Origin of the sequence: Bacillus cereus group sp. MYBK30-2 (assembly GCF_051915945.1) — a bacterium.
In the GTDB taxonomy this organism is placed as follows: Bacteria; Bacillota; Bacilli; order Bacillales; family Bacillaceae_G; genus Bacillus_A; species Bacillus_A paramycoides.
The window spans coordinates 288358-346028 of the sequence record NZ_JBQAFR010000002.1; the positions used below are offsets into that span (position 1 = coordinate 288358).

The following is a 57671-nucleotide window of genomic DNA, read 5'->3' on the forward strand; positions in this document are numbered from 1 at the left end:
TACCATTTTTAAATGTGTCTTGGAAATCTTTACCGTCTGGTCCAGTTGCTAAGCCTTTCGGTACTAAGAAGTCAGCTTCTTTTGATCCATCATTTAAAATTACATTTGCTAAATTCTTTTTATCAATTGATAGTGCAATTGCTTCACGTAATTTTTTGCTCTTTAATGGTGTGTCTTGTCCAGCACGTTTTTGGTTCATACGGATAAAGTACGTACTTACTTGTGAATATGTGCCAAATTCATCTTTCTTATTTCTATATTTATCAACGAACTCTCCATTTAATAAAGCAAAATCAACTTGTCCGCTATCGTATAAATTGATTAGAGTTGCTGGCTCTTTAACTACACTGAAGTTAACTTCTTCAAGTTTTACAGTCTTTTTATCCCAATATTGATCATTTTTCTTTAATTGCCATCCTTGCTCATGCTTCCAATCTTTAAGAACGAACGGTCCATTATAAACTGTTGTATCAGACTCTAAACCGAACTTCTCTCCTTTTTCTTTTACGAACTTTTCATTTAATGGATAGTATGATGGGAATGCCACTAAGTTTAAGAAATATGGTACTGCTTGTTCTAGTTCAACTTCCAGCGTATTATCATCTACCGCTTTCACTCCTAATTCAGTTACAGGTTTTTCCCCTTTATTAACCGCTTCTGCGTTTTTAATTGGGAATGCGATAAAAGCATACTCTGCTGTTGTTTTTGGATCTAATAGACGTTGCCAAGCAAATACGAAATCTTTCGCAGTTACTGGATCTCCATTTGACCATTTTGCATCTTTACGTAGTTTAAATGTATATTTTTTACCATCTTCACTTTTCGTACTAGATTCTGCCGCAGCTGGAATCGGCTTATTGTCTTTATCAAGACGATATAATCCTTCCATCGTATTCCCTAGTATTTGTGAAGATACTGTATCTGTTGATTTTGAAGAATCCATCGTTGGAATTTCTTGAGTTACTGTTCGATTTAAAACTTGTTTTGCTGCTAATTTTTCCCCTGACTTGCTATCTCCACTTGAGTTTGTACTTGTCTTTTTATCTCCACCTGATGTAGAACATGCTGTTAATGCCATGCTCATTGCTAAAACCGGTGCTACAACTGCTGTTAGTTTTTTCATTTTTTTCTTTTTCACTTTCTGTACCCTCCCTAATTCTAAACGATATCTATTCAAGAATTTTCTGATAATTCTGTTTTTCTTTATATATTTATCAGACGATTCTTATTAATTCTTATTCTACTAATTTTTTAAATTTTGTAAAGTATTATTATTGAAAATTTTTAAAAAATTATTTTTTTACAGTAATATTCATAAAAATTCCATATAATGTTCAAAACCTATTTTCCATCCATATAAATGTACCGATTTAATAGTCTTTATTTTATTTACAGATTAAGCCTCTGTGAATTATTGTTAATAAATAATGTATATGTTTAGAAACTTCTTTCCTACAAAAATAAAAAAAGTCAGCAAAGCTGACTTTTTTATCCGGCTATTTTCTCTCTCTTCATTTCTTCTAACACTCTCGTATACTTCTCATCATTGAATTCATTTTCACTTTTTGCAACAACTATAGTCGCAATACCGTTACCAATTAAATTAACGATTGCTCGCGCTTCTGACATAAAACGGTCAACCCCAAGTAAAAGCGCTAATCCTTCTAATGGGATAACATTCATCGCAGATAAAGTAGAAGCTAATACAATAAATCCTCCGCCCGTTACCGCTGCTGCCCCTTTCGATGTAACTAACAAAATAGCTATTATAGTTAATTGTTGGCCTAGTGAAAGATCGACATGAAAAACTTGCGCTAAAAATATTGTTGCCATAGATAAATAAATCGTTGTTCCATCTAAGTTAAAAGAGTAGCCAGTTGGAATAACTAAGCCTACTACTGGCTTTGAACATCCGAAGTCTTCCATCTTTGTCATCATACGCGGTAATACAGATTCTGATGAAGATGTTCCAAGAACGATTAATAGTTCTTCTTTAATATGCGCTAAGTATTTCCATAAGCTAAATTTATAAAGCTTACAAATAAAATTTAAAACGATAAAAACAAATAATGCCATTGTCGCATATACGCAAATCATCAATTTACCTAGTGGTATTAAAGTACTTATACCGTATTTTCCAATTGTAAACGCCATTCCACCAAACGCTCCAACCGGTGCTAGTTTCATAACAATCGATAAAATATTAAAAAACACTTTCGATAATCTTTCAAAAAAGTCGATAACAGGTTGACCGTTTTTTCCAAGCATCGTTAAACCTGCTCCAAATAAAATGGAGAAGAACAACACTTGTAAAATATCACCTTTTGCGAATGCTTCGAACATATTAGAAGGAACAATATGTAAAAAGAAATCCATCCATTTCATTTCTTGTCCACTTTGTACATATTGTGAAACATCACCGCCCTTTAGCTTTGAAGGATCCAACCCATCGCCAGGACGCACGACATTCGCTACGATAATACCAATAATAAGAGCAAAAGTTGTAACAATCTCAAAATATAATAATGCCTTCCCACCAACGCGTCCTACTTTTTTCATATTCCCCATACTTGCAATACCAAGCACAATTGTTAAAAAGATAATCGGTGCAATGACCATTTTAATCATATTAATGAACGTCTCACCAATTGGTTTCATTTGCTGTCCGACACTAGGCCAAATCGCTCCTACTGCAATACCACAAATAATTGCCACAATAACTTGGAATGTTAAATTCTTTACAATTTTCATTTTCAATACTCCCCTGTTTCTTTCATTTCTCCCATACTATTTCAATTAATGATAATCATTTATTCTATGTGATAGCCCCCTTGCTATTTAACTTGACCCCTTTATTATGTTACACTATTATATGAAATTTTTAAATAGTATATAATATTTAAATGTATATGTTATACTATTAAATAAAATAAAAAGCAGATATAACATCTGCTTTAATTTCCCTCAATTTGCTTCTCACTTAATCCAAGGTGGATTCTGAGTGTATTACTCAAATTTTGTAAGTCTGTTTTATTAGGATTATAGTAATATACACGTTGTCCATTTGGACCATTAGGTAAATATAAATCATCACCAGCTAGTTGAATCTTCTCAACAGAACAATCTAAACCATATTTATAAAAAGATAAAATATCCTCCAATGCTAAATTTGTTTTAAAATCACCATCGACAGCCTCAACCATTTTCTCCAGTTTTGTAATAGACCCTACACTTTTTAATTTACTTAAAATCGCTTCAATGACAAGTTGTTGGCGCTGCCCCCTCATTGCATCACTATCAATATGACGAGTTCTCGCCAAAGCAAGTGCTTCTTCTCCCGTTAATTTTTGAACCCCTTTTTTCAAGTGAATCGCATCAGGTTCATCTTTACTATTTTGTTCAGTAAATTCAACAGGGACATCTACTTCAACACCATCGAGCCCATCAACAATTTTAATAAATGACCCAAAATTAAATTTCACAAAATAATCTACCGGTACTTGCAGTAACTTTTCTACTGCCTCAACAGAAGCTTGTGGTCCTCCATCTTTTCCGTTTTTAACGAAACCACTTCCATATGCGTGTGTTATTTTATCTTTTTTCTTTTCGATTGGAACATATGTATATGTATCTCGTGGTATACTAGTTAACTTCACTGTCTTATCGTCTTTATTAAAAGTAGCTAACAATAATGCATCTGTATGAAATGCACCGTTATACTCCTTTTGACGTTCTTGATTTTCATCAATTCCCATAATTAAAATTGAAACGTTGTGTGTAATTGGCTTTACAGCTTTCTCGCGTAAATTTGATTTTTCACCACGCGCTAAATTCAAATTTGATTTTTGTACGAGATTAGAAGTCTTCATATATACATAGGTACCATATCCAACTCCGCCAAATAGTAATACTCCTAACAATACACTTATTATCGTTGTCTTTTTGTATTTTCGTTTATTTTTCTTTTCTCTTGAAGGAGAGGTATTCTCCATATAGTTCCCTCCGTTTTCTATTCATCTAATATGTTTTTCAACTTTTCATAATTAGTGCTATTCTTTTGAAATACATTCTCTTTCAATCCTTTGTTTATTTGTATCCATTCAGTCGTAATCGAATATTGAATCATACCTTCATGAAAACTAAGGAACTTCAACATAATTCCTGTATTTTTCTCTACAACCATTTCAAACTTCCCTCTCAAATCTTCAGATGTACTTATAGGCATCTCTATGTTTATTACCCCTTCTATTTTGTAGCAATCTAATCCAAGATACTTCGTCTCTCTATAATTCCAATCTTTATACCGAATTAATAAATCAGCGAATTCTGATTGAATACTATATTTAGCTTGCCCTACATACTCATCGTCGTATCGTTTTTTCTCACCTGATTTTCTAAATAGCCTTTCAGTAGGGCTTAATTTTAATAGTTCATTATTTCTTTCTTTCGGGCTCCATCTCGTCTCTTTATACGTATTATTCCCATCATTAAACTCTTTTTTTCTGCCCTCGTTATATATAATCGTTCTTTTTTTCGACAGTTTATCTTCTTTAGATGAAATACCACTCTGTTTCTCCGTATCAATCGCATATTTATATGTTGTAGCAATTCTTGTAGAGCTAGAATATTCCTCGAATTGCCCTGAAACATTTTGGAAATGATCAATTGAATCAAGCATCTTTTGATGAATCTTTTCCTTATCTGGATAATTGGCGTTCGACTTTATTTCTTCTTCATTCTCATAATCAGAAAACGCATTCTTCTTTACGTAATTAAACACTCCTCCATTTTGCGCAAAGCTCTGTATAGAAAACTCAGACATAGATACAATTGACAGCGTTAGAACAGCGGCACTAATAAACATCATATGTACTCTATAACTCTTTCTTTTTACAGGAAGATTATGAAGCGTATCATTAATTTTTTCGTTTAATGCCTGTGGCAATACGGTATTATCCTTTTCTATTCTCTTTTTTAATTTTTCATCAAATGATTTTTCTTTATCCATTTTAACCACCTCCTACTCCATCTTTAATCGCTCTTCTAATTGTTCCCTTGCACGTGACAATCTTGATTTAACCGTGCCTTTTGGAATTTCTAAAAGCGCTGCAATACTTTCTTGATTCATATCTTCATAATAATAAAGTACGGTTACAGCTCTTAGTTCTTCCGTTAAAGACTGAATAGCATTACAAAGATCAATATCTTCATATCGATCGAAGGCCACCATATTACTATCATAATCCTCAATTACTATTACTTTTTTATAAGAGCGAATTATATTGTTACACTCATTTATTAAAATTCTAATTAGCCAAGTTTGAAAAAACTCTTCCTTTTTCAGTTTTTTTATATTTTCATAAGCTTTTAAAATTGTTGCCTGCATTGCATCCTCTATATTCGTCTCATCATGTAACATCGCCTTCGCAATGCGATACATCTTCACTTTTTCTGTATGTATAAGTGCCATAAAAGCCTCATGATCACCCTTTTTTGCTAAAGAAACGTCCGTTTCTTCTTTTACAATCATCTTATATAAAGGAATTACTTTCACAATTGGTCCTCCTGTTTCAGCCTCTCTTCAAATTCAACTTTACACTTATTAGACGGTGTAGCCTATAAAAAGGTTCACTTTTTTGAATATTTTCACAATAAAAAAGATAAAAATTCAATTTAGACTATCTATTTAGATATTACTTAAAAAAATATCCTTTTAAATTTCTAAACAAAAAAGCCCACTTTCTCAGTGGACTTTCAAATTTATAACGGTAAATCCCTCTTCCTAAACACTACAATTGCTATTATAAAGAGACAGAGCGCTCCGGCAGTTAAACCTATGCTTACTGGCCATATATTATATGTTCCTTCAGCAATTTCTTTCGGGCGAAACAACGTAAATAATGATATATTTCTCATCCATTCTAACTTATCACTTAATTTCCCTACCATATCTAACATGAAAAATAAGATTGTTAAACTTGCTGAGTAGCTAAGTGCTTTTCTTTCATCATTACATATACAAGAAAATAAAAATGAATAGGCGCTAACTACTAAAAACACAAGCCCTCCGACTATATTTATTTTTAAAAATAACTCTTTATTTAAGTTATTATCTTTTAAAAACCATTCTGCACCTAATATACCCGCTACGTAAGTAACAAATACAATTATTAGTAGCCCCAATATGAGAATAGCAGCTTGTGTAATTGCAATTTTCACCCTAGATACAGGTGTTGCTAATAAGTATGCCATCGCTCCTTTATCGACATGCCGAGCAATTAAATGTGTCGCAACCGTGACGCAAAAAATTGTTAAAATGATAATAAACAATAGACTATAGTACTCCCCAGCTAAAAAATCCATTACATTTTGAATTGGGCTTTCCATACCAACGATTTTTTTTACACTATCAGGCATGGCACTTATTAATTCATTTAAGCCTTTCGCTGAAACCATCGATGGGAATATCCAAATTAATAGCCATAAATAAAGAGCTGCACCAGTAGCATAACTCCATATACTTTTTTGCGTTTCTTTCAAACTAGCTAAAAATAGTTGTTTATTCATGCTTTACCCCTTCTTTCTGATCGTAATAATGCATAAATAAATGTTCTAAATCCGTCGCTCTCGTTTGAAGTGCCGTTACATTATAGTTTGAAAGTATTTGTAAAACAGTTTGATAGTTTCCTTGCACAATAATTGATGCTGTTTTCCCTTTCACAGCCTCGAATTGTAAATTTGATTGTGTAAGTGACTGTACTTCATCTTGAGATGATACTGTTACATCTATTACTTGTCTTCGCATTCCTTGTAAATCATGAATATCTTCAACCGTTACGAGACGTCCATCTTTAATAATAGCTACTCGGTCACATGTACGTTCAATTTCAGTGAAAATATGCGACGACATAAGAATCGTTTTCCCTCTTTGTTTTTCTTCTAATATTAAATCTATGAATATTTGCTGCATAAGTGGATCGAGCCCTGATGTTGGTTCATCTAAAATTAATACTTCTGGATCATGCATAAATGCAGCAACTATTCCTACTTTTTGTTTCATTCCTTTAGACATTTTTCGGATCGGTGTTTTCACATCAAATTGCAGACGTTCTATTAATTCATCGCGTCTCTTCGTTTCCTTTAACCCACGCATACCTTGCATCAAATTTAAAAACTCTAGTCCATTCATTCCTTCAATAAAAGAAATTTCTCCTGGTAAATAACCAACTTCTCTTTGAATTTTCGCAGCTTCACCCCAACAATCTAATCCGAAAATTGTTGCTCTACCAGCTGTCGGTTTTATAAACCCCATTAAATTACGAATAGTTGTTGATTTTCCAGCTCCATTTGGCCCTAAGTAACCGAATACTTCCCCTTCTTTCACTTCAAATGTAATATCAAACAAGCCTTTCCCATTTGAAAACTGTTTTGTAACATTTTGAACTGAAATCATAAACCCACCTCATTTTTTGAAATATTTGATAGATGATATTTCAAAATCATTGTACTCCTCATCTTTCATATTCGCAACAACTTTTTGAAATATTTATATGTCCATATTTCAAAAATATTGTTTTCAATTATCTTTTCTTGTATATTTTAATTGAGGTGATTAAATTGAATGGCTTTGAAAAAGTGAAAGAAAAGAAAAAACGTGCCATTAAAGATGCGGCCTTCAAATTATTTTCTGAACGTGGATTTAATGAAGTGAAAATAGAACATATCGCGAAAGAAGCAAACGTCTCTCAAGTGACAATTTATAACCATTTCGGTAGTAAAGATGCCCTATTTAGAGAGTTAATTCAAGAATTTATACAAAGTGAGTTTCAATACTATACAGAGCTTGCTGATGAAAATTTGCCTTTTCACGAAATGATGCAAAAAATGATCGTAAGAAAAATGGAAACTGGCGGATTATTTCAACCTGATATGCTACTACAAGTGATGCAAAGAGACGAAGAACTTCGGAAATTTGTTTATAGCTATCAAAATGAAACTATACTCCCTTGGTTTTTAGAAATACTAGAAAAAGCGCAGCAAAAAAATGAAATTAATCCTCACCTTTCAAAAGAAATGATGCTACTTTACATTCAAATGTTTACTAAGTTAGATGATGACTTCGGAGCAAAGCTTCTTGAAGGAGATCGAGAAAAACATATACAAGATATAGTCACAATGTTCTTTTACGGGCTTTCCGTTCCCCAAAAATAAAAAAAGACACGAAATCGTGTCTTTTTTTATTTCACTGAAATGACTCTGCCAGTTTCACTACTTTCAATTGCTAATTGAATAAGCTTAATAACTTCCAAACCTTCTTCAGCTGTTACTGGTGGCTCTGCACCATTTAATATACTATTTCCAATCTCTTTATAATACATTTCATAACAGCCGACTTCTGTTGGAATACGTTCTAACTTTTCTTCCGTTTCTAAAATAGCAAAGTTCGCTTCTTTATCAGTTCCATAACCACTATCGCCCGGCTTTATACCATTCTTTAATTGTTCTTCCTGCGAATCCATACCGTATTTCACGATAGAACCTTTATCTCCATGAAGTGTAAAATGTGGGCCTGCTTGTTTTACGTAACTACTACTATGTAAAATAACGCGCTTTACTCCATAGTGAAGTACAACATGGAAATAATCATCTATTTCCGCACCTGGTCGTTGTTTTATTACATCTGCACTAATTGCGTCTGGTTTACCAAATAGAGATAATGCTTGATCCATTAAATGTGAACCTAAGTCATATAAAATTCCTGACCCTGGTAAATTCTTTTCTCTCCAGCGATCACGTACATGTGGACGAAAACGGTCAAAATGCGCTTCATATGCATATACGTTCCCTACTCTTTTTTCTTGTAATAATTTCTTTATCGTTAAAAAATCATTATCAAAACGACGATTGTGATACACACTTAAAACGACATTATGTTGCTTCGCTAATGAAATCAGTTCTTCGCCTTCTTCAATTGAAACAACGAATGGTTTTTCCACAACAACATGCTTACCGTGTAAAATTGCTTCTTTTACATATGGAAAATGAGTTGTATTCGGCGAAGTAATGACAACTAGGTCAATATCCGCTCGATTTACTAATTCATCAATTGTGCCAACAACTTCAGTATTTGGTAATGCTTGTTTCACTACTTCTTCTTTTGATGATAAAATAGCACGAATATCATATGCTTCTATCGTTTGTAATAACGGGATGTGAAATGTTGTACTAGAAAATCCAAACCCTACAATCCCTACACCTATTTTTTTCATGCTGCCCCTCCATTTATGAGAACGATTTCATTACATTATTATAACAAGATTATTTTCATATACATAATAATTTGCTTTAGAAAAAAGGAGCCATAAGGTAATCTTTTTCAAAAAATAAAATAGTATATGAGCGTTTTTTCAAATATATCGACCTCAACTCCAAATATATCAGCACTTTTTCAAATATATCGTTTTGCCGACACAAACTGACAGTAACAGTAACGTATTAATAAGAAAAGGATGTTCCAAAATAACTTTTGGGACATCCTCTTCCTTTATTCCGGTCTTTTCTTCGTCCACGTTTCCACTACTTCACCAGTATCATTAACATCTAGTACTAAACTACCATTACTATACCGGTCTTTATTTCGAAACGCCTTCGGATCAATTTCTTCTACAATGTGTTTCGCTGTCTTCATGTAAACTAATTCATCATCTCGAACAATTTCAATACCGACAATGCGGTATGGATTACGTTTTAACTCTTTAAAAATAACAAGGCCTCGCTTCGCCCTCGTTGATTTCTCAATTTCTGATGCCTTTATACGTTTCACAGCACCACGCTGCGTTACAAGTATAAGTTGATCCTTTTCACCATTTAACGGCTTACCAGAAGCGACATAATCATCTTCTTTTAAATTAATTGCTTTTACACCAGCGGCTCTTACACCTACTGGGCTTACTTCATCTTCATGGAAAATAAGTGCATATGCACCATGTGTCGCCAGAACAATATCTCTTGTTCCATCTGTTGCAAATATATCGACAACTTCATCATCTTTTTTCAAGTTTACAGCAACAAACGCCCGTGAATAACGCTGAACTTTATATTGATTTAATTCTGTTTTCTTAATCATACCGTTTCGTGTAACAAATACGATAAATCGTTTTTCTTCCTCAAAGTTCGGTACGACTGTCGCCCAGATAATCATTTCATCCCGCTCGAGTGATACAAGATTCGCAACGTGTTGACCTAAATCTTTCCAACGAATTTCTGGCATTTCATATACAGGAAGATAAATATAATTTCCTTTGTTCGTAAATAAAAGAACGGTTTCTGTCGTGTTTGTATCGAAACGCTCAAGTAAGATGTCACCCTCTTTCATACCGAAGTCTTTCCCGTTCGATGCATTATGTGAACGCCAACCTGTTCGTTTCACATATCCTTCTTTCGTTACAGTAACGATGACATCTTCTTGCGGAATCATAACTTCCACATCGATTTTAATTTCTTCAATTTCCTCTTCAATTATCGCACGGCGATCATCACTATATGTTTTCTTTACTCTCTTCAAATCTGTTTTAATGACTTGAAGAAGTCTTTTTTCACTTTGTAAAATTGACTGTAACTCTATAATTTTCTTATTAAGTTCAGCTGCTTCTTGCTCTAACGCTGTAATATCTGTATTCGTTAAACGATATAGTTGCAGTGAAACAATTGCTTCTGACTGCGCCTCTGTAAATCCAAATTTCGCACTTAGATTATCTTTCGCATTACGCTTATCTTTAGACCCACGGATTGTTTCAATCACTTCATCTAAAATTGATAATGCTTTCTTTAAACCTTCTACAATATGTTGACGGCTTTCTGCTTTTCTTAATTCATATTGCGAACGTCTCGTAACAACTTCTTTCTGATGCCCAATATATGCATCCAAAATCTTAGGTAATGTCATAAGTGTTGGACGACGATTATTTATCGCTACCATATTAAAGTTGTATGGAATTTGCAAATCTGTATTTTTATATAAATAATTTAAAATGCCTTCAGCATTCGCTTCTTTTTTTAATTCTACAACGATGCGAAGACCTGTACGGTCTGTCTCATCACGCACTTCAGCAATTCCATCTAGTTTTTTATCTAGACGTAATTCATCCATTTTCTTAACAAGGTTCGCTTTATTTACCTCGTACGGAATTTCTGTAATAACGATTTGTTGCTTCCCGCCACGAATCGTTTCAACTTCTGCTTTTCCGCGAATAATAATTTTGCCTTTCCCTGTTTCATACGCTTTTTTAATGCCATCTATCCCTTGAATAATACCACCTGTAGGGAAATCTGGTCCTTTAATAACTGTTAACAAGTCATCCACAGAACTATTCGGTTGATCGATACGCATCATTGTAGCATCAATTACTTCTCCAAGATGATGCGGTGGAATTTCTGTTGCATAACCAGCGGAAATCCCTGTAGAACCGTTCACTAATAAGTTCGGGAACATTGCCGGTAATACAACTGGTTCTTCACTCGTATCATCAAAGTTTGACACAAATTCTACTGTTTCTTTATCGAGATCACGTAATAACTCTGATGCGATTGGTGATAAACGGGCTTCTGTATAACGCATTGCCGCTGCTGGATCCCCATCAACACTACCGTTATTTCCGTGCATTTCAACTAAAACATTACGTACTTTCCAAGTTTGACTTAAACGGACCATCGCCTCATATACAGAAGAATCACCATGTGGATGGTAATTACCTATAACGTTACCAACTGTTTTAGCTGATTTACGAAACGCTTTATCATGTACGTTTCCTTCTACATACATAGAGTATAAAATACGTCTTTGTACCGGTTTTAAACCGTCACGCGCATCTGGAAGCGCGCGGTCTTGAATTATATATTTACTATAACGTGCAAAGCGGTCACCTAACACGTCTTCAAGCGGGAGGTCATGAAACTTCTCTGCCTGCATGTTATTCCACCTCCGTCTCCATAATCATTTCGTTTTCTAAAATATTTCCTTCTTCTTGCATACCAAATTGTACATTACGCTCAATCCATTTACGACGCGGTTCTACTTTATCACCCATCAATGTAGTCACACGGCGCTCCGCTCTTGCTGCATCATCAATTTTCACTCGGATTAATGTACGCGTTTCAGGGTTCATCGTCGTTTCCCATAACTGATCCGCATTCATTTCACCAAGTCCTTTATAACGCTGCAACATATAACCTTTGCCGACCTTTTTCGTTACACCATCTAATTCGTCATCAGACCATGCATATTCAATTACTTCACTTTTCCCTTTCCCTTTACTTACTTTATATAAAGGTGGAAGTGCGATAAATACTTTACCAGCTTCGATAAGTGGTTTCATATATCTGTAGAAGAAAGTTAATAACAATACTTGAATATGAGCTCCATCTGTATCGGCATCGGTCATAATAACAACTTTATCGTAGTTAATATCTTCAACAGCGAACTCATTTCCTACGCCGCCACCAATTGCATAAATAATTGTGTTAATCTCTTCATTCTTAAAAATGTCAGCTAGCTTTGCTTTTTCCGTGTTAATTACTTTACCACGTAATGGTAGCACCGCTTGGAAACGGCGATCTCGCCCTTGCTTTGCTGAACCACCAGCCGAGTCACCCTCTACTAAATACAATTCGTTTTTCTGAGGATTACGTGATTGTGCAGGTGTTAATTTCCCGCTTAAAGTACCTTCTGATTTTTTCTTCTTCTTACCAGTACGTGCTTCTTCTCTCGCTTTACGAGCAGCCTCACGTGCTTGCGCTGCTTTAACTGCCTTTCTCACAAGAAGTGTAGCTACATCCGGATTTTCTTCTAAAAAGTAAGCTAAATGCTCAGATACAATGGCATCAATTGAAGAACGCGCTTCACTTGTACCCAGTTTCCCTTTCGTTTGCCCTTCAAACTGAAGTACTTCTTCTGGTACACGTACAGAAACGATAGCCGCTACACCTTCACGAATATCTGTACCTTCTAAGTTTTTATCTTTTTCTTTTAATAGTGAAACTTTACGAGCATACTCATTAAACACACGTGTCATCGCTGTTTTAAATCCAGCTTCGTGTGTTCCACCGTCTTTTGTACGTACGTTATTTACAAACGAAAGAATGTTTTCTGAATAGCCATCGTTAAATTGAAATGCTAGCTCTGCCTCAATTCCATTTTGTTCACCAGTAAAATATACAACCGGATGAATTGAATCTTTTTCTTCGTTTAAGTATGAAACGAAAGCTTCAATTCCTGTTTCATAATGAAAGACATCTTCTAAATCATTTCGTTCATCTTTTATTGAGATCTTCATCCCTTTTAATAAGAATGCAGATTCGCGTAATCTTTCACATAATGTTTCATAATTATAATTTGTTGTGCTGAAAATTGTTGTATCTGGCTTAAAATGCATTGTCGTACCAGATTCTTTCGTTTTTCCAATTTTCTCTAACGTCGTTGCAGGAATACCACCATTTTCAAAGCGTTGTTCATAAATGTTACCATCACGCTTAATCGTTACTACTAACCATTCTGATAAGGCGTTTACAACTGATGCCCCAACACCGTGTAAACCACCACTCGTTTTATAGCCTCCTTGGCCAAACTTACCACCAGCATGAAGTACAGTTAAAATAACTTCAGGTGTTGGTTTCCCAAGTTTATGCATTCCCGTAGGCATTCCTCGCCCTTTATCAATAACACTAATACTATTATCTTTATGTATTACGACAGAAATTTCGTCGCCAAATCCCGCTAACGCTTCGTCAACGGAGTTATCTACTATTTCATATACTAAATGATGCAATCCACGGCTATCCGTACTCCCGATATACATACCCGGGCGTTTTCGAACGGCTTCAAGTCCTTCTAACACTTGAATTGCATCTTCATTGTATTGGAACTGATGCTTCGCCAAACTCCTTGCCCCTTTCCTAATCAAATCAGAACATATGTTTCTATTATAGAATAACGCCTCGACTATAGTTTTGGCAAGTTATCTTATCTCTTTTATATACCATTTTCAATAGAAAAATCCTTGTTTTTTCACAAGGATTCCTCTAGGCTACTATTTCAGAAAAATAATCGTTTGTCAACGAGAAATGGATATGTATTCCAAGATTACACATTCCAAACCTTAATTATGATCCAAATGATCAATATCCAAAACGGGATAACAAGTAACAATCCCCAAAAACAGCCTTTAAAAAATCTCATGATGAACACCTCGTTCATCGGCCCTATTCATATATATAGGGCTGAATCAATCCTTCTATCTTTAAAATCTATACTATTTTGTCATCGCATGCTCTACTTTAATACAACGATCCATTATTACAGTATAGCCTTTTTCTTGTAAAAGTTTATATGTATCTTCATCTTGTACTCCTAATTGTGCCCAGAAAACATCTGCATCAATCTCTACAAATTCTTTTGCAACATCCATTAAAAATTCTGAACGACGAAATACATTTACGATATCAACATGTTCTTTAATATCAGTCAGTGAAGAAACGGCCTTTTCTCCAAGCACTTCATCTACTGTTGGATTTACTGGAATAATTCGGTACCCAGCATCTTGCATTGCTTTTGAAACCATATATGATGTACGTTCTGGCTTATCTGATAATCCAACAACTGCAATCGTTTTGCTTTTTTTCAATACCTCACCAATTTCCGTACGAGTTGGGTTTTCAATTGTCATAATTAATCCCTCCTATACCTTTAGTATATCCGATAAAGAAAGTCTCTTTCAACATGAAAGAGACTTTCTTTTATTGATTCTTAGTAGCTGTATTATCTGCTAATGTAGCTGTTTTCGTCATTTTTTGACCATTTCGGTAGAATGTAACGTCTACTTTCTCTCCTACTTTTTTCTTTTCATATAAGTATTTACGGAATTGAAGTGAATTTTCTACTTTTTGATCATCTAATGCTACTACAATATCATATTGCTCTAAACCAGCTTTTTCTGCCGGAGATATTGGATAAATTTTACCTAATACAACTCCATTTGTTACTTCTTTTGGCACTTTTAATTGATTTACTGCATAAGCTTGCACATCTTCTAATGAAACTACACCGACTCCAAGTGCTGGACGTTTCACCACTCCATCTTTTTCAAGTGATTCAATAACTGGTTTTGCGATGTTAATTGGGATTGCAAAACCAATACCCTCTACTGATTGCTGAGCTATTTTACTTGAGTTAATACCGATTACCTCACCGTTTTGGTTAAATAGCGCACCACCACTATTACCAGGGTTAATCGCTGCATCTGTTTGAATAACTTGTGCTTGCCAATCCGGACGTTTATCACCATCAATATCAACTGGAATTTCACGCTCTTTACTACTGATGATACCTTCCGTTACACTTCCATCAAATCCTAATGGGTTACCGATTGCAATTGCTTTCTCACCCGCACGAATTTTACTTGAATCACCTAAACTTGCAACTTTATTCACATTAGATCCATCAATCTCTACAACTGCTAAGTCTAACCAAGGGTCCTTACCAACTAATTTCGCATCAACTTGCTTTCCGTCGCTCAGTTTAACAGCAAGTTTATTTGCACCATCTACTACGTGGTTATTCGTTACAATATATGCCTTATTTCCTGATTTTTTATAAATAACACCTGAGCCTGTACCAGCTGTTTCTTCTTGACCTGTCGGTTGCATTGCGAATGGATCGACGCTTTGCTGCATATTAATTACTCCTACAACAACATCCTTCGCACCTTCAATCATACCTGGTAAATCAGTTTCATTTTTCGCTTTATTTACAACTGGAACTACAGTTCCTTCTACTTGTTTATTAGAATTAAATGACGAAACAGCCGCACCATTATTTTGCACCCATGGCATGTACGGTGCTGCAAAACTAATTGAAACAGCTCCAACTACAGCTCCAACTAAACCTGTGAAAAAATATCCTTTTTTACTACCTGATTTTTTCATTTCTCTCGTTTCACTATGCTCTTCATTTAAATTCGGTCCGTCGTAATATCCCATGTTTTCTTTCCCCTCTCTGGTGAATTCGTACTTTCAGTATAGTCACATTTTGTGTCCTTCTTGTGAACTCATCGTGAAATCCAATTAAAAAAATACTCCTATCTACCATTGTAGACAAGAAAAGTATTTTTTGTACATTCCACCTACAAAGGAGAGTGTAAATTTGCTATATTCCCAAGCTAAAGTTCATAGTAACTTAAAGATTATTCTTCAAATTTGTAACCGACTCGAATGACAGTACCGATATGCTTCGCTTTATCTCCTAGCTTATTTCGTAGTTTTTTAATATGTGTATCAACCGTTCGATCATCACCGTAGTAGTCATATCCCCATAACTGATCTAATAAATGTTGGCGTGACAACACAATTCCTTTGTTCTCCATTAAATAAACGAGAAGCTCAAACTCCTTATGTGTCAATATAATTTCTTCTCCATCTACTAAAACTGTTCTAGATAATCGATTCACTTCTATTCCAGCTAAAGACATAGCATTTTCTTCAGCTACTCCTACTGCGCCATCTGCACGTTTCAATAACGTCTTCGCACGAGCTACTAACACTTTCGGGCTAAAAGGTTTTGTTACATACTCATCTGCACCAAGTTCAAATCCTAGTAATGTATCATCCTCATCAGAACGTGCAGTCAGCATAATAATTGGTACCGCTGACTCTTTTCTAATTCGTCTACAAACCGACCAACCGTCTATTTCTGGTAACATAATATCTAACATAATTAAATCAATTGTATGTTCAGCAAATAATTCTAGCGCTTTTTTTCCATCTTCCGCTTCGATTACTTCAAAGCCCTCATTACGAAAATAATCACTAACAATTTCACGTAATCTTCTTTCATCTTCAACAAGTAATACTGTTTTATTCATCTGACCTATCCCGCCTTTTTACTCTTGCAATCGAATAATACGTTGATTGGAGCTTCCGCGAAATGGAAGTGTTAAATCTCTTTTCTCGAGTTCAAACCTTCCATCGACCAGAACGTCCCCATAATGTAACAACTCTATCATATCATTATTTTGGGCACTCTGTATCTCTTCTAACGTATAACCTGTATAAATCCATAAGTTTTTTTTCAAATCTTTCACTGCTTTTGCTACTTTTTTCACTTCAGCAGCTTGAAAAAATGGATCTCCACCTGAAAACGTTACATCGGTTAATGGATTTTTTTCAATCTCTTTCACAATTTCTTCTACCGTCATTTCAGTTCCGTTGCAAACATTCCAAGATTTCGGATTATGACAACCGATACAACGATGCGGACAGCCCGCAAAAAACACGACTGTCCGCAATCCTTCTCCATCTACTACACTATCATGAATGATATTCATAACTTTCATTTATGCTTCACCCGATCCATCTCTTCACTACGTTTCGCACTATTCCACTTCGACATATCTCCTACAAGATATCCTGTTATACGGCGAATTCTTTCTATTTCATTCTCATCTTCATTTCCGCAGCTCGGACATTCATTCCCGATAATGCCATGATAACTACAGCACTTACAACGATCAACAGGGTGGTTAATTGAACCGTACCCTACTCCATACTCTGCCATCGCTTGTACAATTTGTTTTAACGCCTTTTGATTATGCACAGCTGCACCATCTAGTTCAATATACGTAATATGTCCACCATTACATAAAGCATGAAACGGTCCTTCTAATCGAATTTTATTTATCGCTTGAATATCATAATAAACCGGCACGTGGAATGAGTTTGTATAATAATTATGATTTGTCACACCACTAATTACACCAAATTCTTCTCTATCTTTTTTCACAAACTTTCCTGATAGCCCTTCTGCTGGCGTTGCAATTACAGAGAAATTGAGTTGATGTTCTTCTGTCGCCTTATCCATTCTCTCCCTCATAAAGGAAATGATTTCATATCCAATCTTCCACGATTCTTCATCTTCTCCATGGTGCTTCCCAGTTAAAGCTACTAAGCATTCCGCAAGACCGATAAAACCAACACTTAACGTCCCTTGTTTTAAAATCGGTGCTACAGCATCTTCAGGGCGTAACGTTTCTCCACCACGCCATACACCTTGTGAATATAAGAACTGAAAATCTCTTGCTCTCTTTGTACATTGATAAGTGAATCTCTCTAATAATTGCTTAATCCCTAAATCTAAGTAATAACTTAGCGCTTCAAAAAACGCTTCTTTTGAACCGCTGATTAGCGCTAATTTCACTAAATTAATTGAAGTAAACGATAAATTACCTCTTCCGATTGCTGTTTCTTCCCCATGGATATTAGACATAACACGAGTACGACATCCCATATAACATACTTCACTTTCAGGTCGGCCATCATAATGCACAGCATTAAACGGAGCATCTAAAAACGAAAAGTTAGGGAATAATCGCTCAGCTGTCGTTTCCAACGCTAATTCAAATAAATCATAGTTCGGATCACGCTCTTCAAAGTTCACACCTTTTTTCATTTTAAAAATTTGAATAGGGAAAATCGGTGTTTCCCCTTTTCCAAGTCCAGCTTGCGTCGCCTTTAAAAGTTGTTTAATTAAAAGTCTTCCCTCTTTCGATGTGTCTGTTCCGTAATTAATTGAAATAAACGGTACTTGTCCCCCGCCCCTACTATGCATACTATTCGAATTATGAACGAAAGCTTCGCACGCCTGATACGTATCATTTTCAGTTTCTTTCCATGCAAATTCCTCTATTTGTTCTTTCGTAAGCGGATATGACTGTAATCGTTTTTTATGTCTCTCTACTGTTTTTCTTACATATGGAGCTAAATCAATATCAAAGAGTGCAAACGATTGACCACCGTGTTGCATATTTTGATTCGCCTGAAAAATAATTGAAGAAAGCGCCAACGCACTTTTAATATCTTGTGGTTGTCTCATATGTCCATGTCCAGTATGAAAACCGTTAGCAAGCATTTGTGCTAACGGAATTTGTGAACAAGTCGTCGTTCCTGTCGCATAAAAATCTAAATCATGTGGATATAATATATTTTGATCTATCGCTTTTTTCACTTGATCTGATAGTAAATTTTCTACTGCATAATATTTCGCACTCTCAGATGCGAACGTTCCCATTACGCCCATTGGAGATCGGCCATCTACATTTGCATTTTCCTGCATTAAATCTTGTTCATTACCGTGGATAATTGTCTCAAATACTTTCATTAATTCTTCTCCACGTACATTTTGTTTCAACATTCATAACCCTCCACCAACATGTTGTTGTCTTTTGATTAAAATCATACAACATATAGTCTCATTGTTTCTGTGAGAAATGTAACATTCCTGTGAAATTTTTTTCACGAAATAATGAATTTTTCATTTACAAAAAAGAAATGTGCTCTTTACAAATGTATGGTACAATATACGGGAAAAACTCTTTTTACCCTTTATCAACACATTTGAATAAAGGAGACTGAACTTATGGTTACTACATATCTTTTATTTATCGTTGCCTACTTACTTGGCTCGATTCCATTTGCACTAGTCGTTGGAAAAATCGGTTATGGAATCGACATTCGTGAGCATGGAAGCGGTAATTTAGGCGGAACAAATACATTCCGCACACTAGGGAAAAAAGCAGGTTTTATCGTTACAATTGCTGACATTTTAAAAGGTACTTTAGCAACAAGTCTACCGATTATTTTCGGGTTAGATATTCACCCACTATGGTTCGGATTAGCAGCGGTTCTTGGACATGTATATCCAATCTTCGCAAAATTCCGCGGGGGGAAAGCAGTTGCAACTTCTGCTGGGGTACTATTATGCTACTCACCAATTGTTTTTGTAATATTAGCTGTTATCTTTTTCAGCCTTTTATTTACAACAAGATACGTATCACTTTCTTCTATGGTAACAGCTGTTGCTGCTGTTATTGCATCCATTGTTAGCGGGGATAAAATCTTCATTATTGCGATGTGTTTATTAGCAGGTATGGTTATTTATAAACACCGTGCAAATATCGGACGAATTATAAATAAAACTGAACCAAAAGCAAACTTTTCAAAAAAGCAAAAATAAGATCGTAGCCCACATAACGCAAAAAGAAAACGTGAAGCATATTAATAGCGTCTTTTTGCGTTATTTTTTATACTTAAGAAAAAGCAACATAATTTGGAGGAACTATACATGAATCTTTCCGTAACAAAAGAAGCAGCACAATGGTATAAAGACGAATTAAACTTACAATCAGGTGAAACACTACGCTTTTTCGTACAATACGGTGGTTGCAGTACTGTGCAAAAAGGACTTTCTTTAGGAATTCGTAAAGATGAACCTGCACATCCTGCTGTTCAAATTCAAGAAGAAGGTATTAATTTCTTTATTGAAAGCGATGATGAGTGGTTCTTCGATGGACATAATTTATTAGTTACACTTAATGACGGTGATGATTTCCCTCAATTTAATTATGAAAAATAAAAAAGCGTGGCTACTGCCACGCTTTTTTTATTTCTTTTTAATTTCCTCATATTTCGCATACCACTCAGGATATAATTTTTTAAATGATACAGGGCGAAACCCTTCTTTTTTCGCACAAATATTCGTTGTACTTGCCGTAATACAAAGCTCACCATCGCCGTTATAAATTTCATATCCATATACAACACGAAGTGGACTCACAGTATCAATCCATGTTTTCACAATGGCCTTTTCTCCATAACGCATCGCTTTACGGTATGAGATTTGCAAGTCTAATACAGGAGAGATAACTCCCTCTTTCTCCATTTCAACATATGAAAATCCTAATTCTTGTATAAGTTTCGTGCGTCCAAGTTCCAGCCACACTAAATAGTTTGAATGGTAAACAACACCCATTTGGTCTGTTTCCGCATAGCGGATTTCAATTTCATGTTCTGCTACAAACATTTCTATTCGCCTTCTTTCACTTCTGCTACCTTGCATACATTTAATCATAATACAGTGGAATCAAAAATAAAATAAAAACAGTGAATCTTTTATTGAAAGGGGCAAGCACATGATTCAAATTGTAACAGTTCGTAGCGGTGATAGTGTATATAGTTTAGCTTCAAAATATGGATCTACACCTGAAGAGATTGTAAAAGACAATGGCCTAAATCCATCCGAAACACTCGTTGTTGGTCAGGCACTTATCGTTAATACGAAAGGCAATAATTATTATGTACAGCCTGGTGACAGCCTGTATCGAATTTCTCAAACATATAACGTTCCTCTCGCTAGTTTAGCTAAAGTTAATAACCTTTCATTAAAATCTATTCTCCATGTCGGACAGCAATTATATATACCAAAAGGGACAAAAAGAGCAGCAGAATCCATCGCTTATTTACAACCTTCAACAATTCCAATAAAAGAAAGTTTAGTAAATGCTACACGTGCTATCAACCCATTTTTAACCTATTTAGCCTATTTTAGTTTTGAAGCAAAAAGAGACGGTACTTTAAAAGAACCAACCGAAACAGCTAAAATCGCTAACCTTGCAACGCAAGGTAAAACCATCCCTATGCTCGTTATTACAAATATCGAAAATGGAAATTTCAGTGCCGATCTGGCATCTGTTCTTTTACGCGACGCAACCATCCAAAATAAATTTATTACAAACATTTTGCAAACAGCTGAAAAATATGGCATGCGAGACATTCATTTTGATTTCGAGAATGTGGCGCCCGAAGATCGTGAAGCATATAATCGTTTTTTACGAAATGTGAAAACACGCTTACCTAACGGGTACACATTAAGTACAACTCTCGTACCAAAAACAAGCTCCACTCAAAAAGGAAAATTTTTTGCAGCCCATGATTATAAAGCACAAGGGCAAATTGTTGATTTCGTCGTTATTATGACATACGACTGGGGTTGGCAAGGTGGGCCACCGATGGCAATTTCTCCTATTGGTCCTGTAAAAGAGGTACTTCAATATGCAAAATCTCAAATGCCTCCACAAAAAATTATGATGGGGCAAAATTTATACGGATTCGATTGGAAACTACCGTTCAAACAAGGGAATCCACCCGCAAAAGCAGTTAGCTCTGTCGCAGCTGTTGCACTAGCTCGCAAATACAATGTTCCTATCCGCTATGATTTCACAGCTCAAGCTCCACATTTTAATTACTTTGACGAAAACGGCGTACAACACGAAGTATGGTTTGAAGATTCACGGTCCGTACAAAGTAAATTTAATTTAATGAAAGAGCAAGGTATAGGCGGCATTAGCTATTGGAAAATTGGTCTACCATTCCCACAAAATTGGCGTTTACTCGTTGAAAACTTTACAATCACGAAAAAGGGCTGACTTTCGTCAGCCCCTTTTTTTGTACATTCTGTTAAGATTCATCTTTTATTTCACTTTTTAATGAATCAATACTTTCTAAACGTCTTTGATTTTTCGCTTCAATGGCAGCACGATCTTTTTCATTAGAAAGTTCCGCTGTTTCTTTTGCTTCATTAAAATTATCAATCGTATTTTGTACCATTTCTTGTAATTTCTCAGCGTTGTCACTTCGATTGTCTGGATTCGGCATGTTCTTTCCTCCTAATTATATATACATACTATCTTAAATTACCTATATCTCTTCAAATTTATACATAAAAAAGGAGAATGCAACATTCTCCTTTTCTTTAACCGTTATCTACAATCGGTTGTTTGCCAGTTTGGTCTTGCATTTGCTTCCCTTTATTTCCACCAGCTTTTTTCGATTGTGTTCCAATTTGGTTTGGTGCAAAGTCTTTTGAATTCTTTTTCGGATTACCCATTACTATCGCCTCCTTAATACTAGTATCGTACTAGTGTTAAGAATTATTCAGCCTGCTTAAAAAGTTTCATTTCATAACGTTTTTCAATTCGCTCTTCAATTCGATCGATTGCATCACGATCGCTTAATAATTGTTGTTTATTTTCATTTACAAGTTCTTCAAACGACTTGCGGCGACTTCTTCTCATGTTGCTCACCCTTTCTCCTTCGCTTTCTTACTACATAGTATGAGCAAATGAAAAACTCTTTAATCAGATTTGTAAGAAAATTTTATGTTTTGATAAAAAATCCCATGCGCATATTTTACGCATGGGATTTTTTACACCATCATATTTAAATACTTTTTAATTTCTTCATCTGCATTTACTTTATTTGCTCTATATTCATCCAGCACTCGTAATACCGAATCGTATTCTTCTACAATGTAGCTCTCTAACTTCAAAATGTCCTCTACACTGTCAATCATAATTCTCGTGTTGCCAATCTCACTTTTCAATGCTGCCTCACATGTTAAGCTCGTACAAATTTCTCTTACATCGTCTTCCATTTTTTCTGTTAACACATATTTCTTTCGCCCTTTTACCTTTAACCTTATAATTGGATAAAAAACCTTTATATCTAAATAACTCCCGACATTCATACAACGAATCCATTCAATATCACGTTTATTTCGCACAAGTATTTCTTTTACCGCTTCAAATACCGCTGTGTCATCCAGTACTTCTTTCTTTGCTTTTCTCTTTCCTTCTTCTTCAACTGATGCACATCTTTGATAAACAGCTGCACATGTAATACAATCGTCAAATGCATTATGAGAACTTAAGCGAATTCCAAGCATTCGTTTTAACGTTTCTAGTTTATGATTAGGCGCATGCTTCATATATTTTTTCGCTAAAAAGACAGTATCAATAACGTTATTTTTAGGCTCAGGTAGTCCAAGCATATTTACATTACTCTTTAAAAAACGCATATCAAAAGAAGCATTATGTGCCACAATAATATTTGTATCTAGAAATGCTAAAAATAAAGGTAATACTTCTTCAATTGTTGGTGCGTCTGAAACACGATAATTTGTAATACCTGTTAAGCTCGTAATTCGGCTTGGAATTGGACGCTCTGGATTCACATACGATACAAATTGATCAATCAGTTCATGATTACGGTACTTCACAGCTGCTACTTGGATAATTTTATCATTATAGGGATTAAACCCTGTCGTTTCAAAATCAATTACAACATAATCTAATGGTAAGGATACATTCCCCAATCCATACACTCCCTCATCTGTTATTAACGGTTATCTTTCTTTTACCCCGCATTAACGGGCAGTAAGACTCCCACCTCAAAATTCAGCTGTAAAGCAAAAAGGTTTAGTGGGAGATCAACTGCCCGTAAATGCCCGATTGGTTCAACTAATAATCAGCGGGGGATGAACACCTCCCCCACTGATTAAAGTTTCACTTTATCATATCACGAAGTCATCACTCCATGAAAAAGAAAAGACAGAAATGGCCAATATCCATCTCTGCCTTTTTACTTATTATTTCAATTTCGCAATCCGTTTTTCCATCTCTTTTTGTGTCATCGGTCCGATAAACTTATCTTGGATGACACCTTTTGTATCTATAAAATAAGACGTTGGGATTGTAATTACTTTATACGCTGTCGTCACATCAATGTTCTTGTCCAATAAAATAGGAAAAGTAATTCCTTTTTCCTTCGCAAAATTGCTTACCTTCTCTTCTCCCCCACCTTTTTCTGAAGGAGTATAATTTATAGCTAAAATTTCTACGTTTTCTTTATGCTCTTTATAAAAGGCCTCCATATCAGGCATTTCTTGCTGACAAGGCCCACACCACGTTGCCCAAAAGTTTAAAATAACTTTCTTCCCTTTTAAATCAGATAATTTTATATTCGTTCCATCTATCTTTGTTAATTCAAAATCTGGTGCGCTCTTTCCAATTTCAATACCATTCCTTGCGATAATTTCTTTCATAGCTGCTTCACTTTTTTCTTGCTTCCCTTGTACTGCCTGATCCTTTTCACCAAACTGTTCATACGCTGCATATCCCGCTAAACAAAGTAACACTACAATAATGGTAAGTTTCCGCCACATATTATATCACCCTTACGTGTTTATCTTCTTGTAACATGATTACCTAAATACTCTATACCTTATTTTAGCTTATACGGACAAGCTTGGAAATATTCACATTCGAAATAGTTAGAATTTTTAGAGTTAAAATGAAGTATTTCCCTTTTTATCATATAATTAGAAGTACATACAAAACCTGCGAGGTGATATGTATTTTACAATTACTTATCAGCCCTTTTACTTTTGTTTTCTTCAATTTACCATTACTATGTATTTTTTTTAGCGCCTTACTATACAGATCCAAATGGGCTGCAATTATTATTTCTTTTACTGTCCCACTTATATTTTTCATTATCATTTCTGGATTTGATTTACACTTAACTTTACAAAAATTAGATGCTTGGATTGTATATGGAGCTGTTTATTCTGTACTTTCCTACATAACAGCAGCTTTAATACGAAGAAAACGGTACATGTAGAACTTTCAAAAAGGGCGGTTTTTTATGAATTCATTTGAAAAAATACTATTATATATTCTTAGCTTTATATTTTCCCCAATCGGCATTATCACATGGACATCTCACTCTTCAGTAAAGATCCTGAAAAAAAGAAAGTTGGACGTATTTGTCTCTATATCGCTTTAATCTCATTTATCCTTTTAGCAGGCCTTGGTATTCTTAGTTTCTTCACGATGACTATCACCACTACTATACAATAGTTATAGAAAGGATGATTATTTTGGGAGAACATCCTATTAGTAAAGAACTTCGCTATATACGAATATGTTTAGTTATTTTAGTAATCGTTCTTTTATTTTTCAACGGTGGAAGAGTCGTTGAAATTTCTACAAATCATGATTCCATAGAAAGTGTTTCCACCAGTAATATGACACAGATTGCTGAAAATACATTTGCTATTCAAGAATATAATCCATCACTAAGTAGCGAACATACGGTCAAAATTTTCAAATATAACCCAGATACAAATCAACTTACTTTAGTCAAAGAATTTAATACTAACGATCCTGAGTCTTATACGTATCAACTTAATAAGACTGAATAAAGATAAGAGCGCTACGTAGCTCTTATCTTTTTGTTTGCATCTCTTTGAACAATGAGTTGCAATTTAATAATTCTCTAGGATTCCCACATTCCACAATAATTCCATTCTTCATTACAATAACCCGATCCGCAATCATCGCCCTCTCTACATCATGTGTCGTCACAATTCTCGTTACGTCCCCTCCTAGTCCTTCAATTACATATCGCAGTAATTAACAACAGCTTTTCTTGCAACAGCGGCAACACAATTTTTCTATACTCATTCATCATCATTCCTCCAAATTTGCATAATAAAAGGAAAGGGATGAAACCAAATGGTTTCATCCCTTTCCTCTGTACATAAAGTAAGGAAGCTAACATATGTCAGCTTCCTTATCATTCATTACAATTATTTAGTTCGATACTTTAGACTCTTCGATTTTCTCACGAAGAACCATTTGTAAAATACCACCGTGACGGTAGTAGTCAATTTCAACTTCACTATCGAAACGAGCTACTACTTCGAATTGTTTTTCTTTGCCTTCTGCATCGATTGCAACTACTTTTACAAGATCGCGTGGTCTAACCGTTTTGTCAATTTGAATTTCAAATGACTCGTTACCAACAAGACCTAATGTTTCAGCGCTTTCGCCATCTTTAAATTGTAATGGTAATACGCCCATTAACACTAAGTTACTGCGGTGAATACGCTCGAAGCTTTCTGCGATTACTGCTTTAATACCTAATAAGTTTGTACCTTTCGCAGCCCAGTCACGAGAACTTCCCATACCGTAATCTTTACCAGCAACAACTAGAAGGCCTGTGCCATCTTCTTTATATTTCATAGCAGCATCATAGATAGATGTTACTTCACCAGTTGGCCAATATGTTGTATATCCGCCTTCTGTTCCTGGTGCAATTTGGTTTTTAATACGGATATTTGCGAATGTACCACGCATCATAACTTCATGATTACCACGACGAGAACCGTAAGAGTTAAAGTCAACTGGTTGTACGCCGTTTTCTAATAAATAGCGTCCAGCTGGCGTATGCTTACCAATTGAACCTGCTGGTGAAATATGGTCTGTCGTTACAGAATCACCAAATTTACCAACTACGCGTAAACCTGATAACGTTTCAACTTCACCTGGCTCTTTAGATAATCCTTCAAAGAATGGTGGGTTTTGAATGTATGTTGAATCATTATCCCAAGTATATAAAGCTTCATTAGAAGTTTGGATTTCATTCCAGCGCTCATTGCTGTTAAATACTTGCGCATATTCTTTTTTGAACAATTCAGATGTAACAACACTTTGAACTACATCTTCAATTTCTTTAGCTGATGGCCAAATATCATTGAAGTAAATAGAGTTGCCATTTGCATCTTTACCGATTGCATCATTTTTCAGATCAATATCAACAGTACCTGCAAGTGCATATGCCACAACAAGTGGTGGTGACGCTAAGTAGTTTGCCTTTACAAGTGGATGAATACGACCTTCAAAGTTACGGTTACCAGATAAAACAGATGTTACTAATAAGTCGTTCGCTGCGATCGCTTCTTCTAATTCCTCTGCTAATGGACCAGAGTTACCGATACAAGTCGTACAGCCGTAACCAACTGTTTGGAAGCCTAATTGATCTAAATACGTTGTTAAACCAGACTTATCTAAGTACTCTGTAACAACTTTAGATCCTGGTGCTAACGATGTTTTTACGTAACCAGGTACTTTAAGTCCTTTTTCAATTGCTTTCTTCGCAACTAAACCTGCTCCAATTAATACGTATGGATTTGACGTATTTGTACAGCTTGTAATCGCAGCAATTGCAATTCCGCCTGTTTTCATCGTTACTTCTTGATCTTTTAATGTAACTTTCACTTCTTTATCAAACTCTTGCTCATTGAATCCAAGTCCTTGTGTTCCAACTGGTGCTACAACAGCTTTATGGAACTCCTCTTTCATATTTGAAAGCGGGATTAAATCTTGCGGACGTTTCGGTCCAGAAAGGTTAGATTCGATTGTATTTAAATCAATTTCAACAAGATCAGTGTAGATTGGATCTTTACTGTCCGCTGTATAGAATAAGCCATTTGCTTTACAATATTCTTCAACAACGCGAATTTGCTCTTCATCTCTACCTGTTAAACGTAAGTATTCTAATGAAATGTCGTCGATTGGGAAGAATCCACAAGTTGCACCGTATTCTGGTGCCATATTTGAAATTGTTGCACGGTCAGCTAAAGGCATGCTCTTTAGTCCATTACCGAAGAACTCAACAAATTTACCAACTACACCTTTTTGACGTAGCACTTGTGTTACTTTTAATGCAACGTCAGTTGCTGTTGTACCACTTGGAAGTGTACCAGTTAATTTCACACCGATTACTTCAGGTACTGGGAAATATGAAGGCTGTCCAAGCATTCCTGCTTCTGCTTCAATACCACCAACGCCCCATCCAAGAACACCAATACCATTAATCATTGTTGTATGTGAGTCTGTTCCAACTAATGAATCTGGGTATGCAACTAAGTCACCTTCAGCATTTTTCACCGCATGAACAACCGGTGCTAAATATTCAAGATTTACTTGGTGTACAATACCTGTTGCTGGTGGAACTGCACGGTAGTTATCAAATGATTTCTGTGCCCAGCTTAAAAATTTATAACGTTCTTCATTACGTTTAAACTCTAAGTCCATGTTGAATGCAAGCGAGTCTGCCGTACCCGCTCTATCAACCTGTACTGAGTGGTCAATTACAAGGTCTACAGTAATTTCAGGATTAATTTTGTCAGGATCCCCGCCCATGTCTGCCATTGCTTTACGAAGCGAAGCCAAATCTACAACAGCTGGAACACCTGTGAAATCTTGTAAGATTACACGAGATGGTTTAAATGGAACATCGATATCTTGAACATCTTTCGTTCCCCATTTCGCTAAATTTATAACATGCTCTTCTGTAATTACGCGTCCGTCTACTTGACGAAGTACAGATTCAAGTAAAACTTTCACGGAATATGGTAATTGAGATACGTTGCCAACCCCTGCGTTTTCAAGCGCTTTCAATTGATAATAATGATACGTCTTTCCATCTAATTCAAAAGTTGCACGTGATTGAAATGGATTATGTTTGACCATTATGTTTCCCCCCTGTTAAACGTGACTAATTTGTCTGAATATAAAATGTAGACAAACTTTTCAATACCTTACGATAATATCTTATTACAACTTTCTAAATAAGTAAATAATAAGAAACTTATTGATTATAATAAGTTTTCTTTATCTTTCTAAATTTGAATAGTGTCCATGCTCCTTATAAATACTATTATTGTAAAGTAAAGCACTCTACTTTACGTTCATATATGTTATGAACAACTCATGATTCATCTATAAAAAACATTATAGAGGTGAGAAAAAATGGGTAAACGAAAAGCAAATCATACTATTTCAGGAATGAATGCTGCATCCGCACAAGGGCAAGGAACTGGTTATAACGAAGAGTTCGCAAATGAACCTTTAACACCAGCACAGCGACAAAATAATAAGAAACGAAAAAAGAATCAGTAACGAAAAATCCCAAAAGGTTCACCTTTTGGGATTTTTTTTAATGCTTATAACGTAGCAACTCCGAAACCGTCACAAATCGATACCCCTGCTTTTTAAGCTCAGGTAAAATTTTTGCCAATGCCGCAACTGTTTGACTACGATCACTGCCTCCATCGTGCAACAGTACAATATCTCCACTTTTAGCATTTTTCACAACATGATTTACAATGGATTCAGTACCTGGATTTGCCCAATCACGTGGGTCTTGGTGCCATGACCATAAAACAATTTGATAGCCAGCTTCTTTCGCTGTTGTAAATACAGCATCATTAATATATCCACCTGGTGGACGGAACAATAAAGGCTCTTTCACCCATTTTTTAAAATATTTCTTTCCATTTAAAATATCATTTTTCAACTTTTCGTCTGATGAATTATTCGCATACAAATGATTCATCGTATGATTTCCAATTTCATGCCCCTCTTTTAGCACTCGCTTTACTAAGTATGGATTACGCTGAACTCGAAAACCAATCATAAAAAAAGTCGCTTCCGCTTTATATTGACGTAATAAATCTAATACTTGCGGTGTATAAGTTGGATCCGGTCCATCATCAAATGTAATCGCAATGATTTTCTCATTATTAGGTACTTCCCATGTTACATAACCAGTCGGTTCTAACTCTTTCCTTAACAACATTTTCGCTTCCACTTTGTCCACTTGAAATATATGTACTGCACACATTAAGGAAAAAATTAAAATAAAAATTTTTCGTTTCAGCATAGTAGCGCTAAGAGTAATGGGGTTGTTGAATTCACAACAACCTTCCTTTACTTTTCTAATCGATCTACATTCTGCATAATATTTTGGAGATTACTTTCATATTCCTCAAGTTGTGGACGTTGTGTTTCTGATGCTACTTCAAGTGCATTTTGAATCTGTTCGTACGCCTCCTGAACTTCTTGGCGTAGTTCTTTTAAATCATGACCGTAATTCGGATCATTTTTCACAATATTATTAAATACATTTTCAGCTTGAACAAATCCTTGCTGCGCGGCCTGAAAAGCTTGTTGCTTATTTTTATGATATGGCATAATACTTTCCCCTTTCTATATTAGTTAGTCCTACTTATCTTTACCCTTTTCTCTAAAAACATTCTCGTATAAATTCGCAAACTTCTCTCATTCTAAATAAAAAGAGGAGGTGTAAAATACAATGGGTAAAAACAATAATCAATCTAATCATCAAAACGAGAAGAAAGGGTACTCTTCTGGGCAGCCTGAACCTTTAAGCGGGTCTCATAAAGTAAAAAACCGTAACCATTCACGCCAAAAAAATCATGCACATCATGATATGTAAAAAAACATTCACACTAGCTATATTTGTCACATACACTGTTTATATTTTTCATTTATTCTTCACCCCTACTTCATTCATGCATAACATAGTATGAATTGAGCTTTTACGGAGGGTGTCGTACATGGGCAAGAAAAAGAAGAATTGTCTTTTTCATGTTGATGGTTTCGAAGAATGGATGGATCAATTTTGTTCCGATTCTTATAGTAACTTTAGTTTTCCAAATCAAATTCATATTGACCTTTGTGAAACAGAACAAGAATACATTTTGGAAACAGATGTACCAAATGTAACTGAACAGAATGTACTCATAAAAAAGATGGAGACAGGCCTAAACATTTGCATACTTCATAACAATGCTTCTTTACAGCGAATAATTCCCTTACCTGCTAATATTATTTACAAGAAGATGCTAGCCTGTTTAGAAAATGGATTTTTAACCATTCATATTTCCAAAAATGAAGTTGCTAATACGCATGAAAAGAAAGTCTTTTTTTCGCATTAAGGATCGATATAAATACAAACAGAAGCCCGATCAAATTTTTAGTTTGCTCGGGCTTCTGTTATTTCGCATGTATTTCTATTTTAGAATTTCTAATATATCTTTTTTTCAATAAACCTTTTGTAACTAAAAGGACTGGAAATGCTACAGTTGAAAATATGGCTAATATGAAAAATACTAAAAAACCATTTTGATATCCATAGTAATCGAGGAGTATCCCGCCAAACCAAGGACCAATTACTCCACCAATTCCAGAGAAGCCCATCGCTCCAAAATATGTACCCTTTAGATTTGAAACAGCTATATCATCTATAAATACATCTGTCATTGAGAACATTAGAACTTCTCCAACTGTAAAAATAATTGTACAGATGGCAGCACCTAGTATGGATTCTACTATTCCAAATCCAAACAATCCCCCGCTCACAAACAACGTTCCGACTATAATAGACGCTAATGGCGTATACCTTTTACACATTTTAATAACAGGGTATTGAATGGCCACTACTACGATCGCATTTAAAGTTAGCATATATGAAAATAACTTTACTCCATCTTGAAATATATGTGCGTTTGCAAAGTATTGAGATACTGTCGTCGTTAAATGTGAAAAGCCACAATTACTCAAAATAATACCGATTAACGCAACTAAAAATACTATGTCTTTTCGTAAAATACGAATTGCATTTAACATCGTGACGGGTTTTTCTGTATTTATTTTCTTCTTTTCAAGTGGGTACTTCTTAAATTGCAACGCTAATATCGCTGTATATAGAATGTATACTCCAGCGGCTACTAAAAACGGAATAGTTGATTTGGCACTTCCAATTTGTAATCCAACAAGTGGACCAATCGCTACCCCAACATTTATTGCACCGTACCGTAAGTTATAAACGAGTAAACGATACTCTGGTTTCGTTAAATCTGATAATAACGCTCTTGATGTTGGTTCAAAAAATGAACGACACAATCCATTCAAAGCGTTTAATAGAAAAAAACTCAAAACATGATCTGCAACTGAAAATCCTATAAATACAAAAATCCAAACAATCATGGACCATATTATTATTATATTTCGGCCAAATCGGTCCGATAAATTCCCCCCAATAAAACTAGCAAACACTCCAACAAGTGCACTCGTTCCAATAATAGCACCAGTCATTCCAGCCGATACGTCTTTAACGGTTGTTAAATAAATCGCTAAAAAAGGAATACTCATTGAAGTGGCGAATCTCGCAAATAAAGTCCCTATAATAATTGTCATGCCTAGTGGATGAATCTGTTGTAACTTCCCCTTCATCTTTAGATCTACTCTCCCTTTTTCTACATCAAAAAAGAAAGCAAAGGATCTGCTTTCTTTTTCCTTTTTCTATACTTGAGATGTTTACACCCGAGCTGTTCTCGTTATGTCCATATCAATTCCATATGTAAACTGTAATTCTTTACAAACATCTTTAATTAAAATTACAACATTATACTTTTCATTAAATTCTAATACAATGCTTTCTACTTCTTCATATGTATACTTATATTCGCCAGTAATTACACTTTTTAAATCAAAGCATTCATTAATACATAACTGGACAAGTAATTGATCATACTTCTCTATCACATCTTCTTTTTTCCAAAGTAACTCTTTTACATATAACCGATCAAATTTTACACTTTCTCGATTACATTCCGTTAAAATCCGGGTCATTTCATTTAATTCTCGATATAATTTAGAAATATTTCTGTTTAAACTAAGCAGTTTATCTACGCCGTTATCATATAGCATTTCTTTCCACCCCCGCATTTTCTTTTTCTTATTATAGCAAGAAAATTCTAAAAATAGTTTCTTTCTTCTGAAATATTAGGAAACTTATTTCGATTGCTTTACAATGAAACTAGTGAACACGAAAGGGGAAAACAAATTGGAACAAAAATTATATTACAACGACGCTTATCAGCAAGTCTTTACAACTAAAGTTATAAAACAAGATATTGATTCAGCAGGAAACTTGTACGTTGTTTTAAATGAAACTGCATTTTATCCAACAGGTGGCGGACAACCACATGACACTGGAACTTTAAATGACATTCCGGTAACTAATGTCGAAGAGGTAGATGGAGAAATTCGTCATTTCATAGTAGAACAACTACATACAAAAGAAGTAGACGGGAAAATAGATTGGCAACGTCGTTTTGACCATATGCAACAGCATACAGCTCAGCACATTTTATCTGCTGCTTTTTGGGATCATTTTAACATACCAACAATTGGGTTCCATCTTGGAAAAGAAACAGTGACAATTGATTTAGAAACGGCTAACCTTTCTACAGAGACCATTGAAAAGGCAGTACAAATTGCTAATCAAATTGTCTTTGAAAATCACCCTATTCGTATTGAATGGATGACCTTAGAAGAAGCGCAAAAATTCCCCCTTCGTAAAGAGCCAACTATGACAGAAAATATACGCGTTGTTATCATCGAAAACTATGACTACAACGGTTGCGGTGGAACACATCCGAAACATACAGGTGAAGTAGGCCCTATTCAAGTACTTAGTTGGGAGCGCAACAAAGGTGGTATACGTTTAACGTTTATCGCTGGTTGGCGCACACTTAAATTAATTAGGCAGCACCAACAAATTATTAAAGATGTTTCTAAACAATTGAACAGTAGCGAAACTGATATTCCAACAAAGGTAGCACAGCTTCTTACCTCTCAAAAAGAAAACGAAAAAGCTATACAAACAATGAATGAAAAACTATTATTTGTAGAAGCAAATGAATTATTACAACAATCAGAAGAACTACATACTGGAACAATTATCTCTAAAGTATTTACAGATCGCTCAATGCCAGAAATCGCAAAACTGTCTGCTATCATTACAGAACAACAAGAACAGGCAATTACATACTTCGTCATTGAAAACGAAGAAAAACTACAATGCATCCTTACTTGTGGTAAGGCAGTGACACTCGATATGAATACACTTTTAAAAGATGCCCTCCCTTCTATTGAAGGAAAAGGCGGGGGAAATAAAAAGAGTGCTCGTGGCGGTGGGAAAGCAATTATGACTGGAGATGAGTTTTTAAATCAACTTGTTTCTTCTTTACAATCTGCAGTGTAGATTATTTTATGAATGGGATGTCATTGAACTGGATGACATCCCATTCTCTTTTCTGCTTCGTACATAGTAATACAGTAAATGAAATTATATGAACGATTCTATAAGAAATACCGATTTACCCACAAAATACAACAACAATCGCAACTTATATAATAAGAGGAGTCTGTTCCAAAATAACAGCCTCCTCTTATGTTTACAAACCAATATTTTGTTTTAATCCTTGATAACTCCCTGCGTTTAGAAATCCTTCAGACACAAGTTTAATGAAAACCTCTGAAAAACCATAATTACTTAGTTTCTCTATCTCTACCATTTGTACATCATGAATTGGATTGTGATCAAATTCATTAGAAGGAAGCGTAAGTTCCCCTGTAATCCTTTCAAGTAGAAAAGTAATATGTAATAAAGATGGTATAGTACCTGGTTTATCACAAACATAAAGTAATTTCTTAATCTTAGTTTCTAATCCTGTTTCTTCTCGCATTTCTCGAATCATCGCTTCCTCTAACATTTCACCATTCTCTACTCTTCCTCCAGGTAAAGACCAATTCCGATTAGCGACTTTTTGTTTTACTAATAATACTTTTTCATCTTCAATTAAAATTCCCGTAACACGAACTTGCATTAAATTAGTCATACTCTCTCTCCTACTCCTATTAAATTTACAAATTAACCCTTCCACAAAAAGAACATACGTTTTATAATTAAAGGAAATTATGGAAGAAAGAAGTTGTTACATTCATGCGTCCACCTTTAACAAAAGCTATACCACTCGAAGATTTTCAAAATTATTATTGGTTAAAAGCAGAACTGCAAACATTTTGTCGTGAGCATGATTTACCCTCAAACGGCTCTAAAACTGAGATTTCTGAACGTATTACACACTTTTTGACTACAGGTAAAATATTAAAGAATTGTTCTAATCAAAAAAAGAGTAAAAACTCCCTCTCCTATAAAGATCTTTCTCTTCAAACGATTATTACTGAAAACCACCGCTGTAGCGAAGATGTCCGTGCTTTTTTTAAAGAAAAAATTGGAGCAAACTTCCGCTTTACAGTAGCCCTTCAAAAGTTTTTTAAAGAGAATGCAGGAAAAACATATGAGGATGCTGTAACGTTTTGGTATGAAGAAAGCGAACGTAAAAAAGACCCAGCATATAAAACAAACATCGGTGCACAGTTTGAATACAATCGTTTTACTCGTGCTTTTTTCGAAGATCCATGCAACAAAGGAAAATCAAAAGCTGATGCTATCGCTGCTTGGAACGAAATAAAATCAAAACCTGGCAGTAATGTATATGTCCCTCAAAAAGTAGAAAACTAGTTCCTTGCTAGTCTTCTACTTTCTCAAATAAGAGAGCAAGCCCAATTCCCCCCCCAATTCCTAATGTCGCAATTCCATATTTCATACGTTCTCTTTGCGCCTGATAATACAAGCGTGTTACAAGCATAGCCCCAGACGCACCGTACGGATGACCAAGTGCAATTGCACCACCATTTATATTGAGCTTCTCATATGGAATTTGTAATTCCTTTGCACAAGCAACAATTTTCGAAGCGAACGCTTCATTCATCTCAATACAATCAATATCTTCTATTACTAAATTCATTTCTCTGAGTAGTTTTTGTACTGCGAATATCGGACCAGTTCCTGGGAGATTCGGGTCCACTCCAACTACAGCACTGTGAACGAACCGAAGAACAGGCTTATATCCTAATTTTCGAGCTTGCTGTTCTTCCATTACAAGAACTGCACATGCCCCGTCATTTACACCACACGAATTTCCTGCTGTCACAGTACCATTTTGCAAAAATACAGGCTTTGTTCTCTTAATTATTCTTTCATAATTCATTTCTCTCTTTATTGGTTCGTCCAACATTCCATTAAAATCCCCAGATAATATTTCCTCTTGTAAATATCCTTTTTCTAATGCTTGTAGCGTCCGTTTATAACTAAGACAAGCGTATTCATCTTGCATTTCTTTTGTTATGTTATACCGCTCTGCAACATACTCAGCCGCCAATCCCATATCAGGGTCTCCAATTGTTTCAGGTGAAAACCGCGCTCTATTTTGAAAAGATGACGTACTTGTACTCTCTACTCCTCCAGCAATATAGCAATTACCGGCACCACCTTGAATAAGATGACACGCAGTACGAATTGATTCCAATCCAGCACCACATTGCCGGTCAATCGTTACACCAGGTATATGATAACCAAGTCCAGCTTCTAATGCAGATAATCTCGCAACATTACCTCCTGGTCCAACGACATTACCTAATATGACATCATCTATTTCACTCTCAATCCCTTTACTTAAAAACGTAAGAAGCGGTGCAGCTAATTGCTGAACTTCATAATCTTTGAACATCCCATTCTTTTTGCCAATAGGCGTCCTTTTCGCTTCTACAATAACCGCTCTATTCATATATTTTCTCCCGTTTTTCGAATATACTTTTTGCTGCAATGCGAGCTACTTTCCCGCTACTCGTATAAGGTATTTCATCTACAAAACACCATTCTTTAGGTATTTTAAAAGATGATAATCGTTGTAAGCAGTAGCTCTTTAATTGTTGCTTTGTAGCACTTCCTTTGACTATTGCGACAGGCTTTTCACCCCAATAACTATCTTTTATACCGACAACAACAACTTCTTCAACAGCTGGATGCGTATATAACACACTCTCTATCTCTTCTGGGTAAATATTAATCCCTCCAAATAGAATCATATTTTTCTCTCTACCAACTATATATATAAAGCCTTCCTCATCTTGATAGCCTACATCATGCACTGTCATCCAACCATCTTTGGTCAATTGTGGGATTATAGCTCCATCCGATACATAGCCCATAAAAAACTGATCACTTTTTACATAAACAGTTCCTACCTCGCCTACCTGTATTTCTTCTCCTGCTTCATTACCTATTCGAACTTGTACATTATGACAAGGTTTCCCTACTGAATTCGGCTTTCTTTCACTCTCTTCATTGACCAATGCTGTTACAAAACTTAGCTCAGACGCACCATAAAATTCATATCTTTTTGCATAAGGAAACATATTCTTTATCTTTTCTTTCGCTTCAGCTTCCCATTTCGCTCCTGACGAAATAATTTTCATTTCACTTTCAATTACTTTATTTTCTTTATACAAAGACTCAAGCATTGTCGGGACTGTATACATTACGGAAATATTCTCAGTTTCTAACTTGCACAACACTTGATCTGGAATAAACTTTCTCATAACGTGTACCGTTTGACCTAAATACAATGCACTTATTGCACCATATACGAAAAGAGAATGAACAAGTGTTCCAGCTATTAAAATAGAATCTGTCTTTTTCATATGAAAGTCATGTACATTACAATGAAAACTATGGACCCATGATTGTTGCGCACGTAAAAACGCTTTTGCTTTTCCTGTTGATCCTGATGTAAATCCCATATAAAAGGGAGCGTTTTGTACATTTTCTACAGGATGATATGCAGGAAGATATTTCTCTATCATTTCTTTCCATTCATCAATCTCAACTACTCTTTCTTCTTCCCCCGGTATATCATTTAACTTATACCGTTCCGTCACAATAATATCCGGGTTACTAATTGCTATTCTTTCCTCAAGCTCACCCTGTTTCCACTTTATATCTAACGGTACACAAATCCAACCTGCCATCGCTGCTCCGGCAAATATTTGTAAAAATTCAATACGATTTTCTAAAACTATTGCAACTGTTTTATTCTTCGATTCTTTTTCATTCAACCAGTTTGCTACTTTACAAACTGACTCGAACCAATCTTTATATGTTAAAACTCTATCATTTTCTTTAATCGCTACTTTATTCGGCTGTAAAGAAACATTTTTTTTGTATTCTTCTGTAATTCCCATATGAGACTTCCTTTCTTTACAAAATAACAAAAAGAAACACGCGATTAACGTGTTTCTCCTCTTTCTTATCCCGCATTTGTAAATTTTCCATTTTTCAAAGCAGGCGTAATAATATGTTTCAATGAACGATGTAATTTTGTCACGAGAATTGCTGCTATAATCGCTTTTATGCAATCACCTGGTAAAAACACGACACTTACTTTCATCGTTTGCCATATGGAAATATCCATTACGAAAGCTTGTACAATAATACCAAATACATAAACAACGAAAATACCACCAATTATATTTATGCATAATACTTTTATAATAGAAACTTCACGTAAACGCTCAATTAAATAGCCAATTACAAATGCTCCTACAATATAACCAAGTAAATATCCTGCACTTGGACCAACAAATACCCCTGGACCTCCACGTCCACCCGCAAGTAGTGGTGCTCCAGCTCCTACAATAAGTAAGAAAATAAGCTGACTTAGTGCACCAAGGCGTGATCCTAATAGTCCACCCGCAAGCATAACTCCAAGTGACTGTAATGTAATAGGAACTGGTGTAATAGAAAGAGCAATTGGAGGTATTAACCCTAGCACTCCCATAATTGAACTAAATAAAGCGACGAAAACTAAGTTTTTTGTATTCATGTTTGCTTCTCCTATTTGTAAACTTAAAAATGATTTTAGATAACATATTACAGGTGTTATATTATCTTTCTATTAATCATTTGTCAACCTTAACATGACTCAAGTTTACAAATAGGATTCTATTTATTTTTCTTTATGCAAATGCTCAAGCTCTTTCCTAAGCGCCTGTTTTAAAAACTTCCCAACAGATGTTTTCGGTATTTCTTCCATAAATACAATATCGTCTGGCAACCACCATTTTGCAAACTGCGGTTTTAAAAACTCATATAGTTCCTCTTTTGTAACAGTGCTATTTTTCTTTTGAACAACACAGGCAACTGGACGCTCTTGCCACTGCGGATGAGGTACTGCAACAACAGCCGCTTCAAATATAGCATCATGTGCCATTAAAGCATTTTCAAGATCAACTGAGGAAATCCACTCTCCCCCGCTTTTAATAACATCCTTCGTACGATCAACAATTTTTACGCAACCTTCCTCATCGACTGTAACGACATCGCCAGTATATAACCATCCATCACGGAACCCTTCCACCGTACGATCATCGTTATAATAGCTTGCAGCGATCCAAGGTGCTCGTAAACATAGTTCTCCCATTTCAGTACCATCCCACTTCACTTCCCCCTCTGCACCAACTACCTTCATCTCTACACCAGGGACAAGATATCCTTGCTTCGAACGAATCTCAAGTTGTTCTTCATACGCCAAATCTGTTTCATAGCTTTTTAAACGTGCAAGCGTTACAAGTGGACTTGTTTCAGTCATGCCATATGCATGTACGAAAGGAACATTATATTTTTGCTCAAATGCTTTAATAACACTTTTCGGTGCAGCTGCACCACCGCATAGTATTCTCGTAATACTAGATAAATCGTAACTATTATTTTCTAACTCTTGTAAAACACCGAGCCAAATTGTCGGCACACCCGCAGCTATCGTTACTTTTTCTGTTTGAATCATTTCTAATAGAATTTTCGGGGTAAACATCGGTCCCGGAAGAACTTGTTTTGCCCCAAACCAAGTAGCTGCAAAAGGAAGTCCCCAAGCATTCACATGAAACATTGGTACAATGGCCATCGCTGCATCACTTTCCGATAAAGCTGTCGTATCTGCTAATCCGAGTGCCATACAGTGCAGCACTGTACTACGATGTGTATATACAACACCTTTTGGATTTCCTGTAGTCGCTGACGTATAACACATACCCGCAGGTGTGGTTTCATCAATATCTTTTACAAATTGGAATTTCGGATCGCCTTCTGCTAAAAGTTTCTCATAATGGAATACAGGATGAAGCGTAGTTTTTGGGAGCTCATCTTTATCAGTCATTATAATGTACGCTTGTACAGTCGATAATTCAGATTGGATATTCTCAACGAGCGGTACTAGATCTTCATCAATAAGTAAAATACGGTCTTCTGCATGCTGAATAATATATGATATATGTTGAGGAGATAAACGAATATTAATTGTGTGCAAAACGGAAGCAATACCTGGAATAGCAAAATATGCTTCCACATGTCGATGATGATTCCACGCTAACGTTCCGATACGCTCGCCTTCTTTAATTCCAAGATTTTTTAACGCACTTGAAAGTCTTCTCGTCCTTTCTCCTAACTGCTTATACGTTAATGTTGTAACTGTATCATGTGTTCGAGAAACGATTTCTTTCTTCGGGAAAAGTTTTTCTGCCCTTTCCATCATAGAACTAATTGTTAGCGGTACATTCATCATCATATGGTTTACAGCCTCCCTTTAAAGCGTTTTCATTTTTGTATATTATAACAGACTTCTACAAATAATTACGATATTTTTCTGTATTTTCTGAATTATTTCTTTGGAAATAATTCAGAAACAAAAAAACATGTCTTGAAAGTAAATTATTCAAAACATGTTCCTCTCCTATTTAAAAACTATCTACCTTTTTCCTTACTTTCTTTTTCAATTTAAAAATGAAACGATTGCTATATTCTTTATTTTCCACTAAAATTCTGTACGTTTCTAACACTCCTAATACACGAACAAAAAGATAGAATCCGATAGCAATAAGTACAACGCAGTACGGATAATACTGCACTAATTCCCCTGAAGTAATACGCTTTTTCTCAAACAAAAATGGAATTGCCCCTGCTGCTATGAAACAAAATCCAACGATCACTACTGCAGCATATTTCTTCTTAATAGTCGTATATCTTTTTGTCAATTCTTTTAGGAAGTTTTGATCAAATAGTAGTTCTTCCTTTTTCAATACATTGTATCGACTCTCTTCTATAGTTACAGGTACCATCATTGCTCCAATTCCAAGGACAGCAATAATAATTACAAGAAATGTAGACATTGTTACATCTTCCTTAAATAATAAATACGGTATCGTCGATAGAATGAGCAAACTAAATCCTAACGCGATATATTTAGAAATTTTTTGTCCGTACACTACATACCCTTCTGCCATTTCTCTACTTACATAAAAACCTTGTTCCTTTTCATTACTTTGTTCAGCAGTTTCTTTTAATAAGTAATCAAGAGATACTTCAAATACATTTCCAATCATTATTAGTTTTTCAGTTTCAGGAAAGCCTTGGCCATTTTCCCATTTACTAACCGCTTGCCTTGTTGTGTTTAATTTCTCAGCTAACGCTTCTTGAGAAAGACCCTTTTCCTTTCTTAATTTAAAAAGTTTCTCACCAAATCCCATATGTGTGTCCCCCTTTGTTTTCTTAACTAAATTGTATGTAAACATTGCTCTTATCTCTATCTTCCTACGGTTGCACTTTGTCAACTTACGGTTGCGATTATGTTATATAAGGTGCTTATATACGATTTAACTGTCTATCTTGTATGTTTACAACCTCACCAAAAATTAGCCTCTACAGTAACCAATTATAACAATTAAAGGGAATATTTGTTATAATAAATAAAAAAATCTCCCCTAAACAATTTAATTTAAAGGAGGTTTCCATATAAAAATTTCTATTCATTTATATATTGCGTTCTCGATATACTATATCTTTTCGTATTACGATACTTACCTTTAACGAACAAATCCTCTTTAATCGTACACTCATACTCCATATTCAATCGTTTCATTAATCTCTCAGATGCTTCATTTTCTGAATTACATCTCGCTTCAATGCTATTAAGATGTAACTCATTAAAACCATAGCTAAAAAAAGCTAACGCAGCCTCGATAGCTAATCCTCTTCCCCAATATTTTCGTGATAAAGCGTATGCAATTTCCGCTTTATGTTCAGTTGAATTATATTTTATAAATCCACACGCCCCTATGAGCTTTTGTTCCTCTTTTAATACTATTCCAAGGGGAGCTACTTTTTCTTTCTCATATTGACTCACAATTTCTTCTAAAAATATTTTCGTATCATGTAACGATTGGTGGCAGTATAAGTTGTCAACTCGTTGTCTGAGGCGTATTCATATATATGTAAAGTATCACTCATATCAATCTTCCTTAATAGAAGACGACTTGTATACAGAGTTGGATATATCCACTTCTCAACAATCATAACGGCTTTTGTTTAAACTTTTCATAATTTCGTACTTTTAATAAAAGGATATGACCACAATCCGTACAAACGTAAGCATCTACCGGAGATGATGTAAACATCGTCTCTTTTTTCCGTATTTGTGCATAGCCGACAAACTCACCTTCTCCTATATTATGAGAACCGCAATTAGAGCATGTCTGCACGTCGTTCTTCCTCATGAGAGCACCACCTTTAATCTATTTCTACTCCCTTCGACAGTGCACTTCCAATTCCCTTCCAAAAAACCTGTTGTTCTCTTAAATTGCAACAGGAATCCTAGCACAAAAATCGTATTTATACTATGTATTATATTTATTGATGGAGGAATTTTATGACTACTATTATGACACTCGATACGGCTAAAGAAATTGAAAGCGCAGAAATTGACATGCTATCTTCTAGATTAGAAGCCTTACAATTGATAACCGGAAATCCAATGCAAGTACAAATGAAAAAGTTTGGGAGTGCCACTGCCTTTTCATCAAAAGTAATTGCTGGTCCTGCTTTTAACACAGTAAAAGGCATTACCTTTTCAAATACAAATGAGATTGATGAAATCATCTCTTATTATCGATCACTACAAATTCCTTGCCGTTTTGAAATTACACCGGCTCAAGCCACAACTGAACTATTTCAATATTTATCACAAAAGGGATTTTTTCAATCTAACTTCCATACAGCTTTATATAATAAACCTAGACAAAATTCACCTTCTCTTCCTTCTAATATTTCGGTACGCAAACTCAAAGAAAATGAGTTTCATACTTTTGCAGACATTTATGTTCGCGGATTTAATATGCCATCATTTACAAAAGATGGCGTTCGTCAAAATAACGAAATTCTTTACAATCAGCCAGGGTGGCATTTTTTCATAGCCGAAGTTCAAAATATTCCAGCAAGCATCGGTGTCATATATATAAATAAAGGTATTGCCTCACTAGCTGCTTCTGCTACATTGCCAGAATTTCAACGTAAAGGTTGTCATACTGCATTAATTCAAAAACGAATTGAGACAGCGATTGAATCAAATTGCAATTTAATAGTTGGACAAGCTCGATTTGGTAGCAGTAGTCAAAATAATATGGAACGCGCTCATTTGAAAATCGCTTATACAAAATCCATATGGACTGAAAAGACATATAATTAACTTTCTTTCTCTTCCCATTACAATTATATACATTTTATGACAATTCTATTTCTATCCTATCAATCATTTGAATATTCAAACTGTATTTGTTACGCTATTACTAGATACATCATTCAACTTGCTATATGAAAAGAGAATTCTAATCAAACTACAAGGAGGAGAAATGTATGACAAAGCATGAGCATGGTTTAAAAGAAAAAGTAGAAGGTACCATTGATAAAGTAAAAGGCGAAGTAAAGGAAGTTGTCGGGAAAGTAACAGACAATAAGAAATTACAAGCTGAAGGAAAGTGGGATAAGATAAAAGGTACTGCCAAAATTACTGTCGGTAATGTAAAAGAAAAAGTACATGAATATAAAGAGCATAAAGAAAATAAATAAAAAAGAGCCAAATGGCTCTTTTTTATTTACCTTCGCTCTTCTCTAACACATACAAATCTTCTTCAATATTAGATAGTTTTTCAGTTACAAGTTTTCTTGCATCTCCAATTGCTTGATTGTATGCAAATGGTCCTACTAACTTTATCATTTCTTCTATTAAACGTTCTGCTTGGAAACGTCCAATCTCATCTAAATCTTCTTCAACGAAAAACTGCTGGATTTGTGCTACAAGCTCTTCTTTTTTATCAGTCGGTATTTTTATATTCATCATCATTATTTACTCCCCTATATTTAAGATAATACTTTTCTTAACTCTACCATAGAAAAGCGATTTCCTGGACAAGTTTTTGTAACTCCTTCTAATTCACGATGACCAAGTATATTTTCTTTACTTATAGAAAATTGATTCATTAATGTCTTGCATAAAGAATATAGTGAATTCATTTGCGCAGTAGTAGGATCGTATGTATCAAAATTTCCCGTCATACATATTCCAATTGTATCACTATTATTATCTTTCGCATGTGCTCCAATATGTAAACCTCGTCCTTCGACTACAGTTCCATCTTCTTCAATAAAGTAATTGTAACCAATCCCGCTCCACCCTCTTACTTTTTGATGAAATTCGTGAGTTTTATACACATCCCATCCATCTTCTGACGTATGGTGGATAATAAGTTTATTTACTTTTTCTAAAGGAACTAACTCATCTTGAAATGTTAAATTTGCACATTTAATTTCCATGTGAACGTCCTCCTCTTAAAAATCGATCATAATAACTGTTTTATCATCCGGTCTTATTCTATTTTCCCCTTCTAACTCTTCAATGATTGCTACATATTCTTTTATACTATTCTTTCTTATATATGCTACAGTTTGTTCTAGTGGCCAATCTGGGTGGAACAATCCGTCCGAACAAATAAAGATCCCACTTACGTCGGCTACATATAATTCCCCATGTTGTAAATAGGTCATCGCTTCCTTCATACCATTTGCGACTGAGTAGCCATTCGGCATATTTGCAAGATAACGATTGTATTTTAACTGCTCTCGAACATCCTGAAAAACGTGTTCTTCCGGTACAGATAGCCCTTTTTTACGGTCTTCTTCTCTTTTCTTTTTTGCGCGTTTACTAATTCCTTTAACTGTATCTTTCGTTAATACTTGCATCGTTCCATCTTGATGTATCGCAACAATCATACAATCACCTAGCTGCACATATTCAAGTTTCTCGCCATCTACTCGAACTGCTGCAATACATGTACACCATAAATGATCTTTTTTTCCCGTATAAACCTTATATTCTAGCATTTTGTTCTGCAATAATTCATTCGCTTTTGCAACTGCAACTTGTAAACTGATATTCTCCCGTAACGAAGTAAAATGACTTGCAAATAAATGCGAAGCGATGTGTGCTCCATTATGCCCTTCTTCATCAAAAAATGGGACAAGTGGCGTTGCGCCATCACATACACCGTAAACTATATTATCTTCATTACAAAAAAATGAATCCTCACATTCTTGTTTTAAAGGGCTTTTCTTTTGATACGTTGTTACCTTCATTTTTGTATCCCCTCCCAAATTATCGAATACTCAAATTCTTTAGATTAATCTAATTTCCCAAAATAAACTGTTTTCCCCTAAAACTTTTAATTTCATATATAATCTTGAAATAATATGATTATTTAATGAAGGACGGGAAAAAGATGGTCAGATTTCTTGGTGTTATTTTTGGTTCTATTATTATTGCAATTGCCTTTAATCTTTTCCTTATCCCCCATAAAATTTTAAGTAGTGGAATTGGCGGAATTGCTATTATTTTAGGAATTGTAACCCCTGTAAACACAGGTATTATTAACTTCGTATTGAACTTACCTATCCTCATTTTAGGATACATAGGACTTGGAAAAAAAGTAATTTTTAACACAGTTGTCTCTGTAATTGTATTATCTGTTGCACTATATTATATTCCTGTAAAAGTCGTAGCAACAGACCCACTTTTATCATCTGTATTTGGAGGTGTCATCGCCGGAGCTGGTATTGGCCTTGTCTTCAACTGCCATGGTTCAACTGGTGGTTTTGATATTATCGGTATGTTGTTATCTCGTAAAAGAGATATTAAACTTGGCGGTTTCCTTATTCTGTTAAACACAGTTGTTGTTGTCATTGCAGGATTTTTCTTTACCTGGGATGTTGCACTAACAAGCTTACTTTCAATTTATGTAACTGGTAAAGTAATTGATGCCGTTCATACGAAACATCGTAAAGTTACACTTATGATTGTAACAAATCAAGCAGAAGAAATGAAAAAGAAACTCCTTTCTACTGTTGTACGTGGAATTACACTTCTTGACGGCGAAGGTGCTTATTCAAATGAAAAAAAACGTGTACTTATGACTGTTGTTTCACGAGAAGAGTTAGCAAGTATGAAACTAACTATTTCCGAAATTGATCCTCATGCATTCGTTAATATTACAGAAACTGTTGAAGTATTAGGATTGTTTAGAAAAGCGTAAAAAACTAGGTGGAACTCCACCTAGTTTTTATTTTGCATAAATTCAATTCTATTTCCAAATGGATCTGATACGTAAAATCTAATTACATCTGGGCGTGCATTATCATCTATTACCTCAATACCTTGTTGTATTAATTCTTGTTTAAATTCGTCAATTTTAAAAACATAAAAAGCTGGATGCGCCTTTTTAGCTGGTATAAAGTTTTGCTCGACTCCGATATGAATTTCTTGATTTCCACACTTAAACCAACATCCGCCACGCTTCTTTAACTCTTCTGGCTTCGGAATTTCCTCCATACCAATTTTATTACCATAAAATTCTCGTGCTTCTTCCTCACATCCTACAGGTGCCGCCACTTGTACATGATCAATTCCTTGAATATAACTTTTCATTTTTCTCCCCCTCTTCTATTCTAATGTTATAACGAAAACACATTCATGTAACTTACAGAAAATTAATAAAGCAATATAAGATTCTCTTATTACTACCTTTTATACCTTCTACTAATAATAAAAAAAGAAATTTTATTATGTAATTTCCATTTTTTATAGAAATACATGTCACACCTATATTATAGTTATTAATAGATCCATCTTTTTTAGATGCTAATTGTACGGAGGAAATATTATGAGTCGTAAAAAATATTCATCTACTCAAAAAAAGCGTCATCCGAATGTATCTGGACGCTGGCGAAACCATATACAAAGTCGTTCTTTAGCAGAAATGTACGCCTCTCTTTTTGAACATAATCCTGATAGTATTATTTCATTGAGTTTAGAAGGAGTTATTTTACATATTAATCCCTCTGCTGAAAGAATATTAGGTTACACTTCTAACGAATTAGAGCGTAAAACAATCACTTCTATTTTAGAAGCACATATTTCTGATCAAGTGCTACAATACATAAAAAATACTGCAGCTAATGATCAAAAAGAGTATATTATCTCTATTTATCATAAAGACGGATATTTACTAGATGTCGTAACAAAATTAGTTCCTATTTTTGTTGAAAACCGTTTAACAGGTGTATACGCCATTATGAAACCCCTTGAAAAATCAGATAGAATTGAGAAAGTATTAAAAGATAGTGAGAAACGATTGCGCACATTAATGAATTCAATGCCTGCGTTTGTTATATTTAAAGATCATGAAGGACGCTGGCTTGAAGCGAATGACTATGCACTTTCTTGCTTCGCTTTCCATAATGTACCCTATCATGGAAAGAAAGATAGTGAACTCATTCAATATAACGAAGCGTACCGAGAAGCTTTTTTACATTGTGAAGAAGTTGATGAACTAACATGGCAAAAAGGACAAATTCTTCACGGTGAAGAATTTATTATACATAGAGATGATTTCGACCTAATTTTAAGTATTTCAAAAGTCCCACTCTTCCACCCTGATGGCTCCCGCAAAGGTCTTATAGTGATGGGAAGGGATGTTACCGAACTAAAGGAAACTGAAAAATTATTACGAAAATCCGAAAAGCTTGCAGTAGTAGGACAACTGACAGCTGGAATTGCGCATGAAATTAGAAACCCGCTAACTTCATTGAAAGGATTTTTAACATTATTACATCCAGAGATAAATGAGGAAAATAAATGGTATGTAGACGTTATGCTGAGTGAAATTTCACAAATGGAATCCATAACAAGCCAATTTATGGCGATGTCTAAACCACAAGTGCTTTCTATTCATACTTGCAACATACAAACATTAATTGAAGAAGTAGTAACTTTTATTTTACCAACTGCTATTATGCATAGTGTTCATATCATTATGGACCATTTTAATCATACTTCTGACATTCAATGTGACAGTAATCAATTAAAACAAGTTTTTATTAACATATTAAAAAATGCCATCGAGGCGATGCCGAATGGGGGCAACATCTTTATTCAAACAACATCGTTAGAAAATGATTTTATTTCAATACGCATTATTGATGAAGGGTGTGGAATACCTGAAGAGCGCATGTCACGTCTTGGAGAACCTTTTTATAGCTTAAAAGAAAAAGGAACTGGTCTCGGCTTAATGATATGCTATAAAATCATCCAAGAGCATCACGGAAAACTATTCATTTCAAGTGAATTAAATAAAGGAACAACTGTTGATATCCAATTACCAATCACTGCATCTCAGCCTGTACCAAACTCTTAACTATGCTATATCAATATAATAAAAGGCCCCTACTAGTTGTTATAAGTATTTCAATTATTATGGAAAACATCTAAAATAACACGCTAAAAAGCTCAAAGTCCCTATATGACTCTGAGCTTTATTTTTGTATAAAACGCATTTCATTACATCCATTCTCTTCCATGTTCACGAATGAATTTAATATCGGTTTCATAATGTTCAAGGTGTCCTTCATCTATCATTTTTTGAAAGTTCCTATCGCCTTCTTTAGCTTTTCTTTTCATGTATTTACATAACCCTTCTAATCGGAGCAATACCATCTCCAAATAATCTTCTTCCATATCATCACCGTATGATTCAAAAAACAATTTAACTCTTTGCTTTATACGGTCAGCATGCTGTAATGAATTATAATAAACTGCCTCACCTGTTTCTGTATAATAAACTCTACTTAAAGGGACACAAGTGTAAAGAGTATACGCTATGTCCCAAAGTCTTGGACCCGGAGCAGCAACATCAAAATCGATAATACCTACTGGTTTTTCGTTATTAAAAATAATGTTGTATATTGCAAAATCATTGTGGCATACAACCTCTATTTTATTTGGAGTATTATCCATCGGTTTCCAATCATCTAATAACGGAAAGTCACTCACAGCATCATGATAAAGACGGAGCATCTTCGCTATCTCTTTTAAAACATCATTAGACCTCATGTATTCTTTTAAAGGATAATTACCAGCTTCTCCTTCAAAAAATGATAATATCTCTCTATCTCTTTCATCAATCCCTAAAAACTTTGGTGCATAACTAAACCCTTTGTTTTCCAAATGATTTAATAGTTTATGAATTTTGGTACTGCCCTGCTTTAATTCCCGTCGAACAGTATCTTTCGAACGATATACGTTTGAGACATTCCCTCCCGTTAGCATTTCTTTATTTTCGTAGTTTGACATCTAATAATTCCCCTCCATTATTAAAAAATCGACACTCTTAAAACAAATTGCCGATTTTTCTACACTCCTGCTCATTAACACAACAGGAACCCCTTTGCTTTTCTTCATATTTTAACATAACTTTCCTGTTCTTTTTAACACCCTGAATAGCAACAAAAAAATCGAGTATAAAATCTTTATGATTTCACACTCGATTTAGCCTATTATTTATGCATGTGGAAACACTCTTTCATACCACTCTGTTGCTTTTTCTACTTCATTAATCGTTAATTGATGCCCTCTATTCTCCCAGTGCATTGTTACACTAGCATTCGCACTTTCTAGTAACGCCTTTAATTCCTCTGACTCTGCTAATGAACAAATCGGATCATTTGTTCCAGCAGCAATAAACACTGTTTTCTCTACTAAATTAGGAAGTTTTATCCCTCTTCTCGGTACCATTGGGTGATGAAGAATGGCACCTTTTAATGCATTTTCGTAATGGAATAATAAACTCGCTGCAATATTTGCTCCATTTGAGTACCCAACAGCTACAATATTATCTCTATCAAATCCATATGTTTTTGCTGCTTCATTCAAAAATTCATTCAATTCCTTCGTACGGAAAACGAGATCCTCTTCATCAAAAATACCTTCTGCTAATCTACGGAAGAAACGAGGCATTCCATTTTCTAACACATTCCCACGAACACTTAATACAGAAGATTCTGGATCAATTCTTTCGGCAAGCGGTAATAAATCTAATTCATTTCCACCCGTACCATGTAGCAATAATAGTGTTGGTTTTGACGCATCTTTTCCTTTTTGAAAAACATGTTTCATCATTATCCTTTATCCCCTTTCAATCACTTATATAATTAGTCTAATTCTCTTACTTCAATTGGTAATAGCGCTTGTTCAATCTGTTTTCTATGTGGTTCATATCGCTCAGGAAGCATTAATTCTTCACCCATCGTTGCTTGAGTTTCATCATGTGCAAATCCTGGAGGATCCGTTGCAATTTCAAATAAAATTTCCCCGTGCTCTCTAAAATAAATGGCATTAAAATAATTTCGATCTTGAACAGGAGTAACACCATATCCGAAGCGTGAAACATGTTCTTTCCAGTCTAATTGATCAGCATCATTAATAGCTCTCCATGCAATATGGTGAACCGTACCAACACCCATTTGCCCGCGTCCAATAGAATTTAACTTTAAATCAATTACATTTCCAATTTCAGCTGAAGAACGGAATCGAACAAACTCTCCCTCTTCTCCAACTTTTTCAAGTCCCATTACATGTTCTAACAGTTCGGCAGTTTTTTGAGGCTGTGCAGATAAAAGGACAGCACCACCAAATCCTTTAATCGCAACTTCTGGCGTAACTCCTCCAAAACTCCAATTATTCGCTTCGCCTTCTTCTCTTTCAACAATCTCTAGATGCAAACCATGCGGGTCATCAAATTCTAAATACTGTTCTCCAAAGCGTGTCATTTTTGTATATGAAATATCGAAGTGCTCCAATCTCTTTTCCCAAAATCCTATAGTACCTTTAGGTACAACGTATGAAGTTATTCCTACTTGCCCATCTCCTATGACACCTTGTTGAGCACCTGCCCAAGGGAAAAATGTAATAATTGTTCCTGGCTTTCCTCCTTCATCCCCAAAGTAAAGGTGATACGTACCTGGATCATCAAAATTCACTGTTTGTTTTACTAAACGCAAACCTAATACACCTGCATAGAAATCTACATTTTCTTGTGGATGACCTACGATTGCTGTAATATGATGAATCCCCATTGTTTTCTTTTCCATTTTGCCCACTCCTTTTTTTATTTCATTTTTAAAGAACTGCTATACGCTAAAATTCATTATTCATTTTGTCCATTTGATTAAGTTCAATCCGTAATGTTATTTTACCTCGAATTTGAGATATCCCTTAAAAATCCACACATTCCATCCTATTTAAAATTATCTCGAATTCGAGATAATTAACAAAAAAAACTACAGTTCCTACAATATGCTTAGTTTACTCTTATATAAAATATCGGTTTTATTATTTAGAATACCTTCGAAATTGTCTCGAATTCGAGATTTATTATAATCTAATTATTTTTCATTGTCAATGAGGATCCCGTTTAATTTTTTCATCAAAAATATTTTTATAACAACTGCTGTATATTAAATATATATTATAAAAGGTACAAACGACAAGCGGAAATATTCGAGCAATATTTTTCTAACTTCCCTATATTCCTATAATCAAAAAAGCCATACAAATGTATGACTTTTGACCAATATTTTTTATTTAGCTACATCCTTACACATTTACTTCTCGCTTACGTCGGGAAACAATTCCGAAAGAGAAATCACCCTCCCAGTCTCATCTTTAAACACAATATGCTCTCTCGTTAAATGGCGCGGACTCTTTACTCCCGCTGCCGCCGCTAATGCAAACAAACTATATCTCATACTAATTATATAGTTCATTACTCGCCATTTCTTCTCATACGGATCTAACGCTTTTTGATAGTGAGGATTCGTCGTCGCAACACCTGATGGACATTGTCCTGAATTACATTGAAGTGCCATAATACAGCCGCTTGCCATCATAAATCCACGGGCTGAATTTACAGCATCTGCTCCAATTGCTAAAGCGATTGCCACTTTATCTGGTGTGACTAATTTCCCAGAGGCAAACACCTTTAATTTATCCCGGACCCCATAATGACTCGCTGTATCAATAAATGTAATTAATGCTGGAATAAGCGGAAGCCCCATACTATCTGCCATCGATTTATACGTTGCACCTGATCCACCTTCTGAACCATCGATTGTAATAAAATCTGGATAGATGTTTAATTCTTTCATTGTTTTCAATAAGTCTTCCAACGGCTCCTGTTGACCAATTACAATTTTCATACCGACTGGTTTACCGCCGTTTTCTTGCAAATTTTGAATAAAATATAAAGCCTCTGCCGCATTATTAATAAATGAAAATCGATTTGGCGAATTAATCGTCTCTCCTTCTCGTACTTTCCGAACGGAAGCAATTTTCTCATTTACCTTCTGTCCTTCTAAATGACCACCACGTATTTTTGCTCCTTGCCCAAATTTCAATTCAAATGCTTTAATATTGCTTTCTCTCGCTTTTTCAATAAATTCCTTCATTGAAAAATTACCATCCTCATCACGATATCCGAATAACCCCGGACCAATTTGTGCGATAATATTTGCACCTGTATGTAAATGTTCTGGAATCACGCCCCCTTCCCCAGTATTAATCCATGAACCACCTGCCATTTTCGCTCCAAACCCAGTTGATAAAATATAATTTTCTCCAATTGCACCGTAAGAAGTCGCTGATGCACCGAACATGCCATGTAGTTTCCATGGATATTTACGATTTTCACCGACTATAATTGCATCGTCTTCTTCGTATAACCAAAGGCTTGTTGTATCCGCTGTCAATTTCTCTCTTCTTGAAAATAACCCCTCTTTTTGAATCACATACTTTTTTCCCTCACGCTCTTGCGTTAGATTCACACTTAATTCATCTGTTAATGTTGGAAATAATGTATTAGCAATATAATAGCCAGAAGCATCAAAATCTCGTTTTGATCCAAAACCAAGTATTTCAGAACGATATTTTGCTAAAAACATAACACTTTGAAAATCGTAACGCGAAAAAGGTTTTCCATCAGTATCATGGTCAAACCAATATTGCCGGAATTCCGGTCCTATCTTTTCAAGTAAATAGCGCATCCTTCCTAAATATGGATGCAGTTTTAATATAGAATGATTCGTCCGTTTTTTAATAAAAAATGTAATGATAAAAAAGATAATTAGAAGTAGCATCAAAAAGAGCAATATACTAATAATAACGAGTAGCGCTTCATTCATTCTGCTTCCCCCTATATATGAAGTTCCATAATAAAAAGAGAACACTCGATGTGTTCTCTTTTTATCCTTATTCACACTAACGTAGCAAGATGCTCTTTCGCATCATATTCGACTAAACTTTCAGCATTTTTAATTCGATGAACAAAGTCTGGGTTCGCAATTAACGGTCTTCCAAATGCCGCTACATCAATTGTTCCCTCTTGCAATGCTTCTTCTGCCTCTTTCGGATTCAAATTCCCTACTCCTACGATAGTACCATCCCAATATTTTCTTACTAATTGATGAAAATTCTTTCCGTCAGCAATAACTGCTGTATAATTCATCGTTGACGGATGGATCATTGTTAATCCAACTTCTTTGAACATATTTACAAAAGTCTCAATCGTAAGTTCTGGATTTTCCCACATATAAGTAGGGTTATCACCTTTAAAGGCAGAGAAGCGAAGAAGTGTTTTATCAGCTCCAACTGCTTCTATAACAGCCTCTGTTACTTCTTTCATAAATGTTAGCCTTTGCTTTAAGTCTCCACCGTATTTATCTGTTCGCTTATTCGCGAATTCATAAGTGAATTGATCAATTAAATATCCGTGTGCACCGTGAATTTCAACGCCATCGAATCCAGCTTCGATCGCATTTTTCGCAGCTTGTGCATATTGACCGATAACTTCTTTTATTTCTTCTATTGTCATTGCTTCTGGTGTATCAAACGGTTTTCGGAAACGCGGAACATTTCCCTCTGCAGCGATTGCTGACGGTGCTTGCGGCAATTGACCACCAATTATTTCATGATGACTCATGCGTCCGACATGCCATATTTGTGCAATAATTGCTCCGCCTTCTTTATGTACTGCCTCCGTAACAGGTTTCCAAGAATCGACCTGCTCTTTCGTATAAATACCTGGTACTCCTGGATTCCCTTTTGCTCTTGGGCTAATGACGATTCCCTCTGTAATAATTAATCCAATCCCATCAGCAGCACGTTTTCGGTAATACTCTACTACGTCAGCACCAACTACTCCCGTCTCGTTATTTGCAAAACATCTCGTCATCGGTGCCATCGCTATGCGATTACGAAGAGACCAAGATCCAATTTGGATCGGATCAAATAACTTCGTTTCTTCAACGTTTTCAAAAGCTCCCCAATTATTTATATTTGTTCCTGCATAAATATTTGCTGCTTTATTGTTTGAACTTGTCATCCTACTTCCCCCTAAATTAACTATTATTTCAATAAAAAATTAACTATAAACGCATCATAATTTCTCCTAGATAACAACGTCAATTTATACGTCTTTATCATTTAACATTCGAATATTCAACAAACAGAATGATAAAAATAAAATTAAAACTGGTTTCCTAATTAGGAAACCAGTTTTATAGTTAACCATATGACGTTAGCACTTCATTTATCTTTTTTACGCAAAAAATATAAATGATTACTATTCACTTTCTCCTCAGATTTGAAAAATTTTTAACGATAGAAGTGAGATTGATTATTCTTCTAGAAATAATAACTTATATACCTAAAACAATGAAAGCCCTACCTCTCTTTCATCCTTACGGCTCCTTGTCCGTGCCAGTGTGAATCAGGATTGCAAAAATCAAGTAACTATTTTATCGAGTTATTTAATTAAACTTCGAACATTCGTAAAAGAAATTAAAAAATAAAAATGGATTTGATTGTAGTAATAACAAAAGAGGTTAATGCTCTAAAAGTGGTTTGAAAGAGTTGAATGTCTTTGAAATGATTGATTCTCTATAATTATATTCCCAAAAAATTCAAGATCTTTTTTGGGATGTAATACATTATTTGTAATGAATCTTAACAAAAGCTTTTTATTTGATTTTCTGTGATACCTTCAATTAATCCCAGTTCACTAATCAAAAATTCATGTGCGTTATCTAACATTTTCTTTTCGCTTGCATTAAGTGCTTTTTCTTTCTGCATACGCAATAAATCACGTACAACTTCGGCACCTTCTTGTATTTTACCCGTTTTTATTTTATCAGTGTTCAATTTATACCTTTGTTTCCACGTAAGTAATCTATCTGATTCTCCATGTTGAAAAACATCTATTATGTGTGTTAATGCCTTTAGATCTGTAACTGGTCGTATATTTGAATTCAATATTTTCCCCATAGGAATCATTACTTCCATATTACTAGCCGACATTTTTATGACATAATACTGTTGTTTTTCTCCTGAGATTTCCTTTTCTTCTATGGCTTTAATTATACCTGCTCCGTGCATTGGATAAACGATGTTATCGCCAATTTGAAACAAATAATCCACCTCCATATATGGTAACCTTCTCAATCTTAACACACTTTTATTTTTTTAGCAAAATTTTTATAATATCACAAAATTATTTTCCATGTCAATTTATTTTCACCAAAAATTTTAAACTGCACAAAAACATTAAAAAACCCGCAATTTTGTTAACTTTTCACATCCATTTCCTCCAATTTTATATACCTTATAAAATAAAAAATACATCACTACATATAAGTAGTGATGTATTTTTTATATAATGCGCAACATGAAAGACAAAAACATTTACTTTAAAACTTCACACATACGATCCTTCGCTTATATACTAACCTGCTTACTAATCGTTTCCCTCGCTAATAAGAAGCTCATAATAACTTGCGCCGCTACTCGGCTTGTCATATCTCTAAAATCAAGAGTTGGATCAATCTCTACAATATCCATCCCTTGAACGAGCGGCTCTTTTCCAAGGAATTCAATCGCATCAAGTAAAGTCGTACTATCCATTCCTCCAGGGCCGATTGCTGGACAACCTGGCGCAAACGCTTGGTCTAATACGTCCATATCAAGAGAAATATAAATAGAAGTCACGCCTTGTTTTCTTAATACTTCAATACTTTCTGTAATAATATCTTTTATTTCTCGCTCTCTTACATCTTTCATTGTATACACAGTCACGCCATGCTCTTTTGCATATTCATGGTACGCCCGTGCATTTGAAAAATTACGAATCCCAATTTGAACGAGTTGTTTTCCTGTAATGACATCATTTTCTAGTAAACTACGGAACGGTGTACCATTTGATGGGCCGCCATCATCTAAATTACGTAAATCATGATGGGCATCAAATTGAATAATACCGACCTTTCCTTTACTATTTGCAAAACCACTTATACTTGGAAAACTAATAGAATGGTCACCACCAAGAACGATTGGTATCATTTTCGGATTCACTTTCGTTAAGTGACCAACTGTTTTCGCGATTCGATTATGACTTTCTTTTATATCTGTAACATGCATCGTAATATCACCGCAATCATACAAGACACTTTCTTTCATGTCGTGTTCTTCTGTAATTGCATATGTGCTATATGCATCTAACATTGAACGAATCGTTTTCGGTGCAAAACATGCCCCTGAATGACTAATGGATGGTTTAGAAAGAGGTGCTCCAATTAAGGCAGCACCGAATATTTCTACGCCTTCCTCCCAATCTTTAATCATTTCGCTCCATTTCGTCACTTCACGATCGATAAACTTTGCATTCTTCTTTAAATAGTGGCCGTGCTCCACGATTGTTCACCTCTTGTATATGCGATATTACCATTCTTCCATACTGTATTTACATGACTAACGCCGTAATGGTACGGTACGTAAGCATAATTATAAGCATCCCATAAAACTAAATCTGCCTTACGACCAACTCTAATTTTCCCCGCTACATCACCACGATTAATTGCGTGAGCAGAGTTAACTGTTACCGCATTCCAAACTTCTTCTGGTGTCATTTTCAGTTTCAGCATCGCAATGCTCATAATAAGCTGAATGTTTTCAGTTGGACAGCTACCTGGATTAAAATCTGTAGCTAAAGCAACCGCAACACCTTCATCGATCATTTTGCGTCCACGTGCGAAACTTTCTTTATTTAAATAAAAAGTTGTTCCTGGTAATAATGTTGCTACTGTATTAGAATTTGCAAGCATTTCAATTCCTTTATCAGAAGCGCCAACTAAATGGTCCGCTGATGCTGCACCAATTTCAGCCGCTGCTTCAGCACCACCAAGAGGGTCGATTTCATCTGCATGAATTTTCACATCAAAGCCAAGTTCTTTCGCTTTTAATAAAAATTCTTTTGATTCTTCTACAGAGAACACGCCTGTTTCACAGAAAA

General features: G+C 35.1%; 60 protein-coding genes and 3 pseudogenes (2 of these 63 only partly in view). 15 read left to right on the plus strand and 48 right to left on the minus strand.

Annotated features, from left to right (window positions below; genetic code table 11):
* The 7 genes from ACTFQM_RS13020 to ACTFQM_RS13050 all read right to left on the minus strand — a co-directional run.
* On the minus strand, positions 1 to 1138 hold the 5' portion of the coding sequence (locus tag ACTFQM_RS13020) for a peptide ABC transporter substrate-binding protein (RefSeq protein WP_440034702.1). It extends 560 nt beyond the left edge of the window; 1138 of the gene's 1698 nt are visible here — the first part of the coding sequence; it begins with the start codon at positions 1136 to 1138; the stop codon falls past the left edge of the window.
* Positions 1139 to 1488: 350 nt separating this feature from the next.
* On the minus strand, positions 1489 to 2751 hold the full coding sequence (locus ACTFQM_RS13025) for a dicarboxylate/amino acid:cation symporter (RefSeq protein ID WP_440034704.1): 1263 nt from the start codon (positions 2749 to 2751) through the stop codon (positions 1489 to 1491).
* Positions 2752 to 2954: 203 nt separating this feature from the next.
* On the minus strand, positions 2955 to 3992 hold the full coding sequence (locus ACTFQM_RS13030; RefSeq protein WP_002172870.1) for an LCP family protein: 1038 nt from the start codon (positions 3990 to 3992) through the stop codon (positions 2955 to 2957).
* A 17-nt stretch (positions 3993 to 4009) separates the two neighbouring features.
* Entirely contained in the window at positions 4010 to 5008 is a 999-nt protein-coding gene (locus ACTFQM_RS13035; protein WP_440034705.1) for an anti-sigma factor, read from the minus strand.
* A 12-nt stretch (positions 5009 to 5020) separates the two neighbouring features.
* Positions 5021 to 5554, minus strand: coding sequence for an RNA polymerase sigma factor (locus tag ACTFQM_RS13040; protein WP_048371357.1), 534 nt, complete (start codon positions 5552 to 5554; stop codon positions 5021 to 5023).
* A gap of 206 nt (positions 5555 to 5760) precedes the next feature.
* Positions 5761 to 6567, minus strand: a complete 807-nt coding sequence (locus tag ACTFQM_RS13045) for an ABC transporter permease subunit (protein WP_440034707.1) — start codon at positions 6565 to 6567, stop codon at positions 5761 to 5763.
* Positions 6560 to 7453: an ABC transporter ATP-binding protein gene (locus ACTFQM_RS13050; RefSeq protein WP_328045792.1), complete on the minus strand. Its 894-nt coding sequence runs from the start codon at positions 7451 to 7453 to the stop codon at positions 6560 to 6562. The genes ACTFQM_RS13045 and ACTFQM_RS13050 overlap by 8 nt, the downstream gene beginning before the upstream one ends.
* Positions 7454 to 7608: 155 nt before the next feature.
* Here ACTFQM_RS13050 and ACTFQM_RS13055 point away from each other — a divergent pair, with 155 nt between their 5' ends.
* The gene (locus tag ACTFQM_RS13055; protein ID WP_440034708.1) at positions 7609 to 8211 is read left to right on the plus strand and encodes a TetR/AcrR family transcriptional regulator; all 603 of its coding nucleotides are present in this window, start codon (positions 7609 to 7611) and stop codon (positions 8209 to 8211) included.
* Positions 8212 to 8237: 26 nt separating this feature from the next.
* Here the strand turns inward: ACTFQM_RS13055 and ACTFQM_RS13060 are convergent, their stop codons facing one another.
* The 8 genes from ACTFQM_RS13060 to ACTFQM_RS13095 form a co-directional block, all read right to left on the minus strand.
* Positions 8238 to 9269, minus strand: coding sequence for an oxidoreductase (locus ACTFQM_RS13060; protein WP_440034709.1), 1032 nt, complete (start codon positions 9267 to 9269; stop codon positions 8238 to 8240).
* 275 nt (positions 9270 to 9544) lie between these two features.
* Positions 9545 to 11968: a DNA topoisomerase IV subunit A gene (gene parC, locus ACTFQM_RS13065; protein ID WP_440034711.1), complete on the minus strand. Its 2424-nt coding sequence runs from the start codon at positions 11966 to 11968 to the stop codon at positions 9545 to 9547.
* 1 nt (position 11969) lies between these two features.
* Positions 11970 to 13934 (minus strand): DNA topoisomerase IV subunit B, encoded by a 1965-nt coding sequence (gene parE, locus ACTFQM_RS13070; RefSeq protein WP_048371368.1) that lies wholly within the window; start codon positions 13932 to 13934, stop codon positions 11970 to 11972.
* 372 nt (positions 13935 to 14306) lie between these two features.
* Entirely contained in the window at positions 14307 to 14720 is a 414-nt protein-coding gene (locus tag ACTFQM_RS13075; RefSeq protein ID WP_048371369.1) for a CoA-binding protein, read from the minus strand.
* A gap of 70 nt (positions 14721 to 14790) precedes the next feature.
* Positions 14791 to 16032: a S1C family serine protease gene (locus ACTFQM_RS13080; RefSeq protein ID WP_440034712.1), complete on the minus strand. Its 1242-nt coding sequence runs from the start codon at positions 16030 to 16032 to the stop codon at positions 14791 to 14793.
* A 203-nt stretch (positions 16033 to 16235) separates the two neighbouring features.
* Positions 16236 to 16913, minus strand: coding sequence for a response regulator transcription factor (locus tag ACTFQM_RS13085; protein ID WP_002172881.1), 678 nt, complete (start codon positions 16911 to 16913; stop codon positions 16236 to 16238).
* Positions 16914 to 16931: 18 nt separating this feature from the next.
* Entirely contained in the window at positions 16932 to 17384 is a 453-nt protein-coding gene (gene nrdG / locus ACTFQM_RS13090; protein ID WP_002172882.1) for an anaerobic ribonucleoside-triphosphate reductase activating protein, read from the minus strand.
* Complete coding sequence (locus tag ACTFQM_RS13095; RefSeq protein WP_440034713.1) at positions 17381 to 19237, minus strand: anaerobic ribonucleoside triphosphate reductase; 1857 nt, start codon at positions 19235 to 19237, stop codon at positions 17381 to 17383. The genes nrdG and ACTFQM_RS13095 overlap by 4 nt, the downstream gene beginning before the upstream one ends.
* Positions 19238 to 19462: 225 nt before the next feature.
* On the opposite strand from ACTFQM_RS13095, the gene plsY reads away from it, so the two are divergent.
* Both plsY and ACTFQM_RS13105 read left to right on the plus strand, forming a co-directional pair.
* On the plus strand, positions 19463 to 20059 hold the full coding sequence (gene plsY / locus ACTFQM_RS13100) for a glycerol-3-phosphate 1-O-acyltransferase PlsY (RefSeq protein ID WP_440034715.1): 597 nt from the start codon (positions 19463 to 19465) through the stop codon (positions 20057 to 20059).
* Positions 20060 to 20167: 108 nt separating this feature from the next.
* A complete protein-coding gene (locus tag ACTFQM_RS13105; RefSeq protein ID WP_440034717.1) occupies positions 20168 to 20458 on the plus strand; it encodes a HesB/YadR/YfhF family protein in 291 nt (96 codons plus the stop codon).
* A gap of 27 nt (positions 20459 to 20485) precedes the next feature.
* On the opposite strand, the gene ACTFQM_RS13110 is transcribed toward ACTFQM_RS13105, so the two are convergent.
* Positions 20486 to 20905, minus strand: coding sequence for an acyl-CoA thioesterase (locus ACTFQM_RS13110; protein WP_002172886.1), 420 nt, complete (start codon positions 20903 to 20905; stop codon positions 20486 to 20488).
* A gap of 109 nt (positions 20906 to 21014) precedes the next feature.
* On the opposite strand from ACTFQM_RS13110, the gene ACTFQM_RS13115 reads away from it, so the two are divergent.
* Entirely contained in the window at positions 21015 to 22307 is a 1293-nt protein-coding gene (locus tag ACTFQM_RS13115) for a glycosyl hydrolase family 18 protein (protein WP_440034719.1), read from the plus strand.
* Positions 22308 to 22338: 31 nt separating this feature from the next.
* Here the strand turns inward: ACTFQM_RS13115 and tlp are convergent, their stop codons facing one another.
* From tlp to ACTFQM_RS13140, 5 genes are all read right to left on the minus strand, one after another.
* Positions 22339 to 22536 (minus strand): small acid-soluble spore protein Tlp, encoded by a 198-nt coding sequence (tlp, locus tag ACTFQM_RS13120; protein ID WP_002172888.1) that lies wholly within the window; start codon positions 22534 to 22536, stop codon positions 22339 to 22341.
* Between the two features lie 97 nt (positions 22537 to 22633).
* Complete coding sequence (sspN, locus tag ACTFQM_RS13125) at positions 22634 to 22768, minus strand: acid-soluble spore protein SspN (protein ID WP_000527988.1); 135 nt, start codon at positions 22766 to 22768, stop codon at positions 22634 to 22636.
* A 43-nt stretch (positions 22769 to 22811) separates the two neighbouring features.
* Positions 22812 to 22955 carry an FbpB family small basic protein gene (locus tag ACTFQM_RS13130; RefSeq protein WP_001254699.1) on the minus strand — a complete coding sequence of 48 codons (144 nt, stop codon included), beginning with the start codon at positions 22953 to 22955 and terminating at the stop codon, positions 22812 to 22814.
* Positions 22956 to 23086: 131 nt separating this feature from the next.
* Complete coding sequence (locus tag ACTFQM_RS13135) at positions 23087 to 24034, minus strand: 3'-5' exonuclease (RefSeq protein WP_440034722.1); 948 nt, start codon at positions 24032 to 24034, stop codon at positions 23087 to 23089.
* 273 nt (positions 24035 to 24307) lie between these two features.
* A complete protein-coding gene (locus ACTFQM_RS13140) occupies positions 24308 to 24883 on the minus strand; it encodes a TlpA family protein disulfide reductase (protein WP_440034723.1) in 576 nt (191 codons plus the stop codon).
* Positions 24884 to 25365: 482 nt separating this feature from the next.
* On the opposite strand from ACTFQM_RS13140, the pseudogene ACTFQM_RS13145 reads away from it, so the two are divergent.
* Both ACTFQM_RS13145 and ACTFQM_RS13150 read left to right on the plus strand, forming a co-directional pair.
* Positions 25366 to 25580, plus strand: a pseudogene (locus ACTFQM_RS13145) (hypothetical protein).
* Positions 25581 to 25591: 11 nt separating this feature from the next.
* The gene (locus tag ACTFQM_RS13150; protein WP_440034726.1) at positions 25592 to 25924 is read left to right on the plus strand and encodes a YmzC family protein; all 333 of its coding nucleotides are present in this window, start codon (positions 25592 to 25594) and stop codon (positions 25922 to 25924) included.
* 22 nt (positions 25925 to 25946) lie between these two features.
* Here the strand turns inward: ACTFQM_RS13150 and ACTFQM_RS13155 are convergent.
* The 3 genes and pseudogenes from ACTFQM_RS13155 to acnA form a co-directional block, all read right to left on the minus strand.
* Positions 25947 to 26123 (minus strand): annotated as a pseudogene (locus tag ACTFQM_RS13155) (ABC transporter ATP-binding protein); the annotation flags it as partial.
* Positions 26116 to 26283, minus strand: coding sequence for a hypothetical protein (locus tag ACTFQM_RS13160; protein ID WP_440034728.1), 168 nt, complete (start codon positions 26281 to 26283; stop codon positions 26116 to 26118). The pseudogene ACTFQM_RS13155 and the gene ACTFQM_RS13160, both read right to left, overlap by 8 nt.
* Positions 26284 to 26315: 32 nt before the next feature.
* The gene (acnA, locus tag ACTFQM_RS13165) at positions 26316 to 29039 is read right to left on the minus strand and encodes an aconitate hydratase AcnA (RefSeq protein ID WP_440034729.1); all 2724 of its coding nucleotides are present in this window, start codon (positions 29037 to 29039) and stop codon (positions 26316 to 26318) included.
* A gap of 279 nt (positions 29040 to 29318) precedes the next feature.
* Here acnA and sspO point away from each other — a divergent pair, with 279 nt between their 5' ends.
* The gene (sspO, locus tag ACTFQM_RS13170; protein WP_242235400.1) at positions 29319 to 29468 is read left to right on the plus strand and encodes a small acid-soluble spore protein O; all 150 of its coding nucleotides are present in this window, start codon (positions 29319 to 29321) and stop codon (positions 29466 to 29468) included.
* A 37-nt stretch (positions 29469 to 29505) separates the two neighbouring features.
* Here sspO and pdaB read toward each other — a convergent pair whose 3' ends face one another.
* Complete coding sequence (gene pdaB, locus ACTFQM_RS13175) at positions 29506 to 30231, minus strand: polysaccharide deacetylase family sporulation protein PdaB (RefSeq protein WP_400528215.1); 726 nt, start codon at positions 30229 to 30231, stop codon at positions 29506 to 29508.
* 47 nt (positions 30232 to 30278) lie between these two features.
* Positions 30279 to 30542 (minus strand): hypothetical protein, encoded by a 264-nt coding sequence (locus ACTFQM_RS13180; RefSeq protein ID WP_440034731.1) that lies wholly within the window; start codon positions 30540 to 30542, stop codon positions 30279 to 30281.
* A gap of 121 nt (positions 30543 to 30663) precedes the next feature.
* Here ACTFQM_RS13180 and ACTFQM_RS13185 point away from each other — a divergent pair, with 121 nt between their 5' ends.
* Positions 30664 to 30807: a small acid-soluble spore protein P gene (locus ACTFQM_RS13185; protein ID WP_440034734.1), complete on the plus strand. Its 144-nt coding sequence runs from the start codon at positions 30664 to 30666 to the stop codon at positions 30805 to 30807.
* Positions 30808 to 30928: 121 nt separating this feature from the next.
* Positions 30929 to 31309 (plus strand): Hsp20/alpha crystallin family protein, encoded by a 381-nt coding sequence (locus ACTFQM_RS13190; protein ID WP_141548763.1) that lies wholly within the window; start codon positions 30929 to 30931, stop codon positions 31307 to 31309.
* A gap of 58 nt (positions 31310 to 31367) precedes the next feature.
* On the opposite strand, the gene ACTFQM_RS13195 is transcribed toward ACTFQM_RS13190, so the two are convergent.
* Positions 31368 to 32606 (minus strand): MDR family MFS transporter, encoded by a 1239-nt coding sequence (locus ACTFQM_RS13195; RefSeq protein WP_440034736.1) that lies wholly within the window; start codon positions 32604 to 32606, stop codon positions 31368 to 31370.
* An 84-nt stretch (positions 32607 to 32690) separates the two neighbouring features.
* Positions 32691 to 33083, minus strand: coding sequence for a hypothetical protein (locus ACTFQM_RS13200; RefSeq protein WP_440034738.1), 393 nt, complete (start codon positions 33081 to 33083; stop codon positions 32691 to 32693).
* A gap of 136 nt (positions 33084 to 33219) precedes the next feature.
* Here ACTFQM_RS13200 and ACTFQM_RS13205 point away from each other — a divergent pair, with 136 nt between their 5' ends.
* The gene (locus tag ACTFQM_RS13205) at positions 33220 to 34422 is read left to right on the plus strand and encodes an alanyl-tRNA editing protein (RefSeq protein ID WP_440034741.1); all 1203 of its coding nucleotides are present in this window, start codon (positions 33220 to 33222) and stop codon (positions 34420 to 34422) included.
* Positions 34423 to 34615: 193 nt separating this feature from the next.
* On the opposite strand, the gene ACTFQM_RS13210 is transcribed toward ACTFQM_RS13205, so the two are convergent.
* Positions 34616 to 35059 (minus strand): NUDIX hydrolase, encoded by a 444-nt coding sequence (locus ACTFQM_RS13210; protein WP_440034744.1) that lies wholly within the window; start codon positions 35057 to 35059, stop codon positions 34616 to 34618.
* 104 nt (positions 35060 to 35163) lie between these two features.
* Here ACTFQM_RS13210 and ACTFQM_RS13215 point away from each other — a divergent pair, with 104 nt between their 5' ends.
* A complete protein-coding gene (locus tag ACTFQM_RS13215) occupies positions 35164 to 35745 on the plus strand; it encodes a DUF6434 domain-containing protein (protein WP_440034746.1) in 582 nt (193 codons plus the stop codon).
* A 7-nt stretch (positions 35746 to 35752) separates the two neighbouring features.
* Here the strand turns inward: ACTFQM_RS13215 and ACTFQM_RS13220 are convergent, their stop codons facing one another.
* The 7 genes and pseudogenes from ACTFQM_RS13220 to ACTFQM_RS13250 all read right to left on the minus strand — a co-directional run bounded on the left by ACTFQM_RS13220 (position 35753) and on the right by ACTFQM_RS13250 (position 42668).
* On the minus strand, positions 35753 to 36850 hold the full coding sequence (locus ACTFQM_RS13220; RefSeq protein ID WP_440034747.1) for an acetyl-CoA C-acyltransferase: 1098 nt from the start codon (positions 36848 to 36850) through the stop codon (positions 35753 to 35755).
* Positions 36843 to 38306 carry an acyl-CoA synthetase gene (locus ACTFQM_RS13225; RefSeq protein WP_440034748.1) on the minus strand — a complete coding sequence of 488 codons (1464 nt, stop codon included), beginning with the start codon at positions 38304 to 38306 and terminating at the stop codon, positions 36843 to 36845. Before ACTFQM_RS13225 ends, ACTFQM_RS13220 begins: the two co-directional genes overlap by 8 nt.
* A 65-nt stretch (positions 38307 to 38371) precedes the next feature.
* On the minus strand, positions 38372 to 38947 hold the full coding sequence (locus ACTFQM_RS13230) for a biotin transporter BioY (RefSeq protein ID WP_328060453.1): 576 nt from the start codon (positions 38945 to 38947) through the stop codon (positions 38372 to 38374).
* 123 nt (positions 38948 to 39070) lie between these two features.
* Positions 39071 to 40684, minus strand: a complete 1614-nt coding sequence (locus tag ACTFQM_RS13235; RefSeq protein WP_440034750.1) for a long-chain fatty acid--CoA ligase — start codon at positions 40682 to 40684, stop codon at positions 39071 to 39073.
* Positions 40685 to 40853: 169 nt separating this feature from the next.
* Complete coding sequence (locus tag ACTFQM_RS13240; protein ID WP_002172908.1) at positions 40854 to 41642, minus strand: helix-turn-helix domain-containing protein; 789 nt, start codon at positions 41640 to 41642, stop codon at positions 40854 to 40856.
* Between the two features lie 275 nt (positions 41643 to 41917).
* Positions 41918 to 42468 (minus strand): annotated as a pseudogene (locus ACTFQM_RS13245) (GNAT family N-acetyltransferase).
* Positions 42465 to 42668, minus strand: coding sequence for a hypothetical protein (locus ACTFQM_RS13250; protein WP_048371406.1), 204 nt, complete (start codon positions 42666 to 42668; stop codon positions 42465 to 42467). Before ACTFQM_RS13250 ends, ACTFQM_RS13245 begins: the two are co-directional and overlap by 4 nt.
* 152 nt (positions 42669 to 42820) lie before the next feature.
* On the opposite strand from ACTFQM_RS13250, the gene ACTFQM_RS13255 reads away from it, so the two are divergent.
* Both ACTFQM_RS13255 and ACTFQM_RS13260 read left to right on the plus strand, forming a co-directional pair.
* Positions 42821 to 43636, plus strand: a complete 816-nt coding sequence (locus tag ACTFQM_RS13255) for a GNAT family N-acetyltransferase (RefSeq protein WP_440034751.1) — start codon at positions 42821 to 42823, stop codon at positions 43634 to 43636.
* A 167-nt stretch (positions 43637 to 43803) separates the two neighbouring features.
* Entirely contained in the window at positions 43804 to 44016 is a 213-nt protein-coding gene (locus tag ACTFQM_RS13260) for a CsbD family protein (protein WP_025148056.1), read from the plus strand.
* A gap of 22 nt (positions 44017 to 44038) precedes the next feature.
* Here the strand turns inward: ACTFQM_RS13260 and ACTFQM_RS13265 are convergent, their stop codons facing one another.
* From ACTFQM_RS13265 to ACTFQM_RS13275, 3 genes are read right to left on the minus strand one after another with little or no spacing between them, the layout of a single operon-like run.
* Positions 44039 to 44290: a DUF2164 domain-containing protein gene (locus ACTFQM_RS13265; RefSeq protein ID WP_002018980.1), complete on the minus strand. Its 252-nt coding sequence runs from the start codon at positions 44288 to 44290 to the stop codon at positions 44039 to 44041.
* Between the two features lie 17 nt (positions 44291 to 44307).
* Positions 44308 to 44760 carry a peptidoglycan recognition protein family protein gene (locus ACTFQM_RS13270; RefSeq protein WP_440034753.1) on the minus strand — a complete coding sequence of 151 codons (453 nt, stop codon included), beginning with the start codon at positions 44758 to 44760 and terminating at the stop codon, positions 44308 to 44310.
* Between the two features lie 15 nt (positions 44761 to 44775).
* Positions 44776 to 45579, minus strand: coding sequence for a protein phosphatase 2C domain-containing protein (locus ACTFQM_RS13275; protein WP_440034756.1), 804 nt, complete (start codon positions 45577 to 45579; stop codon positions 44776 to 44778).
* Positions 45580 to 45722: 143 nt separating this feature from the next.
* Here ACTFQM_RS13275 and ACTFQM_RS13280 point away from each other — a divergent pair, with 143 nt between their 5' ends.
* Positions 45723 to 46532, plus strand: a complete 810-nt coding sequence (locus tag ACTFQM_RS13280) for a YitT family protein (RefSeq protein WP_025148053.1) — start codon at positions 45723 to 45725, stop codon at positions 46530 to 46532.
* A gap of 20 nt (positions 46533 to 46552) precedes the next feature.
* On the opposite strand, the gene ACTFQM_RS13285 is transcribed toward ACTFQM_RS13280, so the two are convergent.
* Positions 46553 to 46924 carry a VOC family protein gene (locus ACTFQM_RS13285; protein WP_025148052.1) on the minus strand — a complete coding sequence of 124 codons (372 nt, stop codon included), beginning with the start codon at positions 46922 to 46924 and terminating at the stop codon, positions 46553 to 46555.
* Positions 46925 to 47159: 235 nt separating this feature from the next.
* Between ACTFQM_RS13285 and ACTFQM_RS13290 the strand changes: the two genes are divergently transcribed.
* A complete protein-coding gene (locus ACTFQM_RS13290) occupies positions 47160 to 48692 on the plus strand; it encodes a BA3702 family sensor histidine kinase (protein ID WP_440034759.1) in 1533 nt (510 codons plus the stop codon).
* Positions 48693 to 48835: 143 nt separating this feature from the next.
* On the opposite strand, the gene ACTFQM_RS13295 is transcribed toward ACTFQM_RS13290, so the two are convergent.
* The 8 genes from ACTFQM_RS13295 to hutI form a co-directional block, all read right to left on the minus strand.
* Positions 48836 to 49627 (minus strand): phosphotransferase, encoded by a 792-nt coding sequence (locus ACTFQM_RS13295; RefSeq protein ID WP_440034761.1) that lies wholly within the window; start codon positions 49625 to 49627, stop codon positions 48836 to 48838.
* A gap of 207 nt (positions 49628 to 49834) precedes the next feature.
* On the minus strand, positions 49835 to 50452 hold the full coding sequence (locus ACTFQM_RS13300; RefSeq protein WP_440034763.1) for an alpha/beta hydrolase: 618 nt from the start codon (positions 50450 to 50452) through the stop codon (positions 49835 to 49837).
* A gap of 32 nt (positions 50453 to 50484) precedes the next feature.
* Positions 50485 to 51423, minus strand: a complete 939-nt coding sequence (locus ACTFQM_RS13305) for a ring-cleaving dioxygenase (protein WP_002172919.1) — start codon at positions 51421 to 51423, stop codon at positions 50485 to 50487.
* Between the two features lie 513 nt (positions 51424 to 51936).
* Positions 51937 to 53511 carry a glutamate synthase-related protein gene (locus ACTFQM_RS13310; protein WP_440034766.1) on the minus strand — a complete coding sequence of 525 codons (1575 nt, stop codon included), beginning with the start codon at positions 53509 to 53511 and terminating at the stop codon, positions 51937 to 51939.
* A 71-nt stretch (positions 53512 to 53582) separates the two neighbouring features.
* On the minus strand, positions 53583 to 54710 hold the full coding sequence (locus ACTFQM_RS13315; protein WP_440034768.1) for an alkene reductase: 1128 nt from the start codon (positions 54708 to 54710) through the stop codon (positions 53583 to 53585).
* 623 nt (positions 54711 to 55333) lie between these two features.
* On the minus strand, positions 55334 to 55795 hold the full coding sequence (locus ACTFQM_RS13320; protein WP_440034770.1) for a CarD family transcriptional regulator: 462 nt from the start codon (positions 55793 to 55795) through the stop codon (positions 55334 to 55336).
* Between the two features lie 306 nt (positions 55796 to 56101).
* On the minus strand, positions 56102 to 57073 hold the full coding sequence (gene hutG / locus ACTFQM_RS13325) for a formimidoylglutamase (RefSeq protein ID WP_440034772.1): 972 nt from the start codon (positions 57071 to 57073) through the stop codon (positions 56102 to 56104).
* Positions 57052 to 57671: the 3' portion of an imidazolonepropionase gene (hutI, locus tag ACTFQM_RS13330; RefSeq protein ID WP_002172924.1), read on the minus strand. The gene runs 652 nt beyond the window's last position; the window shows 620 of its 1272 coding nt (coding positions 653–1272); the start codon falls outside the window, past its right edge — the gene reads right to left on this strand; the stop codon is at positions 57052 to 57054. Before hutI ends, hutG begins: the two co-directional genes overlap by 22 nt.

Bases quoted from the DNA above. Each gene is read 5' to 3' on its own strand.
- ACTFQM_RS13025 (WP_440034704.1), bottom strand. From the start codon at position 2,751: ATGAAAATTGTAAAGAATTTAACATTCCAAGTTATTGTGGCAATTATT.
- ACTFQM_RS13030 (WP_002172870.1), bottom strand. From the start codon at position 3,992: ATGGAGAATACCTCTCCTTCAAGAGAAAAGAAAAATAAACGAAAATAC.
- ACTFQM_RS13035 (WP_440034705.1), bottom strand. From the start codon at position 5,008: ATGGATAAAGAAAAATCATTTGATGAAAAATTAAAAAAGAGAATAGAA.
- ACTFQM_RS13045 (WP_440034707.1), bottom strand. From the start codon at position 6,567: ATGAATAAACAACTATTTTTAGCTAGTTTGAAAGAAACGCAAAAAAGT.
- ACTFQM_RS13050 (WP_328045792.1), bottom strand. From the start codon at position 7,453: ATGATTTCAGTTCAAAATGTTACAAAACAGTTTTCAAATGGGAAAGGC.
- ACTFQM_RS13060 (WP_440034709.1), bottom strand. From the start codon at position 9,269: ATGAAAAAAATAGGTGTAGGGATTGTAGGGTTTGGATTTTCTAGTACA.
- parC (WP_440034711.1), bottom strand. From the start codon at position 11,968: ATGCAGGCAGAGAAGTTTCATGACCTCCCGCTTGAAGACGTGTTAGGT.
- ACTFQM_RS13075 (WP_048371369.1), bottom strand. From the start codon at position 14,720: ATGACAATTGAAAACCCAACTCGTACGGAAATTGGTGAGGTATTGAAA.
- ACTFQM_RS13080 (WP_440034712.1), bottom strand. From the start codon at position 16,032: ATGGGATATTACGACGGACCGAATTTAAATGAAGAGCATAGTGAAACG.
- ACTFQM_RS13085 (WP_002172881.1), bottom strand. From the start codon at position 16,913: ATGAATAAAACAGTATTACTTGTTGAAGATGAAAGAAGATTACGTGAA.
- nrdG (WP_002172882.1), bottom strand. From the start codon at position 17,384: ATGAAAGTTATGAATATCATTCATGATAGTGTAGTAGATGGAGAAGGA.
- ACTFQM_RS13095 (WP_440034713.1), bottom strand. From the start codon at position 19,237: ATGTTGAAACAAAATGTACGTGGAGAAGAATTAATGAAAGTATTTGAG.
- plsY (WP_440034715.1), top strand. From the start codon at position 19,463: ATGGTTACTACATATCTTTTATTTATCGTTGCCTACTTACTTGGCTCG.
- ACTFQM_RS13105 (WP_440034717.1), top strand. From the start codon at position 20,168: ATGAATCTTTCCGTAACAAAAGAAGCAGCACAATGGTATAAAGACGAA.
- ACTFQM_RS13110 (WP_002172886.1), bottom strand. From the start codon at position 20,905: ATGTTTGTAGCAGAACATGAAATTGAAATCCGCTATGCGGAAACAGAC.
- ACTFQM_RS13115 (WP_440034719.1), top strand. From the start codon at position 21,015: ATGATTCAAATTGTAACAGTTCGTAGCGGTGATAGTGTATATAGTTTA.
- tlp (WP_002172888.1), bottom strand. From the start codon at position 22,536: ATGCCGAATCCAGACAATCGAAGTGACAACGCTGAGAAATTACAAGAA.
- sspN (WP_000527988.1), bottom strand. From the start codon at position 22,768: ATGGGTAATCCGAAAAAGAATTCAAAAGACTTTGCACCAAACCAAATT.
- ACTFQM_RS13130 (WP_001254699.1), bottom strand. From the start codon at position 22,955: ATGAGAAGAAGTCGCCGCAAGTCGTTTGAAGAACTTGTAAATGAAAAT.
- ACTFQM_RS13140 (WP_440034723.1), bottom strand. From the start codon at position 24,883: ATGTGGCGGAAACTTACCATTATTGTAGTGTTACTTTGTTTAGCGGGA.
- ACTFQM_RS13150 (WP_440034726.1), top strand. From the start codon at position 25,592: ATGATTATTTTGGGAGAACATCCTATTAGTAAAGAACTTCGCTATATA.
- ACTFQM_RS13160 (WP_440034728.1), bottom strand. From the start codon at position 26,283: ATGTTAGCTTCCTTACTTTATGTACAGAGGAAAGGGATGAAACCATTT.
- acnA (WP_440034729.1), bottom strand. From the start codon at position 29,039: ATGGTCAAACATAATCCATTTCAATCACGTGCAACTTTTGAATTAGAT.
- sspO (WP_242235400.1), top strand. From the start codon at position 29,319: ATGGGTAAACGAAAAGCAAATCATACTATTTCAGGAATGAATGCTGCA.
- pdaB (WP_400528215.1), bottom strand. From the start codon at position 30,231: ATGCTGAAACGAAAAATTTTTATTTTAATTTTTTCCTTAATGTGTGCA.
- ACTFQM_RS13180 (WP_440034731.1), bottom strand. From the start codon at position 30,542: ATGCCATATCATAAAAATAAGCAACAAGCTTTTCAGGCCGCGCAGCAA.
- ACTFQM_RS13185 (WP_440034734.1), top strand. From the start codon at position 30,664: ATGGGTAAAAACAATAATCAATCTAATCATCAAAACGAGAAGAAAGGG.
- ACTFQM_RS13190 (WP_141548763.1), top strand. From the start codon at position 30,929: ATGGGCAAGAAAAAGAAGAATTGTCTTTTTCATGTTGATGGTTTCGAA.
- ACTFQM_RS13195 (WP_440034736.1), bottom strand. From the start codon at position 32,606: ATGAAGGGGAAGTTACAACAGATTCATCCACTAGGCATGACAATTATT.
- ACTFQM_RS13200 (WP_440034738.1), bottom strand. From the start codon at position 33,083: ATGCTATATGATAACGGCGTAGATAAACTGCTTAGTTTAAACAGAAAT.
- ACTFQM_RS13210 (WP_440034744.1), bottom strand. From the start codon at position 35,059: ATGACTAATTTAATGCAAGTTCGTGTTACGGGAATTTTAATTGAAGAT.
- ACTFQM_RS13215 (WP_440034746.1), top strand. From the start codon at position 35,164: ATGCGTCCACCTTTAACAAAAGCTATACCACTCGAAGATTTTCAAAAT.
- ACTFQM_RS13220 (WP_440034747.1), bottom strand. From the start codon at position 36,850: ATGAATAGAGCGGTTATTGTAGAAGCGAAAAGGACGCCTATTGGCAAA.
- ACTFQM_RS13225 (WP_440034748.1), bottom strand. From the start codon at position 38,306: ATGGGAATTACAGAAGAATACAAAAAAAATGTTTCTTTACAGCCGAAT.
- ACTFQM_RS13230 (WP_328060453.1), bottom strand. From the start codon at position 38,947: ATGAATACAAAAAACTTAGTTTTCGTCGCTTTATTTAGTTCAATTATG.
- ACTFQM_RS13235 (WP_440034750.1), bottom strand. From the start codon at position 40,684: ATGATGATGAATGTACCGCTAACAATTAGTTCTATGATGGAAAGGGCA.
- ACTFQM_RS13240 (WP_002172908.1), bottom strand. From the start codon at position 41,642: ATGGGATTTGGTGAGAAACTTTTTAAATTAAGAAAGGAAAAGGGTCTT.
- ACTFQM_RS13250 (WP_048371406.1), bottom strand. From the start codon at position 42,668: ATGAGGAAGAACGACGTGCAGACATGCTCTAATTGCGGTTCTCATAAT.
- ACTFQM_RS13255 (WP_440034751.1), top strand. From the start codon at position 42,821: ATGACTACTATTATGACACTCGATACGGCTAAAGAAATTGAAAGCGCA.
- ACTFQM_RS13260 (WP_025148056.1), top strand. From the start codon at position 43,804: ATGACAAAGCATGAGCATGGTTTAAAAGAAAAAGTAGAAGGTACCATT.
- ACTFQM_RS13265 (WP_002018980.1), bottom strand. From the start codon at position 44,290: ATGATGATGAATATAAAAATACCGACTGATAAAAAAGAAGAGCTTGTA.
- ACTFQM_RS13270 (WP_440034753.1), bottom strand. From the start codon at position 44,760: ATGGAAATTAAATGTGCAAATTTAACATTTCAAGATGAGTTAGTTCCT.
- ACTFQM_RS13275 (WP_440034756.1), bottom strand. From the start codon at position 45,579: ATGAAGGTAACAACGTATCAAAAGAAAAGCCCTTTAAAACAAGAATGT.
- ACTFQM_RS13280 (WP_025148053.1), top strand. From the start codon at position 45,723: ATGGTCAGATTTCTTGGTGTTATTTTTGGTTCTATTATTATTGCAATT.
- ACTFQM_RS13285 (WP_025148052.1), bottom strand. From the start codon at position 46,924: ATGAAAAGTTATATTCAAGGAATTGATCATGTACAAGTGGCGGCACCT.
- ACTFQM_RS13290 (WP_440034759.1), top strand. From the start codon at position 47,160: ATGAGTCGTAAAAAATATTCATCTACTCAAAAAAAGCGTCATCCGAAT.
- ACTFQM_RS13295 (WP_440034761.1), bottom strand. From the start codon at position 49,627: ATGTCAAACTACGAAAATAAAGAAATGCTAACGGGAGGGAATGTCTCA.
- ACTFQM_RS13300 (WP_440034763.1), bottom strand. From the start codon at position 50,452: ATGATGAAACATGTTTTTCAAAAAGGAAAAGATGCGTCAAAACCAACA.
- ACTFQM_RS13305 (WP_002172919.1), bottom strand. From the start codon at position 51,423: ATGGAAAAGAAAACAATGGGGATTCATCATATTACAGCAATCGTAGGT.
- ACTFQM_RS13310 (WP_440034766.1), bottom strand. From the start codon at position 53,511: ATGAATGAAGCGCTACTCGTTATTATTAGTATATTGCTCTTTTTGATG.
- ACTFQM_RS13315 (WP_440034768.1), bottom strand. From the start codon at position 54,710: ATGACAAGTTCAAACAATAAAGCAGCAAATATTTATGCAGGAACAAAT.